Here is a 55,747-nt window from a genome sequence, read left to right as displayed (position 1 = left end):
CGCCCCGGGCGGCGGGCGGCGGTCCGCCGGGGGCGGTGCGGCCACCCGCGAGCGGGGCGCCCTGCCGGTGGGAGCGGCCCGCGCCGGGGCCCTGCTGGAGCGTCGGCTCACCCTGGCCCGCACCCGCGCACACTCGGCCGCGCTCCAGGCGCTGGGCTCGGCCCGGTTCCACGCGGTCGCCGACGCGGTGGCGCTGCTGGCCTCCGAGACGCCGTTCCGCCCGGGCGGTGACGCCGGCAGGCCCGCCGCGGCGATGCTCGCGCCGCCCGCCGAGCAGGCGCGCCGCCGGCTCGACGAGGCCGTCGCCGCGCTTCCGCTCACCCGCGCCGGGGCCCCGTACAACGCCGACGGCCTCTCCCGTTCGCTGGGCGTCGAGGCCCGTCAGGACGCGGCCTGGGACCATGTCCGGGTGCTGCTGCGGGTGCACCGCTACGCGCAGGAGGTGCTGGGTCCGCACGCGGTGCCCGACCCGCGGCTCCGCCCGGCGGGCGAGGCCCTGGAACGGCACCACGAGGCCGCCGCGGCCGCGGCCGCTGCCGCCTCCGCCGCCGCGACCCCCCGCATCGCGCCCGCCACCGCCTACGCCCTCGGCGTCCTGCACGCCGACCAGCGCCACGAGGTGGAGGCCGCCCGCTTCGCCTTCGGCCGCCACTGGACCCGCACCCACCCGGAGAACGCCCCTTCCTGTTCCTGATGCGGTTGTCCGGGGGCGGGCCGGCGGCGCCGTTCGGTTCACTGGGTGCGGAGTTCCTCGACGGACGTGGTGGAGCGCAGGAAGAGCAGGGCCGCTGCGGTCGCGGCCAGCAGCAGGACCAGCGCGCCACCGGCCTGCAGGGCCAGTTCGGCCCAGGGGAGGTGGGTGGCGCGGACCATCTCGGGCACCTCGACCGCCTTGCTGTTGGCGTCGGTGAGCGCGCCCGGGCAGCCGTCCGCGGCCGCGCACGCGCGGAAGCGGTGTCCGCCGGCCGTGGCCTGGCGGCCCATGACGCCGCGGCCCAGGGCGGTGCCCAGCGCGAGGGCGAGGAGAACGGCGGGTACCGCCGGCGCGAGGGTCTGCCACAGGGTGGCCCGGGCGAGCACGCTCCTGGGCACCCCGGAGGCGAGCAGCGCCGCGTGGGTGCGCCTGCGCGCCGCGACCGCCTCGGCGAGCGCGACCAGCAGTCCGCCGACGGCGATCACCGCAGCCGTGACGACAGCGACATCCACCAGGAGCATGGAGTCGAGGTAGAACGGGTCGGCTCTCGTGAGCGCCCCGTCGTCGACTCCGGCGCGCGCCTCGTAACGCGCCGCCGCCGTCTCCGCGTTCCACAGCGCCGAGAAGCTGGCGCGGACGGCTGCCGCACCGGCGCCGACCAGTACGCAGGCCAGGAAGGCGGACAGCGTGCGGCTGCCGTGCCACGGGTCCGCGATCAGCCGCCGGGCGGCGAGCAGGGCCGGGGCGCGGCGGGCGAAGCGGTGGAGGATCCGGCCGGCGGTGTGGGAGAGCCAGGCGGTGCCGAGCACCAGCCCGAGTACGGTGCACACTCCGCCGACGAGCAGGAGCAGCAGCGGCAGTCCGCCTTCGACGAGGACGGAGTCCGTCTCCGGCAGGCCGCTTTCCTCCGGGCGCAGGGCGCCCACCCCGGCGAAGGCCGCCGCCGCGGCCAGCAGGAGGAGCCCCGGCCATGGGCGGGGAGTCCGGGTGCGGGTGCGGCGGGTCACTCCCAGCGGGCTCACCACGACCCGGCGCGTCAGCACGGCGGAACTCACCGCGCTGAGCAGGGGGATGCCGAGCAGGACCGCGGCCATGCCGACCGGATGCGGCAGCACATCGGTGGGCAGCGGCAGCCGGCCGTCCGCGTTCGGCTCGTCGAGAACGGCTCGGAGCGTGAAGTGCACCGCGAAGCCCGAGCAGGCGCCCAGCAGGGCCGCGAGTCCGGTTTCGGTGGCGACGACGGCGCTGCTCTGCCGGGGTGTCGCTCCGGCCAGTCGCAGCGCGGCCAGCCGCCGGTCCCTGGCGGGCGCACCGATGCGTGCGCACTGTCCGGCCAACGCCAGTACCGGGAGGGTCAGCAGGCCGAACGCGAGGCACACCCCGGGCCGCAGCCCCGGCTGCCGCAGCAGCAGGCTGCTGTACTGGTCCGATTGCGCACGGGAGCCCGCGGTCACGTCGAGGGGTGTGCCGATGGCGGCCACGGTCAGTCCGGCGAGCAGGGCGAGGGTGCCCAGCAGCGCGCCTGCTGCGGAGAGGACGACGCGGAGGGTGTCCGTGCGGGTTCCGGCACGTGCGAGCCGCAGCAGCACGGCGGGCCGCATCTCCAGCACGGCGCTCACAGCGGGGTCCCCGTCCGTGCGCCGGCGCCGAGTCTCCCGGTGCCGAGTCCGCTCGCGTCGACGACGCCGTCGTGCAGGACGACTTCCCGGTCGGCGTATGCGGCCACGACCGGGGCGTGGGTGACCAGCAGGACGCTGGTGCCCCGCTCGCGGGCCGTCCGGACCAGTTCGCCCAGGAGCTTCTCCCCGGCGAGTTGGTCGAGGGCGCCGGTGGGTTCGTCCGCGAAGAGCACCCGGGGCTCGGTGACCAGCGCACGTGCCGCGGCGACACGCTGCTGCTGGCCGCCGGAGAGCTGTCCCGGCCGGGCCTCGGCGGCCTCCGCCACGCCGAGCCGGTCGAGCTGGGCGAGTGCCGCGGAGTGGGCCTCGGACCGACTGCGTCCGGTCAGCAGCAGGGGCAGCGCGACGTTCTCCGCCGCTGATATCTCCGCCACGAGCTGGCCGAACTGGAACAGTACGCCGAATTCGGTACGGCGCAGCCGGGTGCGGTCGGCCTCCGAGTACGCGCCCAGCGGCCTGCCGCGATACCGGACCTCGCCCGAGTCGGGGCGCAGGATGCCGGACAGGCAGTGCAGGAGGGTGGACTTGCCGCAGCCGCTCGGCCCCGTGACGGCCAGCACCTCGCCCTCGGCCAGTTCGAGGCCGACGCCGCGGAGCGCCGGTGTGGGGCCGTAGGACTTCACTACGGAGTCTGCTTGGAGGACTGTCATCCGTGGATCTCCCGATGGAGGTCGGTGACGCGTTCCAGCGTGGTCTGCATCCAGCGCAGGTCGGCGTCCAGGTGGGTGAGGGCGAAGTCGGCGGCGATCACGTCGCCGAGACCGGTCGCCGGGTCCGCCTTGAGCGCGGTGAGTTCCCGCAGCCGCGCCGTGTGCGCCCGGCGTTGGGCGCTCAGCCAGCTGCGGGCCTGTTCGGGATCGGCGACCAGCAGCGCGACGACGACCTTGGCGAGCAGGTCGGAGCTCACGTAGGGGGCCGGGGTCTCGACCGCGGCCAGCCAGGTGTCCAGCGCCTGGTGTCCCGCGTCGGTCAGGGCGAACAGTGTCCGGTCGGGCCCGCCGTCGCGGTCGGTGCCCGTCTGCTCGACCAGCCCGTCCCGTTCCAGTCGCCCCAAGGTGGCGTACACCTGGCCGAACGCCATCGGCTTCGCCTTCGGAAAGCGCAGGTCATGGGCCTTCTTCAGGTCGTACCCGTGCAGCGGTCCGGCGGCGAGCAGGGCGAGCAACACGTGAGCTGCGGTCGACATGAACTCCACTATTCTCTGAATGAATAGTCAGGGTCAAGTGCGCACGGTCACGGGCTCTTTGCGATGTGTCAGACGTCCGCGGGCGTCCGAGGACGCTCTGGGCCCGGTTGCGGGAACGCCTCGCGGGCAGGGGACCGCCTGCGCGGCCGCCACTGAACCGGCGCCCGGCGGCGAGCCGTCGGGGCGGGAGGTGTCAGATGAGGGTGCTCGGCATGGTGTGCGGGGCGAGGGCGCTCCAGCGGACCGTCACCTCGCCCTGGCGCCAGCGGCGGGGGCCGTCGGCCAGCGGCCAGTCCGCGGCGAGGGCGCGTACCGCGCGGATCCAGCGCTGCCGGGCGCTGAGGGCGCCGTAGGGGGCGGCGGTGGCCCAGGCGCGGTCGAAGTCGGTGAGGAAGGCGTGCACCCCTTCGCCGGGCACATTGCGGTGGATGAGTGCCTTCGGCAGCCGTTCGGCCAGGTCGGAGGGGGTCGCCAGGGTGGCAAGGCGGGCCGCGAAGGTCACCGTGCGCGGGCCCTCCGGGCCGAGCGCCACCCAGACATGGCGGCGGCCGATCTCGTCGCAGGTGCCCTCCACCAGCAGCCCGTCCGGCGCCAGCCGCGCGCACAGCCGCCGCCACGCCGGGACGACTTCCGCCTCGGGGTACTGGCGCAGCACGTTCGCCGCGCGGATCAGCGTCAGCCCGCGGCCCCGGTCGACGGGCAGTTCGAAGCCGCCGCGGACGAAGGCCAGGCCTGGGCGCGCGTACGGGTGGGCCGCGGCGACCCGCGCCGGGTCGATCTCGACGCCGTACACCCGCGCGTCGCCGCGCACCGTGCGCAGTCGCTCCAGCAGTTCGACGGCCGTCCAGGGCGCCGCGCCGTAGCCGAGGTCGACGGCGGCGGGCGGGGTGGGGGAGCGGCGGAGTGCGGGGGCGTGCGCGGCGGCGATCCAGCGGTCCATCCGGCGCAGCCGGTTCGGGTTGGTCGTCCCGCGGGTGACCGTACCGACCGGACGGGACGGTACGGGGGGACGCGGCGGCATGAGGCGAGGATACGCGGGCCCGGGAGAGCCGAGCCGATTGTCACAGTTCGGCAAATTCGGCCGCGGAGCGGGAAGACGGAGCAACCTTTCCGCTGTTCTCGCACGCGGGCCGCGCGTGGCCGGGTCGCGGCTGCCGCGACCTCGTACCGCACCGTGTCCCGGACCGCACCGTCCGCAACGGAGGAGGCATCGGAACCGTGAGCCACCACGTGTCCCGGCTCGGTCAGCGGCGCGGCGGACGCTCCGCCCTCCCGTACCAGTCCAGGCCCCCGCTGCTGCGCCTGACCGGCCCGCGCCGGGCCCGCCGGGTGGCGATGCTCAGCGTCCACACCTCTCCGCTGCACCAGCCGGGCACCGGCGACGCGGGCGGCATGAACGTCTACATCGTCGAACTGGCGCGGCAGCTCGCAGCGCAGGGCACCGAGATCGAGATCTTCACCCGCGCCACGACCGGCACCCTGGCCCCCACGGTGGAGCTGGCACCCGGCGTCCTCGTGCGGCACATCGACGCGGGCCCCTACGAGGGCCTCTCCAAGGAGGAGCTGCCCGCGCAACTGTGCGCCTTCACGCACGGAGTGATGCAGGTGTGGGCCGGCCACCGGCCCGGCTACTACGACCTGGTGCACTCCCACTACTGGCTGTCCGGGCACGTCGGCTGGCTGGCCGCCCAGCGCTGGGGCGTCCCGCTGGTGCACGCCATGCACACCATGGCCAAGGTCAAGAACGCCGCCCTCGCCGACGGCGACACCCCCGAGCCGCCCGCCCGCGTCATCGGCGAGACGCAGATCGTGCGCGCCGCCGACCGGCTGGTGGCCAACACCGACGAGGAGGCCGGCGACCTCGTCCACCACTACGAGGCACCCCGCGACCGCACCGCCGTCGTCCACCCCGGCGTCAACCTCGACCGCTTCCGGCCCGCGGACGGCCGCGCCGCCGCGCGGGCCCGGCTCGGCCTGCCCCAGGACGCGCTGATCCCCCTCTTCGCCGGCCGCATCCAGCCGCTCAAGGCCCCGGACGTGCTGCTGCGCGCGGTCGCCCGGCTGGTGGACGAGGACCCCTCGCTGCGCCGCCGGATGGTGGTGCCCGTGGTGGGCGGGCCCAGCGGCAGCGGACTCGCCAAGCCGGAGGGGTTGCAGAAGCTCGCCGCCCGGCTGGGCATCGCCGACCTGGTCGCCTTCCGGCCGCCGGTCGGCCAGGAGCAGCTCGCCGACTGGTACCGGGCCGCCTCCGTGCTGGTCATGCCGTCCTACAGCGAGTCCTTCGGCCTGGTCGCCGTCGAGGCCCAGGCGTGCGGCACCCCCGTGGTGGCCGCCGCCGTCGGCGGGCTCCCGGTCGCCGTGCGGGACGGCGTCAGCGGCTACCTGGTCGCCGGGCACGACCCCGCCGAGTACGCCCGCGCCCTGCGCCGCTTCGCCGACGACCCGCACCTCCCGGACCGGCTCGGCACCGCCGCCGCCCGGCACGCGCAGGGCTTCGGCTGGGCCGCCGCCGCGGGGTCCACCGCCGAGGTGTACGCCGCCGCGTTGCAGGAGCGGCGCCGTCGCCTACGATCGCCGCATGGGTGACGTTGCTGCCGCCGCACGTGCGGCGATCGAGCGGACACTGAACGACGCCGAGCTGGAGTGGGAGAGCCCGGCGGAGGGCACGTACGTCGTCACGCTCCCGGGCACCCGGAAGTTGCAGACCACCTGCTCACTGGCGGTCGGCGCGCACTCCCTCTCGGTCAACGCCTTTGTCGTGCGCAACCCGGACGAGAACCACGCCGCCGTGCACCGCTGGCTCCTGGAGCGCAACACCAAGCTGTACGGCGTCGGTTACGCGATCGACGGGCACGGCGACATCTACCTCGTGGGGCGGCTGCCGCTGGCCTCCGTCACCGGCGAGGAGATCGACCGCCTGCTCGGCAGCGTCCTGGAGAACGCCGACGGCTCCTTCAACACCCTGCTGGAGATGGGCTTCGCCAACGCCATCCGCAAGGAGTACGCCTGGCGCACCGCGCGCGGCGAGTCCACCCGGAACCTGGACGCGTTCACGCACCTGACCGAACGCGAGGGCTGAGCGCGCGCCACGCGAGGGATGAGCGCGCGCCGCATCGCCTCGCGGGCCGCCGACAGCAACGTCACGCCGGCCGCTGTCCAGGACGGTGGTGCCGGGTGCTTCCTCCTCCGGGCCGGTGGCCTCTCGGACCCGCTCGGTGGCCATGCACGCGGTGGCCCTGCACGCCGAGGCGCCGCCTGCCCCCGGCCGCATGCCGACGGATCACCGGCAAGTCCGACTGCGCTCCGCCATGCTTCCGCCTGGCGTGCCGCAGGAACAGGGCCACGGCGACCAACGTCGCGCCACCGGCGGCCGGCAGGGTGCCGCCGCGGGTGGTCTCCCCGGCGTGCCGCGCTCTCGCCTTCAGCTGGGCGGCCTTCCGCTGCCCGTGTGCCTTGATGTCCGCGCGCGCCGCCAGCGCCTCGACGGTCTCGCCGAGTTCCCGGCGGGTCTCCTCCACCTGGGCGCGCAGCTCCGCCGGGCTCGCCGCGGAACCGTGACTGTGGGGGCTCTGCGTCATCGGTGCGACCTCTCCTTCACCTCGGCGACATCCGCTTTCAGGCTCTGTACCGTCTCCTCGGGCTTCGCCGGCGTCGCCTTGCCGATCTGGCCCTTGCCGAGCACGGCCAGCGTCCCCGCGACGACCGCCAGCGCGGCGGTCACCACCAGGGCCGCGAGCCACAGCGGCAGCACCAGGTCGAGGGCGACGATGACGGTGGCCGCGAGCGCCTGGAGGGCGACGAAGCCCAGCACTCCCGCTCCGCCGAACATGCCGCCGCCGAGGCCGAAGCGCTTGCCCTTCTGCCGCATCTCGGCCTGCGCCAGTTGCAGTTCCTGCCGCATCAGCTGGGAGACCTGCTCCGAGGCGTGCTGTACCAGCCTGCCGACCGACTCCTCGCCGCCCGCGTCCGCGCGCGGCGGGGATTCGGATGTCCCGGGCGGGGCCTCGTGGCCTGCCTCGTGGCTCCGGGGCGGGGCCTCATGCGTCGTCGTCATGGTGCGCACCAGCCTTTCGCTGCTCGGCGTCCGGTGCCGGGTCACTCTCCCCCCGGCGGTACCCCGGCCCTCCCGGCCTATGCGGTAGCGCTCCGTGACCGAAGACCCGGTCGCCGGGATACGCCGGTCACGGAGCGTGCCCGGATCCGCAGCTGAATACTCATCGGCGGATGAGTACGAGGACGGATGGTCGCGTCCCCGCACGGTCCGTACGTTCCCTCCCATGGAACCGAACAGCACTGCGGCGACCGCGCCCCGGAACGCCGACTCCGCCGCCGGGCCCGCCGCGGAGCGCCCGCGTCCGCGTACCGCAGCCGAGTGGTCGGGGCTGGTACTTCTGGCCGCCGCGGTCCTGCTCTTCGGCGCCATGGTGTTCGTCTTCGGCCCGCTGCTGGCCATCTCCTGTTCGGCCTGCCAGGACGGCGTCCGCGGCCCGCTCCGGTTCGGAACCGCGCTGACGGTCACGGACAGCGTCGGAGTGCCGCTGACGACGCTGGGCACGTTGGTCGCCATGTTCGCGGTCCGGCGCGGCGCCCGGGCGGCCGGCATCGGCCTGGGCATCCTGCTGCTGCTCCTGCTGGTGCAGTTGGCGCTCGGTCAGATCACGGCCTGAGCCGTTGGCGGGGGCGGGGAGGTGACGTCGGGCCTCGGCCGCCGGTGCCCCGGTGGGCGGTCGGCGGCCGGCCGGGTCGTCCCGCCCGACCGGCCGCCCGACCGACCGGCCGCGCCTCAGATGATGGGGCTGGTGTAGACCCCCGTGGAGTTCTGGCTGCCGATGAAGGGCTTGTTCACGGCCCACAGGTCGGCCCATTCGTACTCCGGTACGTTGAAGCTGCACTTCACCCAGCCGGCGGCCGCGCCCCGGCTGTTGAAGCACTCGCGGCCCCAGCGCGACGGGAGCCTCGACTTGAGCGTGCCCGCGACGGAGTCGCCGTTGGCCTTGGTGTCCTTGACGTAGACCGCGTCCCCGTTCGCGACGAAGCATGCCTTCGCACCGGACGTCGACACGCATGGGGCGCTCGACGGCGGCGCACTGCTCGGGGTGCCGTTCGCGGCGGCTGCCGCGGTCGCCGTTCCGGCGGTGATCAGTACGGCGGCGGGAACCGCCAGCAGCGCGCGCCCGAGTGTTCTCATGTGTGCTCCCCGTTGTCCGTGTGTGGCTCAAGTGGCTTGTGTGTCGGCCTTATTGAACACCACGTGGTATGCGCGACCGTCCTCGGTGCCGCCCGGACCGCTCACCAGGGCACGGGTGTTCCGTCCCAGGAGAAGAAGCCGCCGGTGGGGCCGTCGTCCGGCAGCAGGGCCAGACGGAGGGCGCCCTGCGCGGCCTCGGCCGGATCGCCGCCGGCAGCGGCGGCCTGCGGGTTGAGGTCGGTGGCGCGCAGGCCGGGGGCGAGCGCGTTGATCTTGAAGCCGTCCTCGGCCAGCGTCTGTGCGTACAGGACGGTGAGGGCGTTGAGGGCCGCCTTGGACGACCGGTAGGCGGCGGCGCCGCCGGTGCCCGGGGCGAACTGCGGATTGGGTGAGGTGCTCCAGGTCAGCGACGCGGTGCCGCTGGAGACGTTGACGATGCGCGGACGCGGGGACCGGCGCAGCGCGGGCAGGAAGGCGTTGGTGACCGCCGCCACACCGAACACATTGGTCTCGAATGTGCGCCGGTACTCCTCGATGCCGGATTCGGCCGGCGGGGCGAGGGACGGCGAGATGCCTGCGTTGTTGACCAGTACGTCCAGACGGTCCAGCCGAGCCGCGGCTCGTTCGATGCCGTCCGGATCCGTCACGTCGAGGACCAGCGGGCGGGCCCCGGAGCCGATCTCCGCCGCGGCCCGCTCCCCGCGCCCCGGATCACGGGAGCCCACGTACACGGTGAACCCCTCGGCGGCGAGCAGCCGGGCGATATCCTTGCCGATGCCCTTGTTGGCACCGGTGACCAGAGCTGTGCGTGTGTTCATGGCAACCATGCTTCTCCTGGCGTGGGCGTCCTGCCAGGGACAGCCTGTACCAGGCAGCGGGAGGAGGCGGCATGGCCCGACAGGAACTCGCCCACTATCTGCGGGACCGCCGGGCGGCCCTGCGCCCGCACGAGATCGGCCTGGCGACAGCCGGTGCCGACCGCCGCACACCGGGTCTGCGCCGCGAAGAGGTGGCGGAGCTCGCCCATATGTCGGTCGACTACTACACGCGGCTGGAGCAGGCCCGCGGGCCGCGGCCGTCGGCCCGGATCCTCGACGCACTGGCCCGCGCGCTGCGGCTCGCACCGGCCGAGCGCAGCCATCTGTTCCGGCTGGCCGGCTCGACCGCGCCGCCCCCCGGCGGCAGCGCGGTGCGGCAGGTGCGACCGCATGTGGCCCGGATGCTGGAGCGGCTGCCGGAGACCGGCGCCCTCGTCACCGACGCGGCGTACGACGTCGTCACCTGGAACCCCCTGGCCCGGACCCTGCTCGGCGCCGACCCCGCGGCCGGGGCGACGAACCTGGCCCGCCGCCGCTTCCTCGGCGGGGGACCGGCGTACGAGAGCACCAGCGCCGAGGAGTTCGGACACATCGTGGTGGCCCGGCTGCGCCGGGCCGCGGACCGCTATCCGCACGACCCGCGGCTGGCCGCACTGCTGGCCGAACTCCACTCCGGGAGCGCGGAGTTCCGGCAGATCTGGCAGACGCGACCGGTCCACGCCCCCGGGCACCGCACCAAGACCCTGGACCATCCGGACGCCGGAGCACTGCGGTTGAACTGCGACGTCCTGCTCGTACCCGAGGACGACCAGGAGGTCGTCCTGATGACGGCCGACCCCGGATCCCCCGACGCGCGGGCCCTGCGCAGCCTGGCCGCACGAGAGACCTGACCCGCACGCGGCGCGTGGTGACCGCCCGTGCGGCGTGGCCGGGTGCCGTGCGAGGGGCCCGGTCCTCGGTTCGGCGCTCACACTGGTGCGGGCAGGTCCCAGCGGGTGCCGTCGGGGATGTGCCAGGCGTAGGCGCTTCCGTCCGGTTCGCGGGCGTACCCGAACCGGTCCTGTGAGGGGCGCCCCGCGTCGTTCCACCACTGCCAGGCCGCTTCGACCTGCTGCCACAGATCCCGCACCCCGCCGTGCGTGACGGTGGTGGGGTCGTCGGCGAGGGGCGCGCGCGCCCAGGAGCCGTCGGGGCGCTTGAGCTGGAGCGCCATCGCACCGGCTTCGTCGATGTGGTGGACGAGTCGGGTGCGGGGCAGGTGGAAGGCGAGGAGCAGGCGGAAGGGGTAGTCGGCCCGGATGTCGGCCGCGGCGACCGTCGTCGGGCGGGTGCCGGCGGTAGGTGCCCGGTCGGGCCACCGGGGCGCCGGATAGCTGGTCGCGTCCGTGCGGGCGGCCATGAAGCGTCCGCAGGTCGCGGTGAAGTGCCCGACGGCACTGCGGGCGTCGTCCACGCCGAGTCTGACGAGTCCGCCTTCGATACCGAGGTCGAGGTCGGTGACGAGGAGTGTGCCGGGCTTGCTGTGGTCGAGCCATGCGTCGGGGACGGCCGGTACGGAGCAGGTGGCGATGATCCGGTCGAACGTGCCACCGGCAGGGTGCCCGAGGGAGCCGTTGCCGGCCGCGAGTCGCGGCACGTAGCCGGCCTCGGCGAGGCGCTGCCGCGCGGTCTCGACAAGTCCGGGGTCGACATCGACGGAGTGCACGGCTCCGCCGAGCCGACGGCTGAGCAGGGCGGCGTTGTAGCCGGTGCCGGTGCCGATCTCCAGCACGCGGTGCCCGTCCTCGACGGCCAGATCTTCGAGCATGCGGGCCATCAGGCTCGGCAGGGTGCTGGAGGAGGTGGGAATGCCGGTCCATGCCGTCTCGTCGACCTGTTCGGCGGTGGCCGGGTCGAGCGCGGTCACGAGGGTCCGGTCGCGGTACACGGCGGCCAGGTCGGCGTCCGTGCCGGTGGCCCGCCGCTCACGCCAGACGGTGATGCCGCGCGCGTCGGTCTCCTGCTCGTACCAGTGGGGCACGAACAGGTGCCGGGGAACGTCGGCGAAGGCGTCGGCCCAGGGGCGGGTGCGGATCGCGCCTGCTGTGGTGAGCTGGTCGGCGAGGGCCTTCCTGTGGGAGCGGGCGCGGTCGGGCGAGTCGTTCATGAAGCTCCTTGCAACTCGTCGGCGATGGCCTGGGCGAGGGGGAGGCGTGACCCGTCGGTCGCCATGGGGTGTGCGGTGGTGTGCCCCCGGCCGACGGCGGTGTACGAGGGACTGCCGCCTGCCGGTGGCGGCCCGCCGGTGCCGGGGAGGTGCCGCGCGGGCGTCTCTTTGGCGCGGGCGGGAGTCATGAGGTGCTGCTGAGGGCGGCGGCGACCGTGAACCCGGTGCCGAAGCCGATCGCGAGCAGCAGGAACGGCCCGGCGATCCCGCAGGTGGTCATCACGAGGTGCCGGATGCTGCGCATCAGGGGGAGGCCTTTCGATCTGCGGCCCGCTGACGTTCGTCGTCCTCGCGGGCGATCTCCTCGGCGTGCGGTCGGCACGCGTACATGCGTCCGGTCAGTGGGCCGGATCCGGGTGGGCCGCCGTCCGGCCCGGTGTAGCTCCCACCCGAGGTCTCGAACACGACGACGGTCCCTCGCATGCGGCATCGGACGCAGCGGTTCACGACTCGCTCTCCGTCCGCTGTCCGCCGACGGCGGTGGCCAGCGCCGCATGCAGCGCGGCGGGCCGGGTGAGGTGTCGGCCGCGCGACTCGCGAATCCAGTAGGGGCCGGGGCCGCCGGTGCGACCGGTGGGCGGGATCTCGACGTAGCAGGCCGTGCCGTACGTCGTCACCTGCGGCAGTGGCTCCCACGCGGTGACCGCACCAGGAGGCAGGAGCCAGTACAGGTCGCCGTTGTACGGGTCCCGGATGACAGCGCCTGCTTCGTCGCCGAGCGCCGCGAGGGCGGGACGGGCGAGGTGCGAGGGGGCGCGCACCGCGTCCCATGCGATCCCGGCAGGCACCAGGCGATTCTCGGGGCCGGAGGGCGGCTCCCAGAGGGTGCCTACTTCTGTGTCGTGCACGTGGTGTCCTCTCATGCGAGATCTGCCCACAGTCCGCGGGCGTCGTGGGTGAACCCGGATTGCCTGGACAGCGCGGCCACAATGCGGCGGCCTGGCTCGTCGACAAGCCAGACCAGGGGACCGCGAGCGCCGTGCGCGGTGATCCGCGCTCGGGCGCCGGCGGTGGAAAGGGTCATTTCGACGGCGTCCGGTTCAGTCGTCAGGACGGCGGCGAAGAGCTCGTGGGCAATGGCCGGGGCGTCGACTCTGGTGGTGCGGTCCCGTGTCCAGCGGCGTACCGCAGGGGCGGACGCTGGTACCGCCTCGAACGCCCGGCACCACGAATGCCCGGTTTCAGGCATATTCCGCCCCCCAGATCAGCGACTATCCGTGTACAGATAGTTTGTTTCTGTACTCAGAATCGCGGGAGAGTTGGCGTAGGTCAAGCGGAGCGGGAGAATATGTGAGTACAGATTTCAGTGATCACACGAACAGGTGAGGTGGCGGTGGCACAGCCCGGATACGCGCGGATTGCGGCTGATCTCCGCCAACGAATCACCTCGGGCCAGTACGCTCCCGGGGCGCGCCTGCCGACCCTTCCCGACCTCTGCTCCGAGTACGAGGTGTCGGAAACGACTGTGCGCAACGTGCTCGGCCTGCTGCGCGCTGAGGGACTGATCGAGTCGCGGGCGCGTGCCGGCACCCGGGTGAGGGAACGCCCGCCGGTGCACCGCATGGCGGCGGACCGGTATCGCGCCACGCCAGGCAAGCAGTCGACGGCCTTCACCCGGGATCAGGGCATCTCCTGGTCCGAGTACCGGCTCGACAAACGGTTCGAGCGGGTCGAAGCGGGGCCCGAGCTGGCCGTGCTGTTCGAGTGCGACCCCGGAGAGCGTCTCCTCGCACGGCACTTCGTCTTCCACGACAATGATCAGCCGACGCAGATGTCCACCAGCTATGTGCGCTGGTCGGACGTAGGTGGCACGCCGGTCGCCGACCCGATCAATGAGCCTTGGCCGGGTGGCACCAGGGCGCAGCTGGGGACACTGGGAATCCGCGCTGTGAAGGTCACCGAGTCGTTCACCGCGGACATGCCCAGCGAAGATGAGCGGTCCACGCTGCACATCGGCAGCGGCGTGCCCGTGCTGCGCTACACCCGACGGCACATCGCCGCCGATGGCCGGGTCGTCGAGGTCGCGCACCCGATTGTGCGTCGCGGAGACACCACGATCGTGGACTTCGAGATCGAACTCGGCGACGAGCTGTAGGGGACGTACGGCAACGCGCCGAAGTCCCTGACAGCCGGGGTCCTTCTGCTGTTGCGGCACGGGCGCGAGGCCGGGCCCGATCACCGACCGAGGCGGCATGGTCGTGGCGCCGCTGCGCGAAAATGCGCGGCCCTGGCCGGAAGGCGCCGCTCACCCCAGGCAGCGCAGGCCGCGGCCCCGAAGTGCGCTCAGACCGCTGGCTCCGGGGGTGCCGTCGGCGCCTCCGCGGAAGCGGGTCGGTCCGCGGAGGCGACCTCCGCGGAAGGAGCTTGCTCCGCGGAAGCCGGTCGCTCCGCGGACGCGGTCTCCGCGGGGGAGTGCACCGGCTCCGGGGCGGGGTGGGCCCGCATGCTGCGGAGCAGCAGCGCGTAGCCGAGGGCGGCGAGGGTGCCCACTGCGGCGCTGGCGGTCCACAGGGTGTCGGCGCCGAAGCGGTCGATGACGGCGCCGCCCAGCAGGGGTGCGCCGAGAGAGGCGACGGACCAGGAGAGGGCGTAGACGCCCTGGTAGCGGCCCCGGCCGTGGGTGGGCGAGAGCTGGACGACCAGGCCCATCTGGGTGGGGGCGTTGATCATCTCGCCGAGTGTCCAGACGGCGACGGCGAGGGCGTAGAACGCGGCCGACGCCGCGAAGGCGTTCAGTCCGAAGCCGTATCCGGTCAGCAGCGCGGAGACGATCAGCAGTTTGGCCGGGTCGCGGTGCTGGATGAAGCGGGTGAGGGGGAGTTGGAGGAGCACTATCAGGACGCCGTTGAGGGCGATGACGGTGCCGAAGTCGGTGCTGGTGAGTCCCTGCTCGCCCATGGAGATGGGGAGGGAGACGAAGGCCTGCTGGATGAGGGTGGCCAGCAGCAGGTTGAGGGCGACGACGACCATGAAGCGCCGGTCGCGCAGCACCGTCCACAGCGAGATGCCGCTGCTGCCGTCGGGCCGGGAGTCGGGCACCGCCTCGGTGGCGGTGCCGGGGGCGGGCGTCGGGGAGCCGGTCGCGGCGGGCCGGGACTCGGCCAGCTTCCGGAACGTGATCAGCGCGGTGGCCAGCACCATGGCCGCCTCGCCGAAGAAGAGCAGGTGGTAGCTGTACTGGGCGATGAGTCCGGCGCTGGTGGAGGAGACGGCGAAGCCGAGGTTGATGGCCCAATAGTTCAACGAGAAGGCTCTGACCCGGTCCTCGGGGCGGACGATGTCGGCGATCATCGCCTGCACGGCGGGCCGGGAGGCGTTGGTGGACATCCCCACGAGTGCGGCGACGAGCGCGATCGCCACCGGGTGCGTGACCAGGCCGAGGATCGCGACGGAGACGGCCGTCGCCAACTGGGCGGCCAGCAGGGTGGGACGCCGCCCGATGCGGTCGGTCAGCACCCCGGCGCCGAGCGAGGAGACGACTCCGCCCAGGCCGTAGAGGGCGCCGACGAGACCGGCGTACGAGGCGGAGTAGCCGCGGTCCAGGGTCAGATACAGCGCCAGGAACGTCGCCACGAAGGCGCCGAGCCGGTTGACGAGAGTGCTCGTCCACAGCCACCAGAACTGGCGGGGCAGCCCCCCGACGCTCTCGGCGGCAGCCTGCCGCACCTTGCCGAACGACACGTTCCCGGCCATGACCGCTCCCCCTGTGTGCCCGCACCCGCCGCGACCGACGTATGCGGTGAAAGACGTAAGCGGCTGAACCGCGTCGGGCACGTTACCGAGGGCGCTGATGGCGCCGCCAGCGAATTGACGGCAGCCGTCAATCGGCGCGCCCCGCCCCCGTTCGCCCGCAGATACGGGGTACGGGGCGCCGTGCCGGCCCCCGGGCGCACGGGGGAGACGGGCTTGCCGTCGGCGGGCCGGCCCCATGTGGCACTGGCACATACGGTCCGCACGAACTGCGGAGGTACGCCACATCCGGGGGCCCGCGGGACGCTCCTAGGCTGCGGGCATGACGCCCGAGCCCGAGCCCGAGTCCGAGTCCGAGTCCGAGTCCGAGTCCGAGTCCGCGCCCCCGCAGCCGCCCGTACCGACCCGCTCCGTCCATCTGGATCTGACCGGCCGGACGGCGCTGGTCACCGGCGCGGCGAGCGGCATCGGGCGGGCCTGTGCGCTGCGGCTCGCGGCGGCGGGTGCCCGGCTGCGCGCGGTGGACCTGGACCCGGAGGGGCTCGCGTCGCTGGCGGCCGAGGTGGCCGCGGCCGCAGCGGGGCCCGGCGGCGGGACGCCCGTGGAGACCCACCCCCTCGACCTGACGGACGCCGACGGGCTGGACGCGGCGGAGCGTGCCGCGGACGGCGCCGACGTGCTCGTCAACGCGGCCGGTACGCAGCTCGTCCGGCCGATCGAGGAGTTCCCGCCCGACGCGTTCCGCCGGATGCTGACCCTCATGCTGGAGGCGCCGTTCCGCACCACCCGGGGCGCGTTGCCCGGGATGTACGCGCAGGGGTGGGGCCGGATCGTGCACATCTCGTCCGTGCACGGGCTGCGGGCCTCGGCCTACAAGTCGGCGTACGTGGCGGCCAAGCACGGACTGGAAGGGCTCTCCAAGACGACGGCCCTGGAGGCGGCGGCCCACGGGGTGACCGCCAACTGCGTCAACCCGGCGTATGTGCGCACCCCGTTGGTGGAGCGGCAGATCGCGGACCAGGCCGCGGCGCACGGCATTCCGGAGGAGCGGGTGGTGTCCGAGGTCCTGCTCGCGGACTCGGCGCTGAAGCGGCTGCTGGAGCCGTCCGAGGTGGTCGAGGCGGTCGCCTATCTGTGCACTCCCGCCGCCGGATTCCTCACGGGTTCCTCCCTGCCCCTCGACGGCGCCTGGACCGCTCACTGACCCTGTGCCCATGCACAGCACGACCGACCACGGTCCCGACGGCCACAGCTCCGCACGCCACGAGAGCTCCGCGGGCCACCAACCGCCGGGCGGGGCCGCACGCCACGAGGACTCCGCACGCCCTGACCCGCAGGGCGGCTCCGCGCCGGACGCCTGCCTCGGCTATCTGGAGCTGCTGGCCCGCGGCGCACCGGCCGAGGCGTACGAGGACCCGGCGGCGCACACCGCCGCCGGGCGGACCGTGCCCGCCGCCGGACACGGCAAGCAGCTCGCGCTGCGCATCCACGCCGAACTGGAGGGCAGGCGGCGCCGCGAGGCGGAGCTGACGGCGCTGTTCGAGACGGTGCACGACCTCGCCGGACTCCGCGACCTCGACGACGTGCTCCAGGCCATCGTCCAGCGCGCCCGCCGCCTGCTCGGCACCGAGGTCGCGTACATGACCCTCAACGACCCCGAGCGCGGCGACACCTACATGCGGGTCACCGAGGGCTCGGTCTCGGCCCGCTTCCAGCAGCTGCGGCTCGGCATGGGCGAGGGACTCGGCGGGCTCGTGGCGCAGACCGCGCGCCCCTACGCGACCCAGGACTACCCGCGGGACGCCCGCTTCCAGCACACCCTCCCCATCGACCGGGGCGTCGGCGAGGAGGGACTGGTCGCCATCCTCGGGGTGCCGCTGCTGCTCGGCGGCCGGGAGGTCATCGGCGTGCTGTACGCGGCCGACCGGCGGGAGCGCGTCTTCGAACCGGAGCAGATCGCGCTGCTGCGCTCGTTCGCGGCCCACGCGGCCGTCGCGATCGACAGCACCCGGCTGCTCACCGAGACGACCCAGGCACTGGCCGGGCTGCGAGCCGTCAACGAGACCATCCGCCGCGCCTCCGACATCCACGACCGGCTGACGGAGCTGGTGCTGCGCGGCGGCGGGGTGGACGACGTGACCCGCGCGCTGGCCGAGGTGCTGGGCGGCCGGGTCGAGTTCCGCGACGGCGTGCGGTTCGACGACGTACCGGCGGGTGGCGCGGCCTCCGGCGCCGGGCCGGCGGACGGGGCGCTCTCCGGTCCCGTGCCCTCCCAATCCGTCCCCTCCGACGGCGTACCGGCCGCGGTCGAGCGCTCCCGCCGCGACGGGCACGCCGTGCGCGAGGGCGGCAGCTGGGTGGCGGCCGTCTCCGCGGGCGGCGAACTGCTGGGCGCGCTGCTGCTGCACGGGCACCCGGACCTCGCCCCGGTGGACCAGCGCACCCTGGAGCGTGCCGCGATGGTCACCTCGCTGCTGCAACTCGCCCGCCGCTCGGCCGGCGAGGCCGAACAGCGGGTCCGCGGCGAACTGCTGGACGACCTGCTGGACGCCGCGCACCGCGATCCGCACCTGCTGCGCGACCGCGCGGCCCGGGTGGGCGCCGACCTGGACGTGCCGCACACCGTGCTGGCCGCCCGCCTCGACCCGGCGCCCGCCGCCGGGGCGCCGTCCGGCCCGCCCGGGGACGCGGCGCACGCGCCCGCCGCCGGGGCGCCGCAGCGCGACGCCGGGCCGGCCCCCGACGAGGCGGAACGGCAGCGCCTGTGGTCCGCGGCCGCGCATCTGGCCGCCACCCGCCGCGGCCTGGCCGCGACCCGGGACGGCGGACTCGTCCTGCTGCTGCCCCTCGAAGCCACCGACCGGGGCACCGACCGCGGCACCGACCGGGGCGCCCCCGACTCCGGTGACCCCGGCCCCGACTCCGCCGATGCCGTCTCCGGTACGGCGCGCCGGACCGCCGCCGAGCTGGGCCGCGCGGTGGGCTGCCCGGTCACCGTCGGCGCCTCCGCGCCCGTACCGTCCCCGGCCACCCGGCCCGGTTCCGTCGCCGCCGCCTACCCGGAGGCCCGGCGCTGCCTGGACGTGCTCAGCCTGCTCGGCCGCCGCGGCGACGGCGCCGCGGCCGAGGACCTGGGCTTCCTCGGACTGCTGCTGGCCGACACCCGGGACGTCACCGGATTCGTCCGCCGCGTCCTGGGCCCGGCGCTCGACTACGACCGGCGGCGCGGCACCGACCTGGTCGCCACTCTCGACGCGTACTTCGAGAGCGGCGCCAGCCCGGTGCGCGCCAAGGACGTCCTGCACGTGCACGTCAACACCGTCGCCCAGCGGCTGGAGCGGGTCGGCCGACTGCTGGGCGACGACTGGCAGGCGCCGCACCGCGCGCTGGAGATCCAGCTCGCCCTACGGCTCCACCGGCTGACGGGCGCCCTCGGCGGCTGAGCCGGAGGAGCCGGCGGAGCCCGGGCCGCCCGCGGCGGGCCTCGCCCCGGCGGCCCCGGCCGCCGCGGCGTCCGGCTCACCCACGGTCGCCAGGTCCCGGTCCCGGGTCTCCTTCGCACAGGCCAGCGCCACGACGGTGAGCAGCGCGGCGGCGATCACATACACCGACACCAGCGCCGAACCGTCGAACTCCGCCAGCAGCGCCGTCGCGATCAACGGGGCCGGAGCACCGGCCGCCACCGACGAGAACTGCGCGCCGATCGAGGCGCCCGAGTACCGCATCCGGGTGGCGAACAGCTCGGCGAAGAACGCCGCCTGCGGCGCGTACATCGCCCCGTGCAGCACCAGCCCGACCGTCACCGCCAGCAGGATCAGCCCGAAGCTGCCGGTGTCCAGCAGGGCGAAGAACGGGAAGATCCACACCCCGACGCCGACAGCGCCCAGGAGGTAGACGGGACGCCGCCCGACCCGGTCGGAGAGGGCGCCCCACAGCGGGATGACGGTGAAATGGACGGCGGAGGCGATCAGCACCGCGTTCAGCCCGGTCTGCTTGGACAGGTCCAGGTGATCGGTCAGATAGACCAGCAGGAACGCGGTCAGTACGTAGAAGCTGATGTTCTCCGCCATCCGGGCGCCCATCGCCACCAGCACATCCCGCCAGTGGTGCCGCAGCACGGCCAGCAGCGGCAGCTCCTCCGCCGTGTCCGCGCCCGCCGCGCGGTCCCGCTCCTTGCGGGCCTCCGCACGGGCCCGGGCCTCCCGGAAGACGGGCGACTCGTCCACGGCCAGCCGCACCCACAGACCGACCACCACCAGCAGCCCGGAGAGCAGGAACGGTATCCGCCAGCCCCAGCTCTCGAACGCGCCGTCGGACAGCAGCGCCGTCAGCGCCGCCAGTACGCCCGTGGCCAGCAGCTGACCGGCCGGGGCTCCGGTCTGCGGCCAGGAGGCCCAGAAGCCGCGCCGCCGCGGATCCCCGTGCTCGGAGACCAGCAGCACTGCGCCGCCCCACTCGCCGCCCAGCGCGAAACCCTGCACCAGCCGCAGCGTCGTCAGCAGGACCGGGGCGAACGCGCCCACCGTCGCGTGGGTGGGCAGCAGCCCGATCGCGAACGTGGCGCCGCCCATCATCAGCAAGCTGATGACCAGCAGTTTCTTCCGGCCGACGCGGTCGCCGTAGTGGCCGAAGACCAGCGCGCCGACCGGGCGGGCCGCGAAGCCGACCGCGTAGGTCAGGAACGCCAGCAGCGTGCCGACCAGCGGATCGGAGTCCGGGAAGAAGAGCTTGTTGAAGACCAGCGCGGCGGCCGAGCCGTAGAGGAAGAAGTCGTACCACTCGATGGTGGTACCGACCAGGCTGGCCGCGACGATCCGGCGCAGCGACTGCCCGCCCGGCGCGGGCCCCGGGGGCTCGGAGGAGCCGGAGCCGGGTGGGGACGAGGAAGACCAGGAGGACGAGGAAGACGAGGAGGACGAGGAAGCGGAGACCATGCCGCCGCACGCTAGGTAACCCCGCCCCCGGCCCCCATGTGGCCGCACCCCACACTTCGCCGCCCCGCTGTGCGACGGGACCCCACCTCGCGCCCGGGCTTCCGGGGGGCGCGTAGGCTCTCCGGTATGGCCGACGCACCGTACAAGCTGATCCTGCTCCGCCATGGCGAGAGCGAGTGGAACGCCAAGAACCTGTTCACCGGGTGGGTGGACGTCAACCTCACGGAGAAGGGTGAGAAGGAGGCGGTCCGCGGCGGCGAGCTGCTCAAGGACGCCGGCCTGCTGCCCGACGTACTGCACACCTCCGTGCAGAAGCGCGCCATCCGCACCGCGCAGCTCGCGCTGGAGTCCGCGGACCGCCTCTGGATCCCGGTACGCCGCTCCTGGCGGCTGAACGAGCGCCACTACGGTGCGCTCCAGGGCAAGGACAAGGCCCAGGTCCGCGACGAGTTCGGCGAGGAGCAGTTCATGCTCTGGCGCCGTTCCTACGACACCCCGCCGCCCGTCCTGGAGGACGGCGCCGAGTTCTCGCAGAGCGGCGACCCGCGCTACGCGGCCCTGCCCAGCGAGCTGCGGCCGCGCACCGAGTGCCTCAAGGACGTCGTCGAGCGGATGCTGCCGTACTGGTTCGACGGCATCATCCCGGACCTGATCGACGGCCACACCGTCCTGGTCGCCGCGCACGGCAACTCGCTGCGCGCCCTGGTCAAGCACCTGGACGGGATCTCCGACGAGGACATCGCCGGCCTCAACATCCCCACCGGCATCCCGCTCGTCTACGACCTGGACGCCGACTTCGCACCGGTCACCAAGGGCGGCACCTACCTCGACCCGGAGGCCGCCAAGGCCGCCGTCGAAGCGGTGAAGAACCAGGGCAAGAAGTAGCACCGAAGCACGAGCAAGCCCCCTGCCCGCGGTTTCCCGCGGGCAGGGGGTCTGTCGTCGGCACCCGCTCCGGGCGCCGGTCCCGACCGCAACCGCGCGCCGCCGCGCCCCGGAGCCGTCCCGGCCCCCCGCCCGCCTCCCGGATGCGATCACGCTCCGCCGCCCGGACGATGGAGCGGGGGACGGTCGACGCGGGAGGCGCGCTATGGCGGGACTTGTTCGCAAGAGCTTCGACGCGCCGGACGAGGTCCGGCCCTTCGAGGGTGGTACGGGGCAACTGGAGGTCGTCAACCTGGCCGGGGGAGAGGTGGGCCGGGGGACGTTCCAGCCGGGCTGGCAGTGGTCCAAGCACGTCAAGCCGATCGCCGGGACGGAGAGCTGCCAGGCGGCGCACGCCGGGTACATCGTCTCGGGGCGGATGAAGATCGTGATGGACGACGGCGAGGAGATCGAGATCGGGCCCGGTGACGCCCTGGACTGCCCGCCCGGGCATGATGCCTGGGTCGTCGGCCAGGAACCCTGCGTCCTCGTCGACTGGCAGGGCTTCTCGGGGTACGCGAAGCGCTGACGCGTCGCGCCGCGGTGCCCGGCGGTGCCCGGCGGTGCCCGGCCGGTCCCGCACCGGCGGGCGCCCGGGTTCCGGCCCGGCGGGCGCCCGGCCGCCGCCCGCATACGCTCGGGACATGACGATCCCTCCCGTTTCGGCGCTGGCGCAGCGGCTGCTGCCGGGGGAACTGACCGCGGGGGGCACGCCGGACCCGCGGCGGGTGCGGCGCAGCGCCCGCGACTGGGTCGTCGACGTCCTGCTGTTCGGCTGGGCGGTGCTGTGCTGGGCGGCGCTCTTCCAGCAGGCGGAGGCCAAGGCGTACCTGCCCGGTTGGCTGGTGGCGATCGACCCGCCGCTGGGTGCGCTGGCCTGCCTGTCGCTGTGGCTGCGGCGCCGGTGGCCGCTGGGCGTGGCGCTGGCGGCGGTGCCCGCCGCGGCGCTGACCGACACCGTCGTCGGCGCGCTCGCCGTCATCATCTTCAATCTGGCGCTGCGCGTCCCGCCCCGCACGGCGGCGCTGGTGCTGCTGCTGCACCTGGCGGCGACGCTGCCCTACGTGCTGCTCTACGGGGTGCCGCACGAGGAGCGCTGGACGGTCGCCGCGTTCGTCCTCGTCTTCTATCTGCTCTTCTTCACCTGGGGCAGCGCGACCCGGGCGCGGCGCCAGCTCGTGCTCAAGCTGCGCGAGGACGCGGTGCGCGCCCAGGCGGACCACACGCGGCGGCTGGCGGACGTGCGGCGCGCCGAGCGGCGGGCGATCGCCCGGGAGATGCACGACGTGCTCGCGCACCGCGTCTCGCTGCTGTCCGTGCACGCGGGCGCGCTCGCCTACCGGACGCAGCGCACGGCCGCGGGCGAGAGCCCCGCACTGGACGACGCGGAGATCGCCGAGAGCGCCACCGTCATCCGCGACAACGCGCACCAGGCGCTGGAGGAGCTGCGCGACGTGCTGCACGTGCTGCGCGAGGACGAGGAGGACGATGTCCCGGGTGCCTCCGGCGTCCCCGTCGACGCGACCGGGACGCCGGGGGCGTCCGACGGGGCCCGGCCGCAGCCGGATCTGACGCGGCTGGGCGAACTGGTCGACGAGGCGCGGGCCGCGGGCCAGACCGTACGGCTGGAGCTGGCGTTGCCCGAGCGGACCGACGGCGAGGGCGGCTATCCGCTCCGCCCGCAGCTCCAGCGCACCGCCTACCGGGCCGTACAGGAAGGGCTCACCAACGCGCGCAAGCATGCGCCGGGCCGGCCTGTGGAGGTGCGGGTGGCGGGCGCCGTGGAGCAGGAGCTGACCGTGCGGGTCAGCAACCCGCTGCCGCCCGGCAGCGCGGCCGGGCGCACCGGCTCCTCGATCCCCGGTGCCGGTGCCGGGCTGACGGGGCTGCGGGAGCGGCTGGAGATCGAGGGCGGCACCCTCGCCTACGGTCCCGAGGACGGCATGTTCACGCTGACCGTCCGGCTGCCGTGGCCGCCTCCGGAGCCCGGATACGACGCGGGGCCCTGACCGGCGCGAACCGGCCAGGGCCCCGGGCGTGCTCGCCGTGCTGCCCGTCGCGTGCCCCGCGTCCCGCGCCTCGCGGGGCACGGGTGCGCGACGGCGGACGGTCAGCCGCAGGAACCCCCGCACTGGCAGGGGCCGCCCGACTGGCAGCCGCAGCCGCAGCCGGCGCCGCACCCGCACGCCCCCAGCAGGGGCAGGTGCCGGGCTTCCCGTGGTGCGGTCGGCGGCTGCTGGTCGGCCGTGGTCCGGAGCGGTTCGGTGGAGTCAGCCATCGTGCCCTCCTCGGCAGGGACAGTCATGGACAGGACATGACCGTCCCCATTGCAGGCCGCGGCGGCCCGGGCGCATCAAGGGCGCGCGGATGCACGCCTGCCCCGGCGGTGACCGGACGGTGACCGCCCGGCGGCCGGGCCGCGGCCGGGCCGCCGGGCCCGCCGCGGTGGGCTGCCGGAGAGCGCGAGCTAGCGGCCCTCGCCCGCCCCGGTCCCCTCACCCGCGCTGCCCGCGTCGCCCGGGGTGCCCGGGGCGGCGGCGTCAGCCGCACCGGCCACGGCGGCCGCCGGGTCGATCTCGTCCGCGTAGTCGCCGGTCACCAGGTAGACGACCCGGCGGGCCACCGACACGGCGTGGTCGGCGAACCGCTCGTAGTAGCGGCCCAGCAGCGTGACGTCCACGGCGGTCTCGATGCCGTGCTTCCAGCGGTCGTCCATCAGGTGCTGGAAGAGGGTGCGGTGCAGCAGGTCCATGGCGTCGTCGTCCTGCTCCAGCTGCATCGCCAGGTCGACGTCCTTGGTGACGATCACCTCGGCCGCCTTCGCCATCAGCCGCTGCGCCAGCTGCCCCATCTCCAGCAGGGTGGCCTGGAGGTCCTGGGGGACGGCCGACTCGGGGAAGCGCAGCCGGGCGACCTTCGCCACGTGCTGCGCCAGGTCGCCCGAACGCTCCAGGTCGGCGCTCATCCGCAGCGAGGTGACGACGATCCGCAGGTCGGTGGCGACCGGCTGCTGCCGGGCCAGCAGCTGTATCGCCCTGGTCTCCAGGTCGCGCTGGATGTCGTCGACCTTCTCGTCGGCGGCGATGACGCTCTCGGCGAGCTTGAGGTCCGCGTCCAGCATCGCCGTGGTGGCGCGCCCGACCGCGGAGCCGACGAGCCGGGCCATCTCGACCAGGCTGTCCCCGATCGAGTCCAGCTCCTCGTGGTACGCGTCCCGCATGGCTGTCCTTCCCTCGCACGAATGTTCTTCCGGGGCGTACGGCCCCGGCCGTTCTCACGGGGTCGCTCGGGCCCCTACGCTCCCACGGTGCGCCCGAAATGCGACCGGTGCGGCCCCCCACGGTGAACCGGAGGCGCCGTGCGGGTAAACACTGGGCGACAGCTCTTTCGGCGGCGCCGTCCAGGGCTGGGGCACTCTCGCGAGAGGCGCATAACCTGGGTGTATGGACGTTAATGCGGCTGTCGCCGCGGCAGCAGCGATCGCCGGGGTCTGTACCGGTGTGATCGCGATGCTGGCGTTCCGGTGGAGCGAGCGGGAGCAGGCCCGCCCCACCCGCACCTCCCTGCACACCGAGCCGGGGCTGCCCCCGGGTGTCGACACCGTACTGTCGGTGCTGCGCTCCTCGGCCGTCGTGCTGGACGAGAGCGACGCCGTCGTCAAGGCCAGCTCCGCCGCCTACGCGCTGGGCCTGGTGCGCGGCGGCAAGCTCGCCGTGGAGCCCATGCTCCAGATGGCCAGGGACACCAGACGGGACGGCGAGATACGGCAGGTGGAGCTGGACCTGCCCCGGCGCGGCACGGGACGGGGTGATGCCCTCGCGGTCTCCGCGCGGGTCGCCCCACTCGGCTCCCGGCTGGTCCTCCTGCTGGTGGAGGACCTGACGGAGGCCCGCAGGATCGAGGCGGTGCGGCGCGACTTCGTCGCCAACGTCAGCCACGAACTCAAGACCCCGGTCGGCGCGCTCTCGCTGCTCTCGGAGGCGGTGCTGGACGCCTCCGACGACCCGGAGGCGGTGCAGCGCTTCGCCGGGCGGATGCAGAACGAGGCGACCCGGCTGACCAACCTCGTCCAGGAGCTCATCGACCTCTCCCGGGTGCAGAACGACGACCCGCTCGAGGACTCCGAGTCCGTCCGGGTGGACGAACTGGTGACCGAGGCCATCGAGCGCAGCCGGCACAGCGCCGACAGCAAGCAGATCACCCTCCTCGCGGGCGGCACCGAGAGCCTGCACGTGTGGGGCAACCGCGGCCAGCTCGCCGCGGCGCTCGGCAACCTCGTGGAGAACGCCGTCAACTACTCGCCGGCCCGCACCCGCGTCAAGGTCGCGGGCCGCCTCGCCCAGGCCCCGGGCGGCGATCTGATCGAGATCGCCGTCACCGACCAGGGCATCGGCATCTCCGAACGCGACAAGGAACGCATCTTCGAGCGCTTCTACCGCGTCGACCCGGCCAGGTCCCGGGCCACCGGAGGCACCGGACTGGGCCTGTCCATCGTCAAGCACGTGGCCGCCTCGCACGGCGGGGAGGTCACCGTGTGGAGTGCCGAGGGACAGGGCTCCACCTTCACCCTGCGGCTGCCCGAGGCGGGCAGCGCACGGGAGCAGGCCGCACTCGACAAGGCCGACCGGCTCGGCCGGAACCGCCTGTCGGGCGCACTTCAGGAACCGGCCGCCTTCGAGGACGAGGAGCGGCCGTATGTCGATCAGGCTGATGAACAACTTTCCGCCCCGGAGGTCCTCCCGTGACCCGAGTGCTCGTCGTCGAGGACGAGGAATCGTTCAGCGACGCACTGTCGTACATGCTCCGTAAGGAAGGCTTCGAGGTCGCGGTCGCGGCCACGGGTCCCGACGGGCTCGACGAGTTCGAACGCAACGGCGCCGACCTGGTGCTGCTCGATCTGATGCTGCCGGGGCTGCCCGGCACCGAGGTCTGCCGGCAGCTGCGGGGGCGCTCCAACGTTCCCGTGATCATGGTGACGGCCAAGGACAGCGAGATCGACAAGGTGGTCGGCCTGGAGATAGGCGCCGACGACTACGTCACCAAGCCGTTCTCCTCGCGCGAGCTGGTGGCCCGCGTGCGCGCCGTGCTGCGCCGCCGCGGCGAGCCGGAGCAGGAGGTCGCGCCCGCCGCGCTGGAGGCGGGACCGGTCCGGATGGACGTGGAGCGGCACGTGGTCACCGTCGGCGGCGGCAAGGTCGACCTGCCGCTCAAGGAGTTCGACCTGCTGGAGATGCTGCTGCGGAACGCGGGGCGGGTGCTCACCCGGATGCAGCTCATCGACCGGGTCTGGGGCGCGGACTACGTGGGCGACACCAAGACCCTCGACGTGCACGTCAAGCGCCTCCGCGCCAAGATCGAACCCGATCCGGGGGCGCCGCGCTACCTGGTGACGGTGCGCGGCCTCGGCTACAAGTTCGAGCCCTAAGCCGGTCTGCCGCCCCGGCGGAGTCCGGACGGTGCCGGGAACGTGCGTACGGCGAGAGGCCGCACCCGCGGTGGGTGCGGCCTCTCGCCGTACGTGTGTGCGGGGCGGTCGCCCGGGGAACGGAACGACCCGCCGAGCGCCGCGCTCAGTCGCCGGCGGACTCGCCGCCCTGCTCGGTACCCGGCGAGCTGCTCGGGGACGTCGCGCCCTCGCTCGCGCCCGCGCCCTGCTCGTCGGCCGAGGCGCCGGTCGAGGCGTCGTCGGAGGGGCTCTCCGCCCCGTCCTGGCCGGGGGACGCGGAGGAACCCGGCCGGGGCGCGCTGTCGCTCGGCGAGGAGCTCGGGCCGACCGTCTCGAAGGCGTGCTTGGCGGGCAGCACGGTCGCCCGCAGCTTGACCGCGCCGGTCCGGCTCAGGTCGAACGTGACCGGCTGCGCGTTGCCGTCCTTGACACCCGCCGCCTCGACGTCCTGGAGCAGCGCGGAGGCGTTGCCCTTGCCGCCCAGCGCCAGCGAGCCGCCGGCCGGTACGACGAGCTTCTTCTCGCCCTTGGCGGGGCTCAGTTCGGCGCGTGCCCCGTCGACGCGGATGCCCTTGAGGGTCTGGTCCCGGTCACCGTCGTTGAAGATCCGTGCCGTGACCGTCGCCTCGCCCGAACCCTTGGTGTCGGTGACGATGTTGGCGTTCTGGACCTTGATGACCCCGACGTGCGTCGCCGCGTTGTCGGGCTTGACCTCCAGCGTCTGCGCGTCGTTCCCGGCGCCGCAGGCGGTCAGCGAGACGGCGGCGAGCGCGAGGGTGGTGGCGGCGAGGGCGCCGCGACGAAGGCTGCTGCTCACGGCGGCGGCAACTCCTAGGCGAGCTATGGCGGCGGCACGCTCCAGAGCGCGTGCCGGTCGCGTACGGATGGGGCTTTCGCGTGCGCGCTCAGATTACCGACAGCCCGCTGACGCCCCGCACCCGACCCTCCGACCCGGCCCTCGGAGCGACCCTCGGAGCGGCCCTGGGACCCGGCCCCCCGGCCCCCCGGCCCCGCCGCCGCGCCCGCGTCGCCGGGCCCGGCCGTCTTCGCCCGGGCAGCCGTGCCTGAGCAGCAGTGCCTGGGCAGCCGTGACCGGGCTGTCGTGGCGGGGCGTCGACCGGGGCGTCGACCGGGGCGTCGACCGGGGCGTCGACCGGGGGCCGGTCCGGCTCGGGCGGGAGGGGGCGCGCGGCGGTCGCGTGCGCTGTCGAATAGCTCCCACTGCCGGTGTGGGCGACCTCCGTACGGGCGATTCCAGCAGAATGCGAGAGCGCGATGGAGAATTGATCAACGGGCTCTTGCGGGGTCATTGATCAATTCCCGGAAAGCGGGAAGGGCGGCGCGAAGACGCTACTCCCTACAGTCGGACAAATCGGTCACAATGGACGTGTCGCCATGCACTTCCCAGGGTCCCCTGCGACTGTTTCCGCGGGTGTGCAGAACCGCTCCCACCTGCGAATACCCGCTTGCATTGGTTGGTCGATGCACGATAGAGGGCCGCTTGTCAAGCCCCGAGATGCGCCCTGACCTGCGAAAACGCCATTCAGAAGACGTCGCCGCCGTGTTACCCTGGATAGCCACGGAAGGGGTACCTGACACATGACGTTCAAGGTTGGCGACACCGTGGTCTATCCCCATCACGGGGCCGCGCTGATCGAGGCGATCGAAACTCGGCAGATCAAAGGCGTGGACAAGACCTACTTGGTTCTGAAGGTTGCGCAGGGCGATTTGACCGTTCGCGTCCCGGCGGACAATGCGGAGTTCGTAGGCGTGCGCGACGTCGTTGGTTCGGACGGGCTGGACAGGGTCTTCGAGGTGCTCCGCGCGCCGTACGCCGAGGAGCCGACCAACTGGTCCCGCCGCTACAAGGCGAATCTCGAGAAGCTCGCGTCCGGCGACGTGATCAAGGTGGCGGAGGTCGTGCGTGACCTGTGGCGCCGTGAGCGCGAGCGCGGCCTGTCCGCCGGTGAGAAGCGGATGCTGGCCAAGGCCCGGCAGATCCTGGTGAGCGAGCTGGCGCTGGCGGAGAACACGAACGAGGACAAAGCCGAGGCGCTGCTCGACGAGGTTCTCGCTTCCTGACATTCCAACTGCCCCACGATGCCGCGGTGCCCGGATGACATCAGTCGTCGCCGGGCGCTGCGGCATGTTCGGCGGCATATCCGGACAGCTCTGCGACCGCGGTCCCCGGACCTGACTCCCGACGGTGCCGCCGCAGGCCTGCCCGCGGCCGAACGGGCCGCGTGCCGGGCCCGGGCGCCCGACTCGACCGCTGGTCACGGAAAGGGCTCGATCGAGTGGCTGCGCCCGGCACTCCCGCCAACCCAGGGCATCCACCCTGGCCTGGGGGTACTCCCAGGCCATACCCACCCCGGCTGAGGACACAAACCCTGAACGCGCTACCGATGTCAATCGATTCCACGGACTTCGCTCCTTCCGGCGATCAGCAACCTTCGGATGACTCCGGACCCCGCACCGCCGTCGTCATCCCCGCGGCGGGCAAGGGCGTACGGCTCGGCCCGGGAACCCCCAAGGCGCTGCGCGAACTGGGCGGTACGCCGATGCTCGTGCACGCCGTCCGGGCGACGGCGCGGGCCCGCGCCGTCGACCTGGTCGTCGTGGTGGCCCCACCGGACGGCGCACCGGCCGTCCGCACCCTGCTCGACGAACACGGGCTCCCCGGAGTCGTCGTCGTACCCGGCGGCGCAACCCGCCAGGACTCCGTACGCCTCGGACTGGCCGCCCTGCCCGACACCGTCGAGACAGTGCTGGTGCACGACGCGGCCCGGCCGCTGGTGCCGGACGAGACGGTGGACGCCGTCGCGCGGGCCGTCCGCGACGGCGCACCCGCCGTCGTGCCCGCGCTCCCCGTCACCGACACCGTCAAACAGGTCGAACCCCGCCCCGGCGCAGCGCCCGAGCCCGTCACCGGCACCGTCGACCGCAGCCTGCTGCGAGCCGTGCAGACCCCGCAGGGCTTCGCCCGCACGGTGCTCGCCGAAGCGCACACCCGGCTGACGGCCGAGGGCGACGGCGCCACCGACGACGCAGGCATGGTCGAACGGCTCGGAGTCGAGGTGGTCGTCGTGCCCGGCCACGAGGAGGCGTTCAAGGTGACCCGCCCCCTCGACCTGGTGCTCGCGGAGGCCGTACTGGCCAGAAGGAGGGCGCACGATGCGTTCTGAGAACGCCGACGACATTCAGGACACCACCGGGCCCGCGCCGGCCGCCGCCCTGCCGCTGGTCGGCATCGGCACCGACGTGCACGCCTTCGAGGAGGGGCGCGAGCTGTGGTGCGGCGGACTGCTGTGGGAAGGCGAGCGGTACGGCCTCGCCGGGCACTCCGACGGCGACGTGGCCGCCCACGCGGCGTGCGACGCGCTGTTCTCCGCCGCCGGGCTCGGCGACCTCGGCGCCCACTTCGGCACCGACCGGCCCGAATGGTCCGGCGCCTCGGGCGCCGCACTGCTCTCCGAGACGGCGCGCATCGTACGCGCGGCGGGCTTCGGCATCGGCAACGTGGCCATCCAGGTCATCGGCGTCCGCCCGAAGATCGGCAAGCGGCGGGCGGAAGCGGTGCGGGCACTGACCGACGCGGTCGGTGCGCCCGTCTCGCTCTCCGGCACCACCACCGACGGGCTCGGGCTGACCGGTCGCGGCGAAGGGGTGGCGGCCGTTGCCACTGCGCTGGTCGTTCGTCGCGGCCGCGACCGCGGCTGAGGGGCGCCGCCCTTCGCTGGGTGCCCCCGTCCGTTGTTCGCCGGGTGCGGCGCCGTTGTCGGGGGCTTCGCCCCCGACCCCCCCTTGTCCTCGCCGGACGGGCGTCGGGGCGGCGCTTCCCCCAGACTCCGTCCGGGGGGACCCCCACCCAACAGCCCCCCGCCAGTGGGCTCCGCCCCCTAGGATCCCCAGCCGCAGCGGGGTGAGCCCTTACGGACCTTGCTCCATGTCTGTTCTTCGGCCCTTCGGGTGCGGGAGGAGTCCTGATGCCGTCCGGCACAGCCCGACAGCGCTCCCGCAGTCCCCTGGCGGTTGCCGGATGGGGAGAGACCGGGCCCAGCGGGCTTTACCCGATGGTGCGTGGGACGTGGGCCCGACGCGTACACCCCGTCGCCGGCCGGATGTGAGATACCGTCCCGGCAGGCAGGGCCGCCGGAGTGCCTGCGGCGCTCCGGACAGGCCGCGGCTCCCGGTCAGGCCCGCGTTCGTTCCGCATCGTGAATGAGGAAGGGAGCCGTTCCCGTGGCCCAGCAGGTGCTCTCCGAGGAACTGAAGAAGGTACTCGACGGAAAGGTCTTCGTCGCCGTCGCCACCATCCAGCCCGACGGCAGCCCCCAGGTGTCGCCGGTGTGGGTGAAGCGCGACGGTGAGGACCTGCTCATCTCCACCACCGTGGACCGCCGCAAGACCCGCAACATGCGGCGCGACCCGCGGGTGACCGTCCTGGTGCACCCGGCCGAGGCGCCCTACACCTATGCCGAACTGCGCGGCACCGCCTCCCTCACCACCGAGGGCGGGCAGGAGCTGATCGACGAGCTGGCGCACAAGTACGTCGGCAAGAGCTACGCCGAGTTCAACCCGGCCTCCGACCAGGACGCCGAGCGGGTCGTGGTCCGGGTCGGCGTCGACAAGGTCGTCGGCCGCCTCTGAGCCGGCCGCCCCGGCCGCCGGTGCCGACGGCCGGGGCCGGACGCCCGGCTTCGCGCCCGTTCCGGCCCGGGACCTCCGCTCCGGTCCGGGCGCGGCGCGGTCCGGTGGGCTACTACCCTGGGCACCGTGACTCTTCGCCTGTACGACACCAGCGCCCGGCAGATCCGCGACTTCAGCCCGCTCGAACCCGGCTGCGTCTCGATCTACCTGTGCGGTGCCACCGTGCAGGCGCCGCCGCACATCGGGCATGTCCGCTCCGGACTGAACTTCGACATCATGCGCCGCTGGTTCGCCCACCGCGGCTACGACGTCACGTTCATCCGCAACGTCACCGACATCGACGACAAGATCATCGCCAAGTCCGCCGAGCAGGGCCGCCCCTGGTGGGCGATCGGCTACGAGAACGAGCGCGCCTTCGACGCCGCCTACCAGGCGCTCGGCTGCCTCCCGCCGACCAACGAACCCCGCGCCACCGGCCACATCCCCGAGATGGTCGAGATGATGCAGGTCCTGATCGACCGCGGCCACGCCTACGCCGCGGACGGCAACGTCTACTTCGACGTCCGCTCCTTCGGCGACTACCTCGCCCTCTCCAACCAGCAGCTGGACAACCTGCTCCAGCCCGCGGGCGAGGGCGAGACGGGCAAGCGCGACCCGCGCGACTTCGCCATGTGGAAGGCCGCCAAGCCCGGCGAGCCCTGCTGGGAGACCCCCTTCGGGCCCGGCCGTCCCGGCTGGCACCTGGAGTGCTCCGCGATGGCGCACAAGTACCTCGGCCGGGTCTTCGACATCCACGGCGGCGGCGTCGACCTGGTCTTCCCGCACCACGAGAACGAGATCGCCCAGTCCCGCGCCTTCGGCGACGACTTCGCCCGCTACTGGGCCCACAACGCCTGGGTCACCATGAGCGGCGAGAAGATGAGCAAGTCGCTGGGCAACTCGGTGCTCGTCAGCGAGATGGTCAAGCAGTGGCGCCCCCTCGTCCTGCGCTACTACCTGGGCACCCCGCACTACCGCTCGACCATCGAGTACAGCCCCGAGTCGCTGCGCGAGGCGGAGTCGGCGCTCGGCCGCATCGAGGGCTTTCTGCAGCGCGGCGTCGAACTCGCCGGCCAGGTGGCACCCGCCGCCCAGGTGCCCGAGGCGTTCGCCGCCGCCATGGACGACGACTTCGCCGTGCCACAGGCCCTCGCGGTCGTCCACACCACGGTCCGGCAGGGCAACGCCGCGCTGGCCGACGGGGACACCACCGCCGTGGCGACGGCCGTCGCCGAGGTCCGGGCCATGCTCGGGGTGCTGGGCATGGACCCGCTCGCGGCCGAGTGGTCCGGCGCGGCCTCCGGCGCCGGTGCCCGGCTCGACTCCGTGGTCGACTCGCTGGTCGGCCTGGTGCTGGAGCAGCGGCAGGCGGCACGGGCCCGGAAGGACTACGCGACCGCGGACGCCATCCGCGACGAGCTCAAGCGCGCCGGGCTCGCCGTCGAGGACACCCCCTCCGGACCCCGCTGGGAGCTCGCCGGGGAGTGATCCGGGGCCCCCGGGGCCCCGGGGCGTCTGCCGTCTGCCTCTCCGGGCCCCGGAGGAAGGCCCGGCTCTCCGGAGAGCCGGGCCTCCGGAAGAACCCCGCCTCCGGAAGGGGGCGCGGGCCACGGAGCGGAAACCGGTACCGTGGTAAGGCCGTACGTACATCCGACCGCTCGGTGAGCGCTGCGTACGTGCGGCCCTGCGGCCGGCCACCGGCCGGCCGCTCCACGAACGACGACAGGCCCGACGGGCCAGGACAGACCCGCGACCGGGTCGACGACAGGCCCCGAAGGCCGCGGACAGCAAGGTAGGTGCCCACATGCCCGGGAAGAAGAAGGGGCCGCAGATCGGCAGCGGCGGCAACCGCCGCCGCGGTCTGGCGGGCAAGGGCCCGACCCCGCCCGCCGAGATGCGCAAGGGCCACGCCAAGCAGCGCGTCGCGCAGGCGAAGGCCCGCCGCTCCCAGACCCGTCCGCAGCGCGGCAGCAAGGGCACCTCGGAGCTGGTCGTGGGCCGCAACTCCGTCATGGAGGCCCTCCGCGAGGGCGTCCCCGCCAACGCGCTGTACGTGCAGCAGTTCATCGACAATGACGAGCGGGTCCGCGAGGCGGTCCGTGTGGCGGGCGAACGGGGCGGTATCCGCCTGGTCGAGGCCCCCCGGCCCGAGCTGGACCGGATGACCAACGGCCTCAACCACCAGGGCGTCGTCCTGCAGGTCCCGCCGTACGAGTACGCGCACCCCGAGGACCTGGCAGCAGCCGCCTTCGACCGCGGCGAGGACCCGCTGATCGTCGCCCTGGACGGGGTCACCGACCCGCGGAACCTGGGCGCCGTCGTCCGCTCCGCCTGCGCGTTCGGCGGGCACGGCGTGGTCGTCCCGGAGCGCCGCGCGGCCGGGATGACGGCCGGTGCCTGGAAGACGTCCGCCGGGACGGCGGCGCGCACGCCGGTCGCGCGCGCCACCAACCTCACCCGTGCGCTGGAGGGGTACCAGAAGGCAGGACTGACGGTGATCGGGCTCGCGGCGGACGGCGAGCTGGAACTCGGCGACGTCGCCGCGCTCGACGGACCGCTCGTGGTCGTCGTCGGCAGCGAGGGCAAGGGCCTGTCGCGGCTGGTCGGCGAGACCTGCGACGTGCGGGTGCGGATTCCGATGCCGGGCGGGGCCGAGTCGCTGAACGCGGGTGTCGCGGCGGGCGTCGTACTCTACGAGGCGGCACGGCGCCGCGCCTGACGCCGAGCGGCTCCTGACGCCGAGCGGCTGACGCTGAGCGAATCCTGACATCGAGCGGCTGACGTCGAGCGACTCCTGACGTCGAGCGGCTGACGTCGAGCGACTCCTGACGTCGAGCGGCTGACGTCGAGCGGACGGCTTCCGCGTGCTCCGGCAGTGCTCTGCCGTCGCGCGCGGTGGCGTTCCGTGCGCAGGGCGGTCGCAGCGGCCCGCCGCACCGCGGGGACCGCACCCCGGGCGGTCCGGGCGGACCGCCCCGGGGCTCCCTCGGTGCACCGCTCCGATGATCTCTTGACGGACCTCGGACAGATCGAGTCGGTCAAGGCAGTGTCCTAACCGTCCGTCACTCGGTTAGATGAGTGTGGACACCAGAACACCCCGCGCACCCGGCGCTTCGGGCCGCGGCTCCGGGCACAGCCCAGCGGGAAGCCCACGCGGTTTCTTCGACGACGAACCGGTGCTGAGCACGGTCAAGGTCCCGTCCGACCCCGCCGAGGTGGTCGTCAACCACGCGAGCTTCCGTGTGCGGCTCGGCGGGGCGGCCGCGCCGCCCACCGCGGCCATGCCGTACGCACCGTCCGCCGCCTCGGCCGTGCCCGCCCGGGGCGCGCTGTCGCCCGCGGCCACCGCCACGGTGCCGACGTCGCCGACCTGGCCGCTGACGCAGCCCGGACCGGCGGACGGACGCGGGGCCCCGGCGTTCGAGGACACCGGGCCCATGCCGGTCACCGCGGGCGGCAGCCCGGCGGGCGCCCGCCGCTCCGCGACCGGACGCCGCACCCCCGTGGTGTGGAGCGGCGGCCCCGAGCCCGACGACACGGGCGCGACGAAGCTCATCCAGGCCGCCCGCACGGCGGGCCTGGTCGGCTTCGAGGGCGGCACCGCCGAATCCGACCCCACCGCGACCCAGACGCTGCCCCGCGTCAACGGCCCCGGTACCGCGGGTCCGGGCCGCACCGGCAACGGCCCGGCCACCGTGGTCGGCCCGCCGCGCGGACCCCAGCCCTCCGAGAGCGGCGGCCCGCTGCCGCCGCGCGAACACCGCACCGAACCACTGCTGAAGGGCGTACGCCCCGCCCGCAGCGCGTTCGACGAGGACACCGGCGAGTTCGAGGCGGCCGGACCGGAGACCGGCGAACTGCCGGCCGTCACCCACCGTGGCGGCGACCTCCACCCCGGCGGTCCCGGCGGCCCCCGCTACGGGGACGACCCGTACCCGGATGGCGGCTACGCGGACGACGAGGACGAGCACACCCAGGGCGACACCGGGGCCCGACGCCGCCGTGACACCGTCCGGCACGCGTACTACCCGGGCCGCCGGATGAACCTGGGCGTCGTCCTGCTCCCGCTGCGGCTCTTCCTGGGCTTCATCACGGTCTACGCCGGGATGGGCAAGCTGTGCGACCCCGTCTACTTCGACGGCGGCGAACGCGGCTCCATGGTCACCTGGCTGCGCTCCCTCGACCCGTGGACGATCGCCACCCCGCTGCGGGACTTCGCCCTCGCGCACCCCGTCGGCGCCGGCCTCACGGTCGCCTTCCTCCAGGTCATCGTCGGCGTACTGACCATGTTCGGACTCTGGCAGCGGGTCGCCGCCGGGATCGGAGCGCTGCTCTCCGTCGCCCTGCTGATGACGGTCAGCTGGAGCAGCGTCCCCGCCTACGAGGCGCCCGACATCATCTACCTCGCCGCCTGGAGCCCCCTGATCATCGCGGGCGCCCCCGTCTTCTCCCTCGACGGCCGGCTGGCGAGCGAGGCCTGGCGCAGGCTCGGCCCCCGCGTCGAACTGCGCGACCTGCGGCGGCGGGTACTGCGCCGCGGCACCGTCATCGCCACCGTCGTCGTCGGCCTCGCGCTGCTGATCGGCTCCCTGCTGGGCAGCGCCGTCCGCACCTCGCAGCCCGCCTCCGGGCCCGGCCGCGGCGAGCTGCCCACCAACCGGCTGCCGGGCTCCCCGATGCCGCAGGAGCCGGGCCGCTCCAGCTCCGGCCAGGCCACCCAGGGCCCGTCCGGCGCCGACGGGCGGGACGGCGACAAGGACAGCCGGGACAAGGACGGCAGCCCCTCGGCGGAGGAGACCAGCCCGGGCGAGCAGCGGGCCACCACCGGCCCCGAGTCCACCCCCAGCCAGGGCCGCACCCAGGGCGCCGACCAGGGTGGCGGACAGGGCGCCGCCACCCCCGGCCAGCAGCAGGGCACCACGGCACCGCCGGCCCAGCAGCAGCCCGCCCCCCGGCAGCCGCAGGCCAACCCCGGCGGCAGCGGCGGCTCCAGCTCCGGCGGCGGCTCCAGCGACTCCTCCGGCACGGGCGCCTCGTCGTCCGGCTCCGGCAGCGGGTCCTCGTCCGGCAGCAGCGGCGGCCGACGCGGCGCACTGGGCGGACTGCTCGGGCACTGACCGGGCACTGCTCGGGCACTGATCCGCGGCGGCGGACGGCCCCCGGCGGCCGTTCCGGTCCCGTGGCCGGGGCGCCGCCGAGGCGGCCACGGGCGTGCGAAGCCGGGTGGGGTTGTCGATCTCCGAGGATCGACAACCCCACCCGGCTTCGTGTTTCCGGACGCCGACCGGCTCTGCCCGGTCCGGTCCGGCCCTGTCCCGGTGCTCGGGTGCTGGGGCGCTCGGGCGCTCGTGCAGGGCTCGGCTTCGCGCCTCGCGCCCGGGCCGGCAGCCGCCGGGGCCGGAGGGCGCGTGCCGGAGAGGCGCGGCGGACCGGTGGAGGCGGGGCAGGCGCGGCAGGAACGTTCAGGACGCTCCGGGGGCTTTCAGCGCGGGGTTCCGTCGGCGAGTTCGCGGGCGGCTTCGCGCAGGTCCTTCGCGGTGTCGATGGCCCGCCAGTACGAGCCCTGCGGAAGCGGGAAGCCGGCCAGTGCCCGCTCGCGGGCGAGCCGCGGGAAGGTGGTCCGCTCATGGTCCCCCCGCTCGGGCAGCAGCCCGACGAACCGGGGGGAGAAGACGTAGACGCCCGCGTTGATCAGATAGGGGGAGGGCGGCGCCTCGATGAAGTCGAGGACGTGACCGAACTCGTCGGTCTCCACCGCACCCCAGGGGATCCGCGGACGGGCGAGCGCGAGCGTGGCGGTGGCGTCGCGCTCGGCATGGAAGTCGGCCATCTCGCGCAGCGAGAAGCGCGTCCAGATGTCGCCGTTGGTCGCGTACCAGGGCTCGTCGGGCCGCGGCAGCGAACGCGCCGCGAACTTGAGCCCGCCACCGCGCCCCAGCGGTTCGCGCTCGACCACCGTCGTGACACGGCAGGGGAGTTCCGCCTGCGTGAGCCACTCGTCGAGCACCTCGGCGAGGTGTCCGCAGGAGACGACGACGTCGCTGACGCCCTCGGCCGCGAGCCAGGCCAACTGGTGGCCGATGATCGGTACTCCCGTGCCGGGGATCTCCACCATCGGCTTGGGGCGGTCGTCGGTGTACGGCCGCAGCCGTGATCCCTGTCCACCGGCGAGGATCACGGCCTGGGTCGGGTGCTGGGTCATGTGGCGCAGCCTATGCGCCACACGACCCGCGCCGGTTGCCACGCCCCGGCCCGGCGCTTCCCGCTCCTTTCCGGCGTCAGCTCAACTGCGCGACCCCGTAGGCGAACGAGGTGTCGCACACCGGCCGCGAGAACCGCTGCGCGCGCTGGGCCCCGTACTTGTGGACGGCGGCCTTCCCCAGCGCCCGGGCGATCGAGGCGCAGTGGCCGGCGAGCGACGGCTTGCGGGCGATGGCGCGCTGGAGACTGTTCAGCGCCACCCCGGGGTCCTGTTCCTGGAGTTCGGCGATGAGCCGGTCCCGGAGCTGGTGCTCCGGCGTGTGGCGGCTGGCCGGCCCGGCGGGCGTCGAGGCGGTGTCCGCCGACGCCTTCTGTGCCGAGGAGGCGAGAACCGGTGCGTCCGCGGGCGCGGATGCCCACGGAACATACGTGACGGCGAGGGTCCCGGACAGGACGAGCACGACCGGGAGTACGAGTGCGAGGGATCGGCCGATACGGCGGGCTGCATGGTTCACGCCCGCGATGGTAGCCGGGGGTAGTGATTTGGCGACATTTTGTCACCACTTCGAGGGACGGGAACCCGACTTGTTCGAAGCGACACCGCACGGGAGGGGGAACAGTGCGGCGGTGAGATGACGCCGGAGCCCGGTACGTCCCGTACGGTCGGCCGGCCGGAGGCGGCCCGGCGGGACGGAACGAGGATACGGAGTGGGCAACTCGCCCGCACGGACCGACAGGCCGGAGACTGCGGGCGGCACGTCGGAATCAGCGGACGGCGGGCCGGGCGGCGTGCGGCAGGTCGGGGCGGCGTGCGGCAGGTCGGCGCGGCGTGCGGCAGGTCTCGGAGAGGGTGCGGGAGGGGTGAGCGGCGCTCCTCGATCCGGGTCGGACCCGTGGCCCTGCCCGGCGGATCGGGCCGGTACAGCGCAGGCCCCATGCGGGCGAAGTGCTCGCATGGGGCCGGGAACCGCGTCGCGCGGAAGCGGGACGTCAGTCGCTCAAGTTGCTCAAGTCGCGCAAGTCGCTCAGTCGCTGAGGCGCTCGCCGGAAGTGGTGGCGAAGACGTGGGCCTCGCCGCCCTTCGGCACCACGTGGATGGTGGAGCCCTTCTCCGGAACGCTGCGGCCGGGCACGCGGACCACCAGGTCGCGCTGCTCGCCGCCGATGTCGGCGGTGCCGTAGACGTAGCCGTCGGCGCCCAGCTCCTCGACGACGTTCACCGTGACGGCAACACCGGCGTGCTCGTCCTTGGCGAGGCCCTTGCCGCCGCCGTCACCGTTGACGATCTCGAAGTGCTCGGGACGGACACCGACCGTGACCGTCTTGTCGCCATTGTCCGCCGCGGAGCCGACAGCCTCGCGCTCGACCGGCACCACGCTGTTGCCGAACTTGACGCCGCCGTCGGTGATCGGGACCTCGACCAGGTTCATCGCGGGGGAGCCGATGAAGCCCGCGACGAACAGGTTGGCGGGGCGGTCGTACATGTTGCGCGGGCTGTCGACCTGCTGGAGCAGCCCGTCCTTGAGCACGGCCACCCTGTCGCCCATCGTCAGGGCCTCGACCTGGTCGTGGGTGACGTACACGGTGGTGATGCCGAGGCGCCGCTGGAGGCTCGCGATCTCCGTACGGGTCTGGACGCGGAGCTTCGCGTCCAGGTTGGAGAGCGGCTCGTCCATCAGGAAGACCTGCGGCTCCCGGACGATGGCCCGGCCCATCGCGACACGCTGCCGCTGACCGCCGGAGAGCGCCTTGGGCTTGCGGTCCAGGTATTTGGTCAGGTCGAGGATCTTGGCCGCGTCCTCGACCTTCTTGCGGATCTCGGTCTTCGCCACACCCGCGATCTTGAGCGCGAAGCCCATGTTGTCCGCCACGGTCATGTGCGGGTAGAGCGCGTAGTTCTGGAACACCATCGCGATGTCCCGGTCCTTCGGCGGAAGGTGGGTCACGTCGCGCTCGCCGATGCGTATGTTGCCCTCGTTCACGTCCTCCAGGCCGGCGAGCATCCGCAGCGAGGTGGACTTGCCGCAGCCGGAGGGACCGACGAGAACGAGGAACTCCCCGTCCGCGATCTCGATGTCGAGCTTGTCGACGGCGGGGGAGTCGGCGCCGGGGTACACCCGGGTCGCCTGGTCATAGGTGACCGTGGCCATGTTCGTTTCTCCTTCACCGGCAGGTACGTGCCGGACGATCCGTCGTAAAGGGAGGTGTAGTCCACTGCGTGGACCTGGCGAGACGCTAGCCGCTGCACGCCCGTTTGTCAGTAGTCGCAAGCATCACGATCCATCTCCCGGGTACACTGCACGAGCGACGCACCCCCGCCGCCTTAGCTCAGCTGGTTAGAGCATCTGTCTTGTAAACAGAAGGTCGTCGGTTCGAATCCGACAGGCGGCTCCGCAGGTCAGAGGCCCCGCATCATGATCGATGCGGGGCCTCTTCCGTGCCGTACAGCAGCGAAGTACAGCAACCGGGGTGATCGTTACGGGCCGCTACGAGTCCTCGTCGGACTCCTCGGGGTCGTCCGGCGGGCTCTGGCCGAAGCCGCGGGAGAGCCGTTGCAGTGCTTCGCGGATCTCCTCGTCACTGGCCTCCGAGTACACGTCGAAGGTCATCGTGAACTTGGAGTGCCGCAAGATCCGCTGCGCCACCTTGGGGTGCACCTTCATCGCGACGAGCAGCGAACCGGTGGTGTGCCGGGTGTTCCGGAGCGGGATCGCGCGGACGCCGGCTTGGCGGATGCGGACGGCGAAGGCCCGGGTGAGGTTCCCGGGCTCGATCGGCGTCCCGTAACGGGTGGTGAAGATCAGCCCATGCACGTCCTGCCAGAGCTCTCCGGCCGCTTCCCGGTCCTCCTGTTGCTGCTGGCGACGCTGCCGCAGCGCTGCAAGGCAGAGTTCCGGCAGGGGAAGGAAGTCCTCCGAGTCCTCCGTCTTCGTCTCCCGGTGCAGGACCTCACGGCCCGCACGCTGGAGCTGGTGATCGATGTACAGCTCTCCGGCGTCAAAGTCGATGGACTCCCACGTGAGGCCGAGGATCTCACCGCGCCGGAGCCCGAGGGTGAGCGCCAGGACCCAGGCCGCGTACAGCGGATCGTCGGACGTAACGGCGTGCTCCAGGAAGCGGCTGGCTTCACCGACGGACCATGCCTTGACCTTCCGGCGCCGGGGCTTGGGGACGCGTACGAGCTTGGCGACGTTGCGCGGGATCTCCTCCTCGACCACGGCCTGACTCAGAGCCGCGCGGAGGGTGTCCCGGGCGATCTGGACGACCCGCCCGCTCGGGTACTGCTCGCAGCACTCGCCAATGGCGCAGCAGCGTTGCCGCTCGGGACGGCGCTTGGCGTCCTTGCGCTGGGCGCAGCACTGGCAGGTGTCGGCGAGCTTCGTCAGCCACTCGCGCACGTCGCGAACCGTCAGCTTGTCGAGCCGCTTGGAGCCGAGGCGGGGCACGATGTAGAGGCGAGCGGCACCCTCGTACGCGACGTACGTGAGGGGCGCCAGGTTGGGCTTCACGACCGAGGTCAGCCAGTAGTCGAGGAAGGTGGCCACGGTGCGGTGCTGGGTGGCCACCGGGCCCTTCTTGGCCTCGTTGTGGAGCTTCAGCCACTTCTCGTGGACTTCCGGGCGGGTCTTGCCGTAGACGTACTTGCGCTTGCGTTTGCCGTCCGGGGTGGTGACCCAGACGTACGCGGCGAAGCCGCCGTTGCGGTAGGGGTAGATGGAGCCTTCGCCGTTGCCCCGCTTGCCACTCATGCGGACCACCTCTCGGCGCCGATTCCTTCGGCTTCCGCCGCGCAGCGCTCGATGTACTCGTCCACCCAGGTCGGGAGGATGCGGCGGTTGCGGCCGATCTTGACCGAGCGGATTTCCCCGGTGAGGACGAGCATTTTTGTCTTGGAGAGGCTGAAGCCGAGCATGGCGGCAACTTCGGCCGTGGTGTGCCACTTGGGCGTGATGGTGGTCGTGGTCGCCGTCATCGGGCGGCGTCTCCTTCCGGGGTGGGGGTGGTGGCGTTGTCGGCAAGAGATGCGGACAGCCACTGTTCGGTGGGGGTGAGGCCGGTTCCGGCGTAGGTCCAGTGGGCGAGGACGAGCGTTGTTTCCTCGCTGTCCACCGGTTGTGGATCGTCGCCGCGTGCGATGGCGGCTTGGAGGCGTTGCCATTGGGCGCGGGCGGTGCGGAGGGCTCCGAGGGTGGTGGAGTAGCGGCGGGTTTTGGTGGAGAAGTGGCCGCGGAAGCCGAGCATGTGTGCCCAGGCGCGGAGGCGGAGGTGTGCGAGGTCTTTGCGGGCGCCGAGGGCCCAGGCGGTGCGGATGAGGCGTTCGGCATGCTGCGGGAGGTTGAGGGTGGCCAGTTCGGCGATGAAGCGCAGGCGGCGGTCGAGCGTGCCGGTGGCTGTCTCGGCGCCCTTGGTGGCGTACTTGGCGATGTAGGCCGCAACCGCGCGGTCGGTGAGCGCTTGGCCGCCGGCGAGGTCGGGGCCGTGGATGGTGCGGATGTCGAGCTGGCGGCCGAAGGCAAACGTGTGCGGGCGACCATCGAGGACGGGGCCGGGCACGACTGCACGGGATGCTGCGGCACGGATGGCGTCGCCCAGCAGTTCGGCGGATGCCCAGTGCGGGGGCCGAGTCTCCCCACCGGCCGGGCCGTCAAGGCGGATGACGGCATGGAAGTGCACGGCGCCGCGCTTCTGGTACTCGGCGACCTTCGCGAACGAGACGCGAGCGCGTTCCGGGAGCTCCCGTTGGGTGAGGCCCGCGCGGCGTGCGATCTCGCGACGGAGGTGGATGGTGAAGCGGCGCCAGAGTGCTCCCGCGTGGGCGTTCCAGAGCACTGCGGATTCGTAGTCGTACCGTTCCGGGTCCAGCGGCGTGCCCAGCTTCGGATCGTCGGAAGCGTGGCGCCGGCCGCAGCGGCAGGGGCGGGGACCGGGCCGGTTGTGAACGGGGCCGAAGCTCGGTGCGGTGAACGTGGCGAAGACGCGCGGGTGTGTCGTCACGGTCTCGGGGGTGCCTTTGCCGCCGCGTAGTCCGGCGGTGATGAGGTGGAAGGTGTCGCGGCGGTAGGTCTCGGCGCAGGCCGGGCAGCGGGTGGTGCGGCGGTTGCCGCAGCGGACCAGGAGGTCACCGGCGGGCAGGTCGGCGGAGTCGAGGCGTCGCAGGGCCGGGCCGATTTCGCCGGTGGTGGTGTCTACCTGGTGTTCGGTGCGGTGGCCGGCCAGGCGGATGGGGTGGGTGCAGCCGCCCAGGCTGGAGAGCTGGCGGAGGATACCGGGCAGGGAGCCGGTTGCGGCGAGGTTTGCCAGGTCCGTCACCGGGGGCGGGGTGGGACGGGTGATGATGGCTGTACTCCTTCTCAGACTTTTCGGGTTGGGAAGGGGCTTGGGCTTCCGGGGCGGCGGATGCTTGGCGGCTTCTGGGCCGCCCCGGGAGCCGTTCAGCGGCGGCGGTGCTGGGCGCCCAGCAGCGAGCGCAGGACCAGCGCAGCCACCGCGACGGACACGGCCGTGACGACGACGGCGGCCAGGAGCGCGACGACGGCCACGCAGCCGACGATCACGGCCGCGACGGCTCCCGAACCGACCGAGGGAAACGCGCGCTGTGGCGGCGTGGCGAGGGGTGCGGGGTGCTGGCAGCCGCAGGCCGGTACGTGTACCTGCTGGGCGGTCGTGGGCAGGTTTGGGGTGGGTGTCTCGGGGAGTTGGGGGCGCAGGAACATCGGTTGCTCTCCTGTCAGTCGTGGTTGCCGTTGACGGTTTCGACTCCGGTGCGGGTGCCGTTGTCGATGGCGGGGGCGAGGAAGGTGTCGGCGAGGTAGAAGCCGAACAGGGCGATCACGACGACGAGCCAGACGCGGACGCCGAGGAACTTCACGGCGCCCCAGACCAGCAGGCCGAGCACGACGACCAGGGGCAGGTTCACGGACACGGGAAGCGCTCCTTTCAGCGGACGGGGCAGCGGTGGGTGCGTGCGGCCAGCTCGGCGGCGGCACGGGAGTCGTAGTCGGCGGAGAAGCCGCAGCGCGGGGCGGTGCAGGCGGCGGTGTGCTTCTCCCGTCCACGGCCGTCGTTGGCGGTGCCGACCTGTACGGGGCCGATGCGGGTCACGGAGCGGAAGCGGCGGTTGAGCGGCATCAGCAGTCCTTCAGTCGCAGGGATGCGGGGCTGGGGAAGTGGCTCAGGATGCGGTCGGCTTCGTCGGGGTCGTCGGTGCGGGTGGCGGCTTCTTCTGCCAGCAGGCGGGCCAGGGTGGGGCGGCCGGTGTGGGCCATCTCGTGGGCCGCGTCGAGGTAGTCGAAGCTGTCGGGCAGGTGTCCGGGCATGGAGGTTCCTCCGGTTCGGTCAGGTGAGGTGGGCGGCGATCTGCTCGGCGAGCGGTGCGGGGACGCCGAGGCGAGCGCGGAGGGTCGGGGTATCGATGGGGGCGCCGGTGCGCTCCTGATGAGCGGTGGCGATCTTGCGCGCGTGCTCGACCAGAGCGGCCGGAACGGACGTGGCGGACGGCACCGGGAGCTCCGGTGCAGTCGGTGCGGAGGGGTCGGGTACTGGCTCTGCGATCTCGGGGCCGGTCGACTGCTCGGCGGTCGGCTCGGCCGAGGGCGCGTTCGCGGTGTGGGCGAGGAGGGTGCCGCCGAGGAAGGCCAGGGCCGGCCACCCGGCGACGAGGATGCGCAGCCAGTCGGGAACGTCGCCCAGGTCGAGGAGTCCGGCGGTGGCGATGTTGGCGCCGAGGGAGGCGGTGAGGGCGACGAGGAACCAGCACCAGCCCGCAGCCCGGTCACGTCCGGAGCGCAGCCGACGCCAGGCAGCCACCAACAGCAGGTCGACCGACACCGGGTAGGCCCAGGCTTTCCAGCCGTCCTGTCCGGCGGCCGAGGCCAGGTCATGCAGGTGGGCGAAGGACAGCGCGGCAGCGATGACCGCTTGCACGAGCACGGCGTCAACCCGTGCGAGGTGGGCGCGCATGGATGGCACCTCCTTTCTGTTTTCGGCATGGGAGGGGTAGGGACTTGGCGCGAGATGGACGCGCCGGCCGAATCGGAGGGAGCGGAAAATCAGGCGGTGGCGGGCCGGGGCTTGGTCAGCGAGGCAGGCTGGAACGGCTTGAGTGCGGGCAGGTCCGGCACCAGGTGCGCGGTGCGCTCACAGCGAGCGGCAGCGTCGGCCAGGGACAGGTACGGGGTGCGGATGCGGGACCAGCCGCCGGAGGTGTCACCCACGACCGCGAGGCCGGGGCGTTCGGGGGCGATGGTGCAGGCGGCGCCGACCGCTTCGGGGGCGATGTCCCCGAGAGCCATCTTGGCCGAGGGTTCGTCGTTGACGCGGTGGCAGACGCGGCCGGAGAGCTGGGCGCGGAGCATGGTGGCGCCTTTGCCCAGCTCGGCCCCGAACCGCTGCCCGCACACCTCTAGGTAGATCCCGGCGGCACGGCCGAGCTGGGCGAGGCGGATGAGCTGGGTGACCATCTCGTCCCGCCTCTCCTCGTCCTTGCGGGAGGCGACGAGGAACAGTTCGGCGACCTCGTCGACGAACAGCACGATCGGTACGGGGCGTTCGCTCTCGGGCAGGCCCCACACGTCCGAGGTGATCTCCTCATCCGGCGTGGACGGGGCGATCCCCTGCCGGGCCCGGATCAGGTCGTAGCGGTCCTCCATCTCCCGGACGAGGACGGGCAGCAGCTCGGCAGCCTCAGCCGGGTCGGTCGCCAGCGCCGAGAGCCGAGGAGCGAACGGCGCCAGCTCAACCCCCCGCTTGCAGTCGATGCCGGCCAACGCGACCCGCTGTTCAGCGAGCCCGGTGATCAGGTGCCGCAGGTACATGGACTTGCCCGACAGCGTGGCGCCGAGCACCAGTTCATGCGGGATGGCGCGGTAGTCGCGGACGAAGGCGGTTGCGTCCTCCCGCAGTGCCACCGGCACCCGCAGGAATCCGCCGCCCGCCTTGCGCGGCATCCGTACTCGTCGCAGGACGTCGAAGCCGACCAGCCGCAACTCGACCACACCGGGCTTGACCGGCTCCACATACACGCCATGCACACCCCACGCATGCCGCAACCGCTCCGCCGACGCGGCCACGTCGGCAGGCTCCTGCCCCGGAGCGAGCCGCAGACGTATTCGCAGGCCGGTCGAGGTCGGCCGCAGCATCCCCCGACGAGGAGGAACCGGCCGCACCTCACGACGAGTGGCAGCCCGAACGGCGAGCGCCCGAAGGCGGGAGGGCGGCACGGTCAGCCCGCACGAGTCCATGACCGACCCGTAGGAGCCCACCAGGCGGAGGGCCGAAGCAGGCATGCCCATGGCCGACCAGTACGCGGCAGGGTGCCGGGCCCGGAGGTAGGCGGCACCGGCACCGAGCCCGGCCACGGGTCCGCCTATCTCCATCAAGGTCATCAGCTCGGACACGGTCAGGCCCCCATGCCCGCCGGAACGGCACCCGGGGCGACAGCGGCGGCGCGGTAGGCGATGCCGTGGCGCTGCTGCCCGTTGAACACCGACTCCCACGGCCGAGCCACCAGACCCGGCAGGGAAACCGGCGCCCCCAGCGCCAGCCCCTCGGAAATGCCGCTCTCGGGAACGGTCACGTGGATCAGCGAGGACTCGCCCTCATCGATGTAGACGACGCCGACCTTCATCAGCGTCTCGCCGCTCACCGCGTCCTTCGCGACTTCCCCGGTCTGCCGGTCCCGCACCTTGGGCGCGGGCGCTTCGGTCAAGAGGATGGTTGCGGAAGTGGTCTCAACTCGGATGGTGCGCAAGGTCGTTTCTCCTTGTCCGTACGCCGGAGCAACATGAGCTAGTCGTCTAGACAAGCTCACGGATGGTTCGCCCGGACGTGCTTGTCGGGATGCGGATACTCTGCCACACGCCTTGCCCACTCGTCTATACGAGTATGCCTCTCGGTGTGTACGAGTCCGCGAGAAACGACCCAGCGCCGTCATCATGGGCCCGACATGCCCTAGTTAGCAGGGAGTTGGTAGGCGAGGACGTAGGCGTCGGCGGCCATGACGGTGTCGCAGACCTCGACCGCGCGCCCCTCGGCGTCGTAGGCGGTGCGGATCAGGCTGATCACGGGGACGCCGGAGGAAAGGCGGAGCATCTTGACCTCGGCCGGAGAGGGCATCCGGGCGCGGACCTCTTCGTCGAAGTGGTCCAGGCGGTGCCCCAGCTCTTCCAGCCGGGCGTAGATGCCGCCGGGTCCGGGGTTGGGTTCGGCGATCTGCGTGCCGCGCGCCAGGTCCAGGGGCAGGTAGGAGACGGCGAACTCGACGGGCCGTCCGTCGAGGAGGTAGCGGCGCCGCCGGGCGAGGACCTTGCGGGGCGAGCCCAGGCGCGCGGAAATGTCCGGTGCCGGCTTCTCCTCCCGTACCTCCAGGCTGTCGACCTCGGGTTTGCTTCCCGCGGCTTCCGCTTCGACGGTGAAGGCCGACTTGCCCTGATCACGATGCCGACGTGCGAACCGGTCCGAGGCCAGACGCCGGACCGGGGGCCGTGGTCGCACGAAGACGCCTTTACCGTGCTCGGAGGAGACCAGACCCTCGCTCTGAAGGATCGAGAGCGCGTTGCGCACGGTCATCCGGGAGACCCCGAAGTGCTCGACCAGCTCCGCCTCGGACGGCAGCTTGGCGCCCTCCTTGAAGCGCCCCTTGTCGATGGCCTCCCGGACCTGGTCGGCGATCTGCCGGAAGACGGCGCGATCACTGGTCGGGTCGAGCGCCCCGAGAACGCCGGAGGACAGTGCAGCCATAACGGGTACTCCTTTGGATATCTAGACGAGCTACTGAGTTCTGTTGCTACGGTGGAGAAGCCTAGCCATCTGAGGGGACCGAGGAACGTGAGCACGGTAGAGCGCCCCCACTCCGTGAGCGTCGCAGGGGTCATCGTTGACGACGCAGACCGAGCGCTGCTCATCCAGCGCCGCGACAACGGCCAGTGGGAGCCACCCGGCGGCATCCTGGAACCCGGAGAGACCGTCCCCGACGCGCTCCAGCGCGAGGTCCTCGAAGAGACCGGCATGAAGATCGCCCTCCCGGCGACCCTCACAGGTATCTACAAGAACATGAGCGGCCTGATCGTCTCCATGGTCTTCCGCTGCGAAGCGGTCGACGGCTCCCCGACCACCGGGGAGGAGACCTACGCACTTCGCTGGGCCACCCGCGAAGAAGTCACCCAGCTCGCCGACGAGGCATACGCGGTCCGCGTCCTGGACGCACTCGACGGGGCATCCCCGCCAGCCATCCGGGCCCACGACGGCGTGCGACTCGTCTAGCACACACCCACTACCCATAGCGGCCACCAGCACGAAGGAACTTGTATGCACGAGTATATGAGTACAGGGCGGATCTGGGAACTCACCTGCCCAGGACTCCCCGAAGAGGTCGGCCGAGTCCGCCGCTGGACCCGCGACGTCCTGCACGACAGCCCCCACGCGGACGACGCCGCACTGATCGTCAGCGAGCTGGGCTCCAACGCACTCGTCCACTCGGCCAGCGGCAGCCCCAACGGGAGCTTCCACGTCTCCCTGCACCGATCCCCCGGCACGGTCGTCCTGGCGGTCACCGACACCGGCGGAGCCGCAACGAAGCCCCACGTCGAGACCCCGGACCAGGACGACACCCACGGCCGCGGCCTGAGACTGGTCGCAGCACTGGCCAACCGCGTGCGCGTCAGCGGAGACGACTACGGCCGGACGGTCACCGTCGAGATCAGCGACCAGCACCAGGCGCCGGCCAGGCCCTCAGCCCGAGGGGTCCGCGTAGGTCTGCCCGCCCCGAGGTCGATGGCATGAGCGAGCAACCGCATGCGCCTCAGCAGGTCTACTACTGCGAGTGCTACGTCAACGGACGCCGCATCGGCACCTACGACGCCTACAGCCCACGCGAAGCCCTGCGATGGATGCGCATCAGCCTCATGATGATCGCAACCACCCTGGACGAAGCCCCCTACAGACGCGCCCGCACATGGCTCGACCACGGCCAACCAACAGCAGCCCACGACCTCGAACAGGGCAGACCGCACACCCTCACGCTCAAGCAGCGCAGCACCCAGGCCACTTGGACAGTCAACCCGATAGCGAGCCCACCAGCACCCGAAGCGTGTCGAGTCTCAGGTGATGTTTGACGTTCTGGTCTCAGTTGATGCTTGACAGTGGGCCTAGACAACATCGGAAACCTTGTGGGGCTTGTTCGCTTTGACGTTGCGGATCGGGAGGCTGTTGGTCCGCTGGATGACCTGGACCTGACCGTCCAGTTCCACGGTGATCGTCGATTCCGCCACGTGCATGATCACGGTCTGCCCCGCGTAGGTTCGGCCGAGGGAGACGACCTGCCGGCAGACCATGACCGTGCCCACCGCGCTGACCCGCCGCTGCACGCGCACTGGCTCCGTCCTGGGCCCGGGCGGCGGGCCCGCGGGCCGCAGACCGTGCAACCGCTGCACCTCATCGCTGGTGAGCGGGTTGGGCCGCACCCGCAGCAGTTCCCGCGAGGACGGGTCGAAGAACGAGAGCGTGGCCGTCTCGATGCGAACACTCACCCGGCGCCCGCCGAGGATCTCCGCCGCCAGCACCTGACGCCCGCCCAGGCCCACCAGCCCGTGGTTGTTGACCGTCCGGTCCACCTCGAACGCGGCGGCATCCCCGGCCGGCAGCGGCGACGGCCCCGCCGCACGCCCGCCCCGGGCCGCCAGCCGGGCCAGGTCGGCCACCGACAGGTGCGACCGCGCCGACTTGATCCGGGCCCCGGCTATCAGCAGGTGGATCACCTGCGTGTCGGCCCAGAACGTCACCGTCAGCCCCGACCGGGCCGGGCCCAGCCAGAACTGCTTGCCCGCGACCTGCAGATTCCCACTCGCAGGCACCACCCGCTCGAACTCCACCGGCCCGCCCTGCCCAACCGGCACTGCGGCCGGGACATCCCCCGACCCAGCAGCCGCACCGGTCACAGCATCGCTCGGATCCGGCTGCGCACAAGCCGTCCGCTGCTGCGGCACCAGCGCGAGCACTCCGGGCACCCTCAGGCCCAGCACGTCCCGCTCTGGCTCAGGAACCGGGGCGAACCGGTCGGCCGGAGACTGCATTGCAAGCGACTGATGCGGCCGCGAGGAGTTGTATTCCTCCACCCACGCATCCAACGCCGCCTGAGCCGCCCCGACGCTCTCGAACGGATGGCAGTCATCGAGGTGTTCACGCCGCAGCGTCTGATGGAACCGCTCGACCTTGCCCGTCGTGGTCGGCGACGCAGGCCGCGTCAGCCGGTGCGCGACCCCGTTCTCCCGGCAGATCCGGTCGAACAACACCTCACCGCCCTGCCCGAACCGGCCGGTGAACTGCTTGCCGTTGTCGGTCAGCACCTCTTGCGGCACCCCGAACCTGCGCAAGGCCCCCACGATCGCCGCACACACCGCCCGCCCGGTCGCCCGCTCGACCACCGACGCGATCACGCAGTACCGGGAATGATCATCCACACCGGTCACGATCTTCGCCTCGGACAACTCACCCGTGACCGGGTTGACCAGCATGACCCCGCCCACGATGTCCATCTGCCACAACTGCATCGCACGCTCCCGCTGCCAGCGCTTGTAATCCGACCGCTTCCGCCGCCGCACCCCCGGCTCCACAAGCCCATGCCTGACCAAAACCCGATACACCGTCATCCGCGAGGGCACCGGCGCCACCACCCCGGACCGCTCCAGAACATGAGCGATCCGCCGCGGACCCCAACCAGGATGCTTGCGCCGCAACTCACACACCGCCGCCTCCACCTCGGCAGAAACCTGATGCGGACACGACGCCGGCCTACGTGACCGGTCCACCAACCCGGCCAGACCCGACGCCTCATACCTCGACTTCCAGCCGCTGACCGTCTGCCGCGACACCCCCAGCGACGCGGCGACCTCCGTCACCGTCGCACCCGCCAGCACCGCCAGGACAGCCCGATACCTCTGCTCGACAACCGACAACTCCACCAGCGCCAATCCCGGCCTCCCCACACGCACCGCAACGACGCGCACAGCAAAACCGAACACGGCCACCGTCAGCCATCAGCTGGGACCGAAGTGTCAAGCATCTACCGGGACCGGACACCAGCACCCGAAGCGCGTGCGTAACAACTTTCTCTACGACTTCAAGGCGGCTCGCTCCGCTCACCGCGCGCGGCCCGGCCCCCGGCCGGGCCTGCGCTCCTGTCTCCGCCCCGCTCCAGCCCGGCCGGCGCCCGTGCCGCGCGCACAGCAATCAGCCGCTTGCCGTAGAAGGGGTACGTCGTGATTCAGGTGGTCGGCTCCCTACTTTTACTGAGCGGCTTTGGCGCGGAGTCAAATCCGTCCCACAGATCTCGTGGACCAGCGCACTGATGTCCGCAGTCCCTGCACGAACGGCGCCCTTCAGGGTTAATCTACGGCTGGGGAACGGAGGACCTTGCATGCCGTACACGGTTCGTGAACTCAGGTCGATGCATCCAGCCACGGATGAACGCATTAAACTACTCCGATTGATCGCCATCCAGGAATTCATGGCCGATTCCATCTTGCCTGCGCGGTACCGCGTTCCGGCTAAGCTGATCGACCCAATTGCACTTACGCCTCACGGGGAAGAGGTCTGTCGCCACGTTATGCGAGCGAGGAGTTTTAAGTGGGCAGAGGTTAGATTGGCGTGCTTCTTGAAATTCGCCCATCACGAGCTACTCGTCGACCATGAAGCGACAGACCTTACAGGTCTAACTGCCGCACTTAATGAGGAAATTGAGGCCGAGAAAATCCTGCACCCTTTCATATGGGGGCGCGATCTTTACGACAAAGCCTTTGAAATATTCAAGCATGAGCCAGTATCACTTGACGAAGGCCAAACCTCACTCCTGCTGGCAGGGACCCCAAGGGGTGTATTCCAATCCTACGATCTGGTGACGGGGCCGTTGGGGATTTTAACGAGCCGAGGCGTTCGAGGGCTGCCCCCACTGATCCACGTACCGCTCTATCATTGCGAGAAGAGGAGTTGCCGAACTGTTCACCGAACCTACCTTGAAACTACGGATAGTCAGATCCACAAGACGCGAGCGCGCCTAAGAGAAGTTCTTGATAAAGAATTCGGACAACCGTCTCAATTCCCTGATTTCTTCATGGAAATAGACAACGAGTTCAGCGACTTCTATGGGGATCAAAAGACTGTTGCTGAAGTTCCCCTACTTGGCGAGTGCTTCACTGAGGACGAACTGGATACTTTTATCTTCGTAGCACTCCGGGGTAAGGACTCCCCCCTGCGCGCCGCCCTAGCTAGTAACGGTTTTTCAGCCGGAGACCCGCAAGACTTCGTCGACGAGCTCGATAAAGCGGCAAAGATCCAGTGCCTTCTACTCATGAATAGCACAGAACTTTCCTCGTGCATGGATGAAGCGATTCATGCGAAGGTAGTCAAAATACCGGAGCATGAAGTTAGACGCCCTAAAATTCTGGATATTTCTACAGGGTATTACAATCTCTCAGCCGAGTGCTCGCGCTATGGCGTCAGGAGTATTCCAGATGACACTTCGCTAGCAATAGTACGACTCCAGCGTCTCATATCTTCGATTTACGACCCGTCCGATACCACTTCACAGAAGGATCTCAGCTGGCGCCTCCGCCGCGTTGAGGGAAGATCGACAGAAGAAAAACTCGACCGGTTTATTAGGAATGAGGAGCCGGTCGAAGTGCTCCGCCATCTGATTCTCGTTGGTCCGGGGCCGGCCACAATGGCCGCCAGGAAGTGCGGTGTTCCCGACAGTCTGGAACTGGAACTTCTCGAAGATACAGAAATTCTGAACCTACTTCTTTGGAAGCTCGGGTTCGACGTCAAGAGCGCAGATGAGGCATTTGGTCCATTGCGCAAGAACCAGGAAGTTTTTGCGCAAGCGGTAGCTGGCGTAGCTGCTTACAGTGAGGCGGAGAAGTACGAGATAAAGCGGGAGTCTTCGCCGCTGTTTTCTTCAATCGAGAGCGCCCTCGATGCAACTCTGTCCTTCAGCGCCTGGGCTCTCACGTTTGATCACTGGTCGGCCAAATCCAGGTTCGTTTACCGCCACAGTGAGGCCAGAGAGCAGATGGCGAAAATACTCAACAGCTCCTCAGCGCGACGAGGATCCGCTGCAAACGAAGCGATAATTTACGATGCACAAGGAAAACACACACTGGCGCCCTTGATCTCTGGATTCTCCCGCCTCGAAAAATTCCTCTCCTCCGCATTGGGCGAAGCTGACCAATACAGGAGACAGGAATCCGACATGCCTTCATATGGTGTGGCGGCCGAATTGACTCCTTTCGCATTCTCTCACACGCTGCCATTCTTGGATTTGGGAGCCGACTCTCAACATTACCTTCTCCGTTTGCTCAACGAAATCACAAAGCTTCTGGAGTCTGGACGGGTCGCGAATGTTAGGAACCAACTCCAGTACTCGCGGGACGACTTCCCAAATAAAGAAGATCTAACGAATTTCCTCGATTCAATTGGCAAGTTCATTGACATCACCGAACAGTCAGGATTGTGCCCCATTATATTCCGGCCAGCGGGACACTTCCGCGACTCCGCGGGGCGAGCCTCCTATTATTTCAGAGACTATCGTGACCGGGAGTACATAGCCCAGCGGCCATCAGGTATTGGAAGTCCTGGCATGCCCGGTCTCGTACGGGACCAGTTGATCATCCCCGCAGCTCGCCTCAAAGAATCTGCTGAGGTGTTGAGATTCTCGATCGGAACCCGTTCTACCTACGAAGACCTTTGGGCCGATTGGCCCAAATACCGAGCATCTGCAGATGTTTCGAGTGGACTAATGCGCCCAACCGACGAAACGGCACAAGCTAGCTAATGGACACGCGGGTGACGGGGGCGCAAGGGGCCGTACTGCTGATCTTGACGATGGGTCCGTTTCGCGGGCACGTTGAAGATTCCGCTGTTTCGAATGATTCGAGGGCGCAACCTAGCAGTGAGGATCTGAGGTCGGTGGGGCACAGGGAAGCAGGTGCACGTTTGGTCAGCCGATGCACCTCCCCCACGTCACCCGTCGAAACTCAGACTTCTAGGACAAGCTTCCATTGGGCCCTTCGAGGCAATCACGTGTCCTGCCACTCACATACCAAGCCCTTACCGATTGCCGGGACTCGCTGCGAGAACCTCCAGGGGTTCAACGCCAACCTCTCGCAGGTCAACGCAGCTACTACCACCAACGCATCCAAGCTTCTGAGCGGTCGCGCACCGTCGTGACGGACCGACCATCACGGCTTCCTCTGGTCGACGACACAAGCCGACAGCGTGGCTGAGCCCGGTGGCCGGTGCGCGGGCATACGCGCGCCTGGTCGTTCGGCGATCCCGCCGTCGTGGCGGGCTTTCTCCGGCTGAGGCCACCGCGAGGAGGCCGTTGCGGTACAAGCAACCCTCGCCCCCACAGGCACACCGCACCAGGCGCAGACGCCCCGCCACAGGCCCCAGCCGGCTTCACCCCCCATCCCGCCCGTGGTTCGGGACAAAGAGGCCGGCAACGGCGCAGGGCTGCACCACAGCGCACCAGAACGGGCGGTGAACCGCGGTCAATGCCGGTCATCGTGTATGCAACAGCAACAGTCAGCGGACGCCGTTCACCCAGGTCAGCCAGCCAACGGGGTGCAGCCGCCCGTGATTCCCAAGCTCATGTCCCAGACTATGAGTGTCATGGCCACAGGGGGTCGTGTCGGTGCCAGATGAGGTCCCGGCTTCCATGGGGGAGTTCGGCTATGCCCCACTCTGCTCGCATCACCCCTCGTTCCATCGAGCAGGCGTAGGGCAGGAGGACGAGTCCCTTTACGCCGGGGTGCTTCAGTAGTTCCGGGATGGTTCTGGACTCCTGGGGTTCGTCTAACCCCAAGTCGAGTTCTTGTTGCATGGGCGTGGGGCCATATTCCCGGATCAACTCCGCACGAAGCCCATAAGAGCTGCGGAGGCGAGCGGTCGTCACAGGCCTGTCCCGCTTGGAGTAGCACAATGGGTAGAGCAAGTGGCCCTTCACGAGCATGACGTCACGGCCGCGCAGGCGCAGCGGTTCTCCATAGGGGGCGAGTCCCTCGGCTAGAACCTCGTACTGCGACGCGTACAAGCCATTGCCATAAGCCTCAAGCGTCTGGGTGCGAATCGCCTCGTGACAGTCTCGCGCGCGGTCATGAGCGCTTACCAGGCAGGCTGGGATGATGTCCGCCAGTTTGCACGCGAGTGCACCGAAGGTGTCGTTCGCCCACTGGCTCATTGAGCCCATGCGCTGTCCCCCTCCCTGGCGGCGCGCCGGCCAGCCCCCAACTGAAACCGTGCGATGGGGCGAGGTGCCCTGGAAGAGCGCATCGAGGGCGCGGACGGTGCACAGCAGGGAGCACGGGCCAACAGGCGGTAGGGATGGGGTTGCTGTACAGCAGCGAGGTACAGCAACCCCAGTAACCGCCGATGCCGTTCAGCCCGCTCTCCGCTCCCGGGAACGGCTCCTATGGCCGTCTCTGACCGATCTCTGTAGAGCTTGTAAATAGAAGGTCGTCGGTTCGAATCCGACAGGCGGCTCCAGCCCAGAGGTCCGCAGACCAGCTCCGCGAGCTTTCGTTGATCTTGCTTACTGGTCCGATCAACACGGAGCCACTTGCAGGTGCTTGTCGTCGTCAGCGGCGCCACGAGCATCGCGTCTGGCGATGCGGGCGGCGGACCGGCACACCGGTCCGCCGCCGGCCCAGGTCAGGGGGCGTAGCGGGGGAGTCCGTCCGTGGAGATGGTCCATTCGCCGATCGTGACCGCCTCCCCGTAGAGGAAGTCTTTGCGGGTGGCGTAGCGGAAACCCGCGGGGGTGGTGTGGATGTCGGAGAAGACCGCGCCTTCACCGGTTCGGGGATCGAAGACCACATAGACCGGGATACCGAGCAGCGGATAGTCCCGCATCTTGCTCGTCCAGTCGTTGTCCGGGTTGGAGCGCGAGACGACCTCGATGGCGGCCAGGACGGAACGGGGGTCGAAGGCGCCCTCCACTTCCATGTCGGCCTCGGCGATCACCATGACGTCCGGGTGCCGCAGTACGCCCTCTGCCACGTCCTCGACGTCCGGGGTACCCGTGTGTGCCAGTAGTTCGTTCG

55 protein-coding genes and 1 tRNA gene (2 of these 56 only partly in view) are annotated in these 55,747 nt (G+C 71.6%); 25 read left to right on the top strand and 31 right to left on the bottom strand.

Translation table 11 applies throughout. From position 1 onward, the window contains the following. On the top strand, positions 1-694 hold the 3' portion of the coding sequence (locus tag A949_RS0106655; RefSeq protein ID WP_019355222.1) for a CHAD domain-containing protein. Its footprint begins 620 nt before the window's first position; only the last 694 of its 1,314 coding nucleotides appear in the window; the start codon falls outside the window, past its left edge; the stop codon is at positions 692-694. A gap of 38 nt (positions 695-732) precedes the next feature. On the opposite strand, the gene A949_RS0106650 is transcribed toward A949_RS0106655, so the two are convergent. From A949_RS0106650 to A949_RS0106635, 4 genes are all read right to left on the bottom strand, one after another. After that, a complete protein-coding gene (locus A949_RS0106650; RefSeq protein WP_019355221.1) occupies positions 733-2,313 on the bottom strand; it encodes an FtsX-like permease family protein in 1,581 nt (526 codons plus the stop codon). Continuing rightward, the gene (locus A949_RS0106645; protein ID WP_026004398.1) at positions 2,310-3,023 is read right to left on the bottom strand and encodes an ABC transporter ATP-binding protein; all 714 of its coding nucleotides are present in this window, start codon (positions 3,021-3,023) and stop codon (positions 2,310-2,312) included. The genes A949_RS0106650 and A949_RS0106645 overlap by 4 nt, the downstream gene beginning before the upstream one ends. Further along, positions 3,020-3,559 carry a PadR family transcriptional regulator gene (locus A949_RS0106640; RefSeq protein ID WP_026004397.1) on the bottom strand — a complete coding sequence of 180 codons (540 nt, stop codon included), beginning with the start codon at positions 3,557-3,559 and terminating at the stop codon, positions 3,020-3,022. Before A949_RS0106640 ends, A949_RS0106645 begins: the two co-directional genes overlap by 4 nt. A gap of 193 nt (positions 3,560-3,752) precedes the next feature. Further along, positions 3,753-4,580, bottom strand: coding sequence for a class I SAM-dependent methyltransferase (locus A949_RS0106635; protein WP_026004396.1), 828 nt, complete (start codon positions 4,578-4,580; stop codon positions 3,753-3,755). A gap of 197 nt (positions 4,581-4,777) precedes the next feature. On the opposite strand from A949_RS0106635, the gene mshA reads away from it, so the two are divergent. Both mshA and A949_RS0106625 read left to right on the top strand, forming a co-directional pair. After that, on the top strand, positions 4,778-6,145 hold the full coding sequence (gene mshA / locus A949_RS0106630; protein WP_019355217.1) for a D-inositol-3-phosphate glycosyltransferase: 1,368 nt from the start codon (positions 4,778-4,780) through the stop codon (positions 6,143-6,145). Beyond that, positions 6,138-6,638 carry a YbjN domain-containing protein gene (locus tag A949_RS0106625; RefSeq protein ID WP_019355216.1) on the top strand — a complete coding sequence of 167 codons (501 nt, stop codon included), beginning with the start codon at positions 6,138-6,140 and terminating at the stop codon, positions 6,636-6,638. The genes mshA and A949_RS0106625 overlap by 8 nt, the downstream gene beginning before the upstream one ends. Before the next feature lie 61 nt (positions 6,639-6,699). Here A949_RS0106625 and A949_RS35450 read toward each other — a convergent pair whose 3' ends face one another. Beyond that, entirely contained in the window at positions 6,700-7,137 is a 438-nt protein-coding gene (locus A949_RS35450) for a DUF3618 domain-containing protein (protein ID WP_019355215.1), read from the bottom strand. After that, a complete protein-coding gene (locus A949_RS0106615) occupies positions 7,134-7,613 on the bottom strand; it encodes a phage holin family protein (protein WP_078565355.1) in 480 nt (159 codons plus the stop codon). Before A949_RS0106615 ends, A949_RS35450 begins: the two co-directional genes overlap by 4 nt. A gap of 223 nt (positions 7,614-7,836) precedes the next feature. On the opposite strand from A949_RS0106615, the gene A949_RS0106610 reads away from it, so the two are divergent. Next, positions 7,837-8,226 (top strand): hypothetical protein, encoded by a 390-nt coding sequence (locus tag A949_RS0106610; RefSeq protein ID WP_019355213.1) that lies wholly within the window; start codon positions 7,837-7,839, stop codon positions 8,224-8,226. A 116-nt stretch (positions 8,227-8,342) separates the two neighbouring features. Here the strand turns inward: A949_RS0106610 and A949_RS0106605 are convergent, their stop codons facing one another. Both A949_RS0106605 and A949_RS0106600 read right to left on the bottom strand, forming a co-directional pair. Next, entirely contained in the window at positions 8,343-8,747 is a 405-nt protein-coding gene (locus A949_RS0106605; protein ID WP_019355212.1) for a hypothetical protein, read from the bottom strand. Positions 8,748-8,848: 101 nt separating this feature from the next. Next, the gene (locus A949_RS0106600) at positions 8,849-9,565 is read right to left on the bottom strand and encodes an SDR family oxidoreductase (RefSeq protein ID WP_019355211.1); all 717 of its coding nucleotides are present in this window, start codon (positions 9,563-9,565) and stop codon (positions 8,849-8,851) included. Positions 9,566-9,636: 71 nt separating this feature from the next. Between A949_RS0106600 and A949_RS0106595 the strand changes: the two genes are divergently transcribed. Beyond that, positions 9,637-10,455, top strand: a complete 819-nt coding sequence (locus tag A949_RS0106595) for a helix-turn-helix transcriptional regulator (protein WP_019355210.1) — start codon at positions 9,637-9,639, stop codon at positions 10,453-10,455. A gap of 77 nt (positions 10,456-10,532) precedes the next feature. On the opposite strand, the gene A949_RS0106590 is transcribed toward A949_RS0106595, so the two are convergent. Together A949_RS0106590 and A949_RS32690 are read right to left on the bottom strand one after the other, a co-directional pair. Further along, entirely contained in the window at positions 10,533-11,711 is a 1,179-nt protein-coding gene (locus tag A949_RS0106590; protein ID WP_019355209.1) for a methyltransferase domain-containing protein, read from the bottom strand. 503 nt (positions 11,712-12,214) lie between these two features. Continuing rightward, positions 12,215-12,619, bottom strand: a complete 405-nt coding sequence (locus A949_RS32690) for a hypothetical protein (protein WP_019355207.1) — start codon at positions 12,617-12,619, stop codon at positions 12,215-12,217. A 485-nt stretch (positions 12,620-13,104) separates the two neighbouring features. On the opposite strand from A949_RS32690, the gene A949_RS0106575 reads away from it, so the two are divergent. Beyond that, positions 13,105-13,866, top strand: coding sequence for a GntR family transcriptional regulator (locus A949_RS0106575; RefSeq protein WP_026004395.1), 762 nt, complete (start codon positions 13,105-13,107; stop codon positions 13,864-13,866). A 188-nt stretch (positions 13,867-14,054) separates the two neighbouring features. Here the strand turns inward: A949_RS0106575 and A949_RS0106570 are convergent, their stop codons facing one another. After that, complete coding sequence (locus A949_RS0106570) at positions 14,055-15,464, bottom strand: MDR family MFS transporter (protein ID WP_019355205.1); 1,410 nt, start codon at positions 15,462-15,464, stop codon at positions 14,055-14,057. A gap of 319 nt (positions 15,465-15,783) precedes the next feature. Here A949_RS0106570 and A949_RS0106565 point away from each other — a divergent pair, with 319 nt between their 5' ends. After that, entirely contained in the window at positions 15,784-16,665 is an 882-nt protein-coding gene (locus A949_RS0106565; RefSeq protein ID WP_019355204.1) for a 3-hydroxybutyrate dehydrogenase, read from the top strand. A gap of 10 nt (positions 16,666-16,675) precedes the next feature. Continuing rightward, a complete protein-coding gene (locus A949_RS0106560) occupies positions 16,676-18,904 on the top strand; it encodes a helix-turn-helix domain-containing protein (protein ID WP_019355203.1) in 2,229 nt (742 codons plus the stop codon). Here A949_RS0106560 and A949_RS0106555 read toward each other — a convergent pair. Continuing rightward, on the bottom strand, positions 18,866-20,395 hold the full coding sequence (locus tag A949_RS0106555; protein WP_019355202.1) for an MFS transporter: 1,530 nt from the start codon (positions 20,393-20,395) through the stop codon (positions 18,866-18,868). The two genes, A949_RS0106560 and A949_RS0106555, sit on opposite strands and share 39 nt — an antisense overlap. Positions 20,396-20,521: 126 nt before the next feature. Here A949_RS0106555 and A949_RS0106550 point away from each other — a divergent pair, with 126 nt between their 5' ends. From A949_RS0106550 to A949_RS0106540, 3 genes are all read left to right on the top strand, one after another. After that, on the top strand, positions 20,522-21,280 hold the full coding sequence (locus tag A949_RS0106550; RefSeq protein WP_019355201.1) for a phosphoglyceromutase: 759 nt from the start codon (positions 20,522-20,524) through the stop codon (positions 21,278-21,280). 205 nt (positions 21,281-21,485) lie between these two features. Beyond that, positions 21,486-21,848, top strand: coding sequence for a cupin domain-containing protein (locus A949_RS0106545; RefSeq protein ID WP_019355200.1), 363 nt, complete (start codon positions 21,486-21,488; stop codon positions 21,846-21,848). Positions 21,849-21,963: 115 nt separating this feature from the next. After that, on the top strand, positions 21,964-23,328 hold the full coding sequence (locus A949_RS0106540; protein WP_019355199.1) for a sensor histidine kinase: 1,365 nt from the start codon (positions 21,964-21,966) through the stop codon (positions 23,326-23,328). 101 nt (positions 23,329-23,429) lie between these two features. Here the strand turns inward: A949_RS0106540 and A949_RS38460 are convergent, their stop codons facing one another. Together A949_RS38460 and phoU are read right to left on the bottom strand one after the other, a co-directional pair. After that, on the bottom strand, positions 23,430-23,597 hold the full coding sequence (locus tag A949_RS38460; RefSeq protein ID WP_192817124.1) for a hypothetical protein: 168 nt from the start codon (positions 23,595-23,597) through the stop codon (positions 23,430-23,432). A 189-nt stretch (positions 23,598-23,786) separates the two neighbouring features. After that, on the bottom strand, positions 23,787-24,539 hold the full coding sequence (phoU, locus tag A949_RS0106535) for a phosphate signaling complex protein PhoU (RefSeq protein WP_019355198.1): 753 nt from the start codon (positions 24,537-24,539) through the stop codon (positions 23,787-23,789). A 223-nt stretch (positions 24,540-24,762) separates the two neighbouring features. Here phoU and A949_RS0106530 point away from each other — a divergent pair, with 223 nt between their 5' ends. Together A949_RS0106530 and A949_RS0106525 are read left to right on the top strand one after the other, a co-directional pair. Then, positions 24,763-26,064, top strand: a complete 1,302-nt coding sequence (locus tag A949_RS0106530) for a sensor histidine kinase (protein ID WP_026004394.1) — start codon at positions 24,763-24,765, stop codon at positions 26,062-26,064. Continuing rightward, on the top strand, positions 26,061-26,744 hold the full coding sequence (locus tag A949_RS0106525; RefSeq protein ID WP_019355196.1) for a response regulator transcription factor: 684 nt from the start codon (positions 26,061-26,063) through the stop codon (positions 26,742-26,744). The genes A949_RS0106530 and A949_RS0106525 overlap by 4 nt, the downstream gene beginning before the upstream one ends. Before the next feature lie 145 nt (positions 26,745-26,889). Here the strand turns inward: A949_RS0106525 and A949_RS0106520 are convergent, their stop codons facing one another. After that, entirely contained in the window at positions 26,890-27,582 is a 693-nt protein-coding gene (locus A949_RS0106520) for a hypothetical protein (protein WP_019355195.1), read from the bottom strand. A 782-nt stretch (positions 27,583-28,364) separates the two neighbouring features. On the opposite strand from A949_RS0106520, the gene A949_RS0106515 reads away from it, so the two are divergent. From A949_RS0106515 to A949_RS0106480, 7 genes are all read left to right on the top strand, one after another. Further along, on the top strand, positions 28,365-28,847 hold the full coding sequence (locus tag A949_RS0106515) for a CarD family transcriptional regulator (RefSeq protein ID WP_016472332.1): 483 nt from the start codon (positions 28,365-28,367) through the stop codon (positions 28,845-28,847). A gap of 323 nt (positions 28,848-29,170) precedes the next feature. Next, positions 29,171-29,950, top strand: a complete 780-nt coding sequence (ispD, locus tag A949_RS0106510) for a 2-C-methyl-D-erythritol 4-phosphate cytidylyltransferase (RefSeq protein WP_019355194.1) — start codon at positions 29,171-29,173, stop codon at positions 29,948-29,950. Further along, positions 29,940-30,485: a 2-C-methyl-D-erythritol 2,4-cyclodiphosphate synthase gene (gene ispF, locus A949_RS0106505; protein ID WP_019355193.1), complete on the top strand. Its 546-nt coding sequence runs from the start codon at positions 29,940-29,942 to the stop codon at positions 30,483-30,485. The genes ispD and ispF overlap by 11 nt, the downstream gene beginning before the upstream one ends. A 522-nt stretch (positions 30,486-31,007) precedes the next feature. Continuing rightward, a complete protein-coding gene (locus A949_RS0106500) occupies positions 31,008-31,415 on the top strand; it encodes a PPOX class F420-dependent oxidoreductase (protein WP_019355192.1) in 408 nt (135 codons plus the stop codon). Between the two features lie 126 nt (positions 31,416-31,541). Further along, positions 31,542-32,942 (top strand): cysteine--tRNA ligase, encoded by a 1,401-nt coding sequence (cysS, locus tag A949_RS0106495; protein ID WP_019355191.1) that lies wholly within the window; start codon positions 31,542-31,544, stop codon positions 32,940-32,942. 316 nt (positions 32,943-33,258) lie between these two features. After that, a complete protein-coding gene (gene rlmB, locus A949_RS0106490) occupies positions 33,259-34,173 on the top strand; it encodes a 23S rRNA (guanosine(2251)-2'-O)-methyltransferase RlmB (RefSeq protein WP_019355190.1) in 915 nt (304 codons plus the stop codon). A gap of 355 nt (positions 34,174-34,528) precedes the next feature. Continuing rightward, positions 34,529-36,571 (top strand): DoxX family protein, encoded by a 2,043-nt coding sequence (locus tag A949_RS0106480; RefSeq protein WP_063826247.1) that lies wholly within the window; start codon positions 34,529-34,531, stop codon positions 36,569-36,571. Between the two features lie 365 nt (positions 36,572-36,936). Here A949_RS0106480 and A949_RS0106475 read toward each other — a convergent pair whose 3' ends face one another. From A949_RS0106475 to A949_RS0106465, 3 genes are all read right to left on the bottom strand, one after another. After that, the gene (locus A949_RS0106475) at positions 36,937-37,656 is read right to left on the bottom strand and encodes a nucleotidyltransferase family protein (RefSeq protein WP_019355187.1); all 720 of its coding nucleotides are present in this window, start codon (positions 37,654-37,656) and stop codon (positions 36,937-36,939) included. A gap of 76 nt (positions 37,657-37,732) precedes the next feature. Next, complete coding sequence (locus tag A949_RS0106470; RefSeq protein ID WP_019355186.1) at positions 37,733-38,170, bottom strand: hypothetical protein; 438 nt, start codon at positions 38,168-38,170, stop codon at positions 37,733-37,735. Between the two features lie 510 nt (positions 38,171-38,680). Next, a complete protein-coding gene (locus tag A949_RS0106465) occupies positions 38,681-39,805 on the bottom strand; it encodes an ABC transporter ATP-binding protein (RefSeq protein ID WP_019355185.1) in 1,125 nt (374 codons plus the stop codon). A gap of 167 nt (positions 39,806-39,972) precedes the next feature. Between A949_RS0106465 and A949_RS0106460 the strand changes: the two genes are divergently transcribed. Beyond that, positions 39,973-40,046, top strand: a tRNA-Thr gene (locus A949_RS0106460). Between the two features lie 95 nt (positions 40,047-40,141). Here the strand turns inward: A949_RS0106460 and A949_RS0106455 are convergent. From A949_RS0106455 to A949_RS0106405, 11 genes are all read right to left on the bottom strand, one after another. After that, complete coding sequence (locus A949_RS0106455) at positions 40,142-41,404, bottom strand: site-specific integrase (protein ID WP_051019400.1); 1,263 nt, start codon at positions 41,402-41,404, stop codon at positions 40,142-40,144. After that, positions 41,401-41,628, bottom strand: a complete 228-nt coding sequence (locus A949_RS0106450; protein ID WP_019355183.1) for an excisionase family DNA-binding protein — start codon at positions 41,626-41,628, stop codon at positions 41,401-41,403. Before A949_RS0106450 ends, A949_RS0106455 begins: the two co-directional genes overlap by 4 nt. Beyond that, positions 41,625-42,965 carry a replication initiator gene (locus A949_RS32685; RefSeq protein WP_019355182.1) on the bottom strand — a complete coding sequence of 447 codons (1,341 nt, stop codon included), beginning with the start codon at positions 42,963-42,965 and terminating at the stop codon, positions 41,625-41,627. The genes A949_RS0106450 and A949_RS32685 overlap by 4 nt, the downstream gene beginning before the upstream one ends. A 122-nt stretch (positions 42,966-43,087) precedes the next feature. Beyond that, positions 43,088-43,369, bottom strand: a complete 282-nt coding sequence (locus tag A949_RS0106440; protein ID WP_019355181.1) for a hypothetical protein — start codon at positions 43,367-43,369, stop codon at positions 43,088-43,090. A gap of 14 nt (positions 43,370-43,383) precedes the next feature. Then, entirely contained in the window at positions 43,384-43,578 is a 195-nt protein-coding gene (locus tag A949_RS0106435) for a hypothetical protein (RefSeq protein ID WP_019355180.1), read from the bottom strand. A gap of 14 nt (positions 43,579-43,592) precedes the next feature. Next, complete coding sequence (locus A949_RS0106430) at positions 43,593-43,784, bottom strand: mobile element transfer protein (RefSeq protein ID WP_019355179.1); 192 nt, start codon at positions 43,782-43,784, stop codon at positions 43,593-43,595. Continuing rightward, entirely contained in the window at positions 43,784-43,972 is a 189-nt protein-coding gene (locus tag A949_RS0106425; protein ID WP_019355178.1) for a hypothetical protein, read from the bottom strand. The genes A949_RS0106430 and A949_RS0106425 overlap by 1 nt, the downstream gene beginning before the upstream one ends. Positions 43,973-43,991: 19 nt before the next feature. Beyond that, positions 43,992-44,615, bottom strand: coding sequence for a DUF2637 domain-containing protein (locus A949_RS0106420; RefSeq protein WP_019355177.1), 624 nt, complete (start codon positions 44,613-44,615; stop codon positions 43,992-43,994). An 89-nt stretch (positions 44,616-44,704) separates the two neighbouring features. Continuing rightward, positions 44,705-46,051, bottom strand: a complete 1,347-nt coding sequence (locus tag A949_RS0106415; protein ID WP_026004391.1) for an FtsK/SpoIIIE domain-containing protein — start codon at positions 46,049-46,051, stop codon at positions 44,705-44,707. 2 nt (positions 46,052-46,053) lie between these two features. Beyond that, complete coding sequence (locus A949_RS0106410) at positions 46,054-46,404, bottom strand: SCO3933 family regulatory protein (RefSeq protein WP_019355175.1); 351 nt, start codon at positions 46,402-46,404, stop codon at positions 46,054-46,056. A 200-nt stretch (positions 46,405-46,604) separates the two neighbouring features. Beyond that, positions 46,605-47,393, bottom strand: coding sequence for a GntR family transcriptional regulator (locus A949_RS0106405; RefSeq protein WP_019355174.1), 789 nt, complete (start codon positions 47,391-47,393; stop codon positions 46,605-46,607). 114 nt (positions 47,394-47,507) lie between these two features. Here A949_RS0106405 and A949_RS0106400 point away from each other — a divergent pair, with 114 nt between their 5' ends. From A949_RS0106400 to A949_RS36215, 3 genes are read left to right on the top strand one after another with little or no spacing between them, the layout of a single operon-like run. Further along, positions 47,508-47,915 (top strand): NUDIX hydrolase, encoded by a 408-nt coding sequence (locus A949_RS0106400; protein WP_019355173.1) that lies wholly within the window; start codon positions 47,508-47,510, stop codon positions 47,913-47,915. Positions 47,916-47,960: 45 nt separating this feature from the next. After that, positions 47,961-48,434 carry an ATP-binding protein gene (locus tag A949_RS0106395; protein ID WP_037705944.1) on the top strand — a complete coding sequence of 158 codons (474 nt, stop codon included), beginning with the start codon at positions 47,961-47,963 and terminating at the stop codon, positions 48,432-48,434. Further along, positions 48,431-48,766, top strand: a complete 336-nt coding sequence (locus tag A949_RS36215; protein WP_078565351.1) for a hypothetical protein — start codon at positions 48,431-48,433, stop codon at positions 48,764-48,766. The genes A949_RS0106395 and A949_RS36215 overlap by 4 nt, the downstream gene beginning before the upstream one ends. A gap of 33 nt (positions 48,767-48,799) precedes the next feature. Here the strand turns inward: A949_RS36215 and A949_RS0106390 are convergent, their stop codons facing one another. Continuing rightward, entirely contained in the window at positions 48,800-50,605 is a 1,806-nt protein-coding gene (locus A949_RS0106390; protein WP_443332986.1) for an IS481 family transposase, read from the bottom strand. 530 nt (positions 50,606-51,135) lie between these two features. Between A949_RS0106390 and A949_RS38010 the strand changes: the two genes are divergently transcribed. Next, the gene (locus A949_RS38010) at positions 51,136-53,478 is read left to right on the top strand and encodes a hypothetical protein (protein WP_158687558.1); all 2,343 of its coding nucleotides are present in this window, start codon (positions 51,136-51,138) and stop codon (positions 53,476-53,478) included. 1,877 nt (positions 53,479-55,355) lie between these two features. Here A949_RS38010 and A949_RS0106380 read toward each other — a convergent pair. Further along, on the bottom strand, positions 55,356-55,747 hold the 3' portion of the coding sequence (locus A949_RS0106380) for a Uma2 family endonuclease (protein WP_019355169.1). 199 nt of this gene lie beyond the right edge of the window; only the last 392 of its 591 coding nucleotides appear in the window; its start codon lies off the right edge, out of view — the gene reads right to left on this strand; it ends in the stop codon at positions 55,356-55,358.

Origin of the sequence: Streptomyces sp. AA1529, assembly GCF_000280905.1 — a bacterium.
GTDB lineage: Bacteria > Actinomycetota > Actinomycetes > Streptomycetales > Streptomycetaceae > Streptomyces.
The sequence above is the reverse complement of the archived record's forward strand: the minus strand, read 5'-3'. Positions and strand labels throughout refer to the sequence as shown.

Excerpts from the sequence above, each read along its gene's own strand:
- A949_RS0106590 (WP_019355209.1), bottom strand. The coding sequence starts at position 11,711 with ATGAACGACTCGCCCGACCGCGCCCGCTCCCACAGGAAGGCCCTCGCC.
- A949_RS0106615 (WP_078565355.1), bottom strand. The coding sequence starts at position 7,613 with ATGACGACGACGCATGAGGCCCCGCCCCGGAGCCACGAGGCAGGCCAC.
- A949_RS0106455 (WP_051019400.1), bottom strand. The coding sequence starts at position 41,404 with ATGAGTGGCAAGCGGGGCAACGGCGAAGGCTCCATCTACCCCTACCGC.
- A949_RS0106425 (WP_019355178.1), bottom strand. The coding sequence starts at position 43,972 with ATGCCCGGACACCTGCCCGACAGCTTCGACTACCTCGACGCGGCCCAC.
- A949_RS0106440 (WP_019355181.1), bottom strand. The coding sequence starts at position 43,369 with ATGTTCCTGCGCCCCCAACTCCCCGAGACACCCACCCCAAACCTGCCC.
- A949_RS38460 (WP_192817124.1), bottom strand. The coding sequence starts at position 23,597 with ATGGCTGACTCCACCGAACCGCTCCGGACCACGGCCGACCAGCAGCCG.
- A949_RS0106595 (WP_019355210.1), top strand. The coding sequence starts at position 9,637 with ATGGCCCGACAGGAACTCGCCCACTATCTGCGGGACCGCCGGGCGGCC.
- A949_RS0106625 (WP_019355216.1), top strand. The coding sequence starts at position 6,138 with ATGGGTGACGTTGCTGCCGCCGCACGTGCGGCGATCGAGCGGACACTG.
- A949_RS0106645 (WP_026004398.1), bottom strand. The coding sequence starts at position 3,023 with ATGACAGTCCTCCAAGCAGACTCCGTAGTGAAGTCCTACGGCCCCACA.
- A949_RS0106450 (WP_019355183.1), bottom strand. The coding sequence starts at position 41,628 with ATGACGGCGACCACGACCACCATCACGCCCAAGTGGCACACCACGGCC.
- A949_RS0106540 (WP_019355199.1), top strand. The coding sequence starts at position 21,964 with ATGACGATCCCTCCCGTTTCGGCGCTGGCGCAGCGGCTGCTGCCGGGG.
- ispF (WP_019355193.1), top strand. The coding sequence starts at position 29,940 with ATGCGTTCTGAGAACGCCGACGACATTCAGGACACCACCGGGCCCGCG.
- A949_RS0106570 (WP_019355205.1), bottom strand. The coding sequence starts at position 15,464 with ATGGCCGGGAACGTGTCGTTCGGCAAGGTGCGGCAGGCTGCCGCCGAG.
- A949_RS0106600 (WP_019355211.1), bottom strand. The coding sequence starts at position 9,565 with ATGAACACACGCACAGCTCTGGTCACCGGTGCCAACAAGGGCATCGGC.
- ispD (WP_019355194.1), top strand. The coding sequence starts at position 29,171 with ATGTCAATCGATTCCACGGACTTCGCTCCTTCCGGCGATCAGCAACCT.
- A949_RS0106395 (WP_037705944.1), top strand. The coding sequence starts at position 47,961 with ATGCACGAGTATATGAGTACAGGGCGGATCTGGGAACTCACCTGCCCA.
- A949_RS0106545 (WP_019355200.1), top strand. The coding sequence starts at position 21,486 with ATGGCGGGACTTGTTCGCAAGAGCTTCGACGCGCCGGACGAGGTCCGG.
- A949_RS0106560 (WP_019355203.1), top strand. The coding sequence starts at position 16,676 with ATGCACAGCACGACCGACCACGGTCCCGACGGCCACAGCTCCGCACGC.
- A949_RS0106405 (WP_019355174.1), bottom strand. The coding sequence starts at position 47,393 with ATGGCTGCACTGTCCTCCGGCGTTCTCGGGGCGCTCGACCCGACCAGT.
- A949_RS36215 (WP_078565351.1), top strand. The coding sequence starts at position 48,431 with ATGAGCGAGCAACCGCATGCGCCTCAGCAGGTCTACTACTGCGAGTGC.
- A949_RS0106420 (WP_019355177.1), bottom strand. The coding sequence starts at position 44,615 with ATGCGCGCCCACCTCGCACGGGTTGACGCCGTGCTCGTGCAAGCGGTC.
- A949_RS0106610 (WP_019355213.1), top strand. The coding sequence starts at position 7,837 with ATGGAACCGAACAGCACTGCGGCGACCGCGCCCCGGAACGCCGACTCC.
- rlmB (WP_019355190.1), top strand. The coding sequence starts at position 33,259 with ATGCCCGGGAAGAAGAAGGGGCCGCAGATCGGCAGCGGCGGCAACCGC.
- A949_RS0106550 (WP_019355201.1), top strand. The coding sequence starts at position 20,522 with ATGGCCGACGCACCGTACAAGCTGATCCTGCTCCGCCATGGCGAGAGC.
- A949_RS0106555 (WP_019355202.1), bottom strand. The coding sequence starts at position 20,395 with ATGGTCTCCGCTTCCTCGTCCTCCTCGTCTTCCTCGTCCTCCTGGTCT.
- A949_RS0106515 (WP_016472332.1), top strand. The coding sequence starts at position 28,365 with ATGACGTTCAAGGTTGGCGACACCGTGGTCTATCCCCATCACGGGGCC.
- A949_RS0106480 (WP_063826247.1), top strand. The coding sequence starts at position 34,529 with ATGAGTGTGGACACCAGAACACCCCGCGCACCCGGCGCTTCGGGCCGC.
- A949_RS35450 (WP_019355215.1), bottom strand. The coding sequence starts at position 7,137 with ATGACGCAGAGCCCCCACAGTCACGGTTCCGCGGCGAGCCCGGCGGAG.
- A949_RS0106430 (WP_019355179.1), bottom strand. The coding sequence starts at position 43,784 with ATGCCGCTCAACCGCCGCTTCCGCTCCGTGACCCGCATCGGCCCCGTA.
- A949_RS0106475 (WP_019355187.1), bottom strand. The coding sequence starts at position 37,656 with ATGACCCAGCACCCGACCCAGGCCGTGATCCTCGCCGGTGGACAGGGA.
- A949_RS0106465 (WP_019355185.1), bottom strand. The coding sequence starts at position 39,805 with ATGGCCACGGTCACCTATGACCAGGCGACCCGGGTGTACCCCGGCGCC.
- A949_RS0106565 (WP_019355204.1), top strand. The coding sequence starts at position 15,784 with ATGACGCCCGAGCCCGAGCCCGAGTCCGAGTCCGAGTCCGAGTCCGAG.
- phoU (WP_019355198.1), bottom strand. The coding sequence starts at position 24,539 with ATGCGGGACGCGTACCACGAGGAGCTGGACTCGATCGGGGACAGCCTG.
- A949_RS0106530 (WP_026004394.1), top strand. The coding sequence starts at position 24,763 with ATGGACGTTAATGCGGCTGTCGCCGCGGCAGCAGCGATCGCCGGGGTC.
- A949_RS0106605 (WP_019355212.1), bottom strand. The coding sequence starts at position 8,747 with ATGAGAACACTCGGGCGCGCGCTGCTGGCGGTTCCCGCCGCCGTACTG.
- A949_RS0106640 (WP_026004397.1), bottom strand. The coding sequence starts at position 3,559 with ATGTCGACCGCAGCTCACGTGTTGCTCGCCCTGCTCGCCGCCGGACCG.
- A949_RS0106635 (WP_026004396.1), bottom strand. The coding sequence starts at position 4,580 with ATGCCGCCGCGTCCCCCCGTACCGTCCCGTCCGGTCGGTACGGTCACC.